Raw genomic sequence first — 57,671 nt, forward strand, 5'->3', positions numbered from 1 at the left:
TTAGGTCTCGGGATGGAGCGCTGCTACTGAGCCAGCCGCACACGTAACGTTTGTAACGGTCCAGATCTTCATGAGCGCGTAAGGCGGATAGCGTCAATAGTTCTTGCGACGGTGAGGTCCCGGGCGTGGCGAGGGCCACCAGCACTGGGCAGGCCGATGGCGTATGGATTAGATCGGGCCGATGCAGAGGCATGACGGCGTCATTGCCAAGCGTTTGACGCAATGCCTCGATATGTAACGGATCATCTGCGGCGCAGTCGGCCAAGAGGTCGAGTAACACGTAAAGCGTAGCATCGGGTGCGTGCTGTTCGGCCACGAACGCCTGGACGCTAGCCGGGGTCATCGGTTTTTCTCCACGCAGGTCTGCCCTGACTCGGGTTGCAATTGCAGGGTCAGGGCTTGGCCGGTGCCTGGGGCCGTGGAAGTCACCGGACCCCGTAGGGTTATCGCTATGCCATTGAGGTGGATGCCATGCGCATCCAGCGTGAGGCTGCCGCCGGGGCTCTGGAAGACCACACGCTCACTGGCTTGCAGTTGATAGACCGTGGTGGTGTGGTGCATGCCTTGGCCGGCAGTCAGACGATGTTGCCCTGAGATCGTTTGCTGGCAGTGACCGCCCACTTCGCTTTGGTGGTTGGCCGTTGTGGTGTCGTAGCGGTTATTGCCGACCCGCTCACTGCGATCTCGACCGACAGTTGTTTCGTGATCACGTCCGGACGAGAGCGTGTGGTCCCGGCCGATCACGTGGGACTGGTCGTTCCCGATAGTGATCTGTTCATCGTTGCCTACCTCTTCTTTGCGGTCATTTCCCACAAATATTGTGTTGTCATGCTTGATATGAACGTTCTTGTCTTTCTCGGCATGGATGAACACTTCCTGGTGGCCCAACTCATCCTCAAAGCGCAGTTCGTTGAAGCCAGAGCCCTTGTGGGTGCGGCTCTTGATGGTCATTCGTGTTTTGTGTTTTGGCAGCTCATACGGCGGCAGATTGGTTTGGTGGTAAGCCCGGCCGATTGCGATAGGCTGATCGGGATCGCCATCCAGGTAGCTGATGATCAGCTCCTGCCCTACACGAGGAATCGCCATCGCCCCCCAGGTCGCGCCCGCCCAGCCTTGCGCCACTCGAACCCAGCACGAACTCTGATCGTTGTTTTTGTCCGAGCGGTCCCACGGGAACTGCACCTTGACCCGGCCCCATTCATCGCAATAGATCTCTTCCCCTGGCGGGCCGACTACGGTGGCGATCTGCGGGCCGTCGATGCAGGGTTTGTCGCACAGCGGCGCTTTCCAGTCGGACATCCAGTGGATCGCGCTGGCCTTCATTTTGTAGGAAGTGCCGCTGTCGCTGCCGAATGCTTCCTCCTCCAGACTGCTGTGCTGTTTGCCTTCGTGGGTAACAGCAATGGTGCGCCAGCGATCATTGAAATCCTCACGGGGATGCTCGTTGAGGTCGAACGCCAACCCCGGTTGCAGGCGCGCATCGTCACCGGCCACATGCGCAAGCTTGGCGTCGTTGCGCAGGGCGGTCAGGCGGGTCTTGGTGAAAGGCTTGCCGGCGATGTCGCGTTTGTAGCGGCCGGGGTAGTCGTAGCGTTCGTAGTCCTTGTGCTGGTTGTTCAGGTCCTGGTCGCCGGTGGCGGTGTGCTGCTGGTTGTAGCGCGGGTGCGTGAAGGTGTAGTCGCGCTGCACCTGGCGCGCAGTACGCACTTGTTCGGTGTAGTGGAAGCGGTTCAACGCCGGTTCCATGGAATCGCCGCCACCCATGGGCTGGTAGATCACCGGGCAATCGGTGTGGGTGCCGATGGTGCCCAGGCCACCGACGCGGTCGGTGAGGACGAGGGTGTGGCCGTCGGCGTGGTGTTCGAAGGTGTAGAGCAGGCCTTCCTCGGCGGCGAGGCGGGTGATGAAGTCGAGGTCGGTTTCGCCGGCCTGTACGCAGTATTCACGGGGTTGGTGTTCGAAGCAGATTTCGCTGCGGATGTCGGTCAACTTATGCTCGGCCAGCATGCTGGTGATGATCTCGGGCACGGTCTGGGCCTGGAAGATGCGCCAGTTGGAGCGCAGATCAAAACGCTTCAGGGTTGGCTCGACCACGGCGGTATAGCGGGTGCGACGAAAGCCGGTGTCGCCCTGGGTGAACAGGCTGACCAGGCCGTGAACGTAACGTACCGGCGTTTCTCCACGCCAGATCGTGAACAGCCCCGCCAGATCGAGCACCCGATTGAAGTCGACAGCGGCGTTGTGGCTGGCCAGTTCCAGTTCGAGTTTGAAGGGCTGGGACAAGCCTTCGTTAAGGGTGAACGAGACCACCTCGAATGAATCGCCCTTCAAGGGCTCAAAGGTAAAACGCAGGTCGCTTTGGCGGGGCATGGGGCCTCCATTTCAAGTATGTGAGTGTCAGTCGATCAACCAACTGCTATCACCGTTTTCGAGTTCGTCATCGTGGTCGGTGGTATCGCCGACACGGGCGACGGCGCGACCGTTGACGGTGACATTGCGCGTACCGCTGTTGATAGTGGTGGGGCCACACAGAGGGCAATCATGGTCGTGACCGACCAGAACGACGGCAGGCATAGAGCCTCCTTAAATGGGTTGAGTCAGTGAAGGTTCTGCCGCTGCGCGAACCGCAGCGGCGGAATGGGCGCGCTTAACCCGCTGCAGCCGGTTTGCGCCAGTCGTCCGAGGCTTCGGTGCCGGCCACCACATGACTCCAGCTGACCTTGCGGTAAGCCAGGCTGGTCTTGATCAGTTGGGTATAGTTTTCGTTCTCGCTGTCCTGGGCGTGAGGCAACACGGTGTGGATGTCGACGACGGTGGCCTCTTCCAGTTTGGTGGTGAAGAAGTGCTCCTGTTTACCGTCGGTGGAGGTGCGGAACCACCTGACCTCAACGGTCGGCAGCATTTCGCCAGTGGCCAAGGCCTGGTAAAGCAGCGGCGAGGCTTTGTTCAGCGCGCTGGTGAAGGTCAGCGGTTTATGCACGCGCTGTCCGGTGGGTTGGCCGCTTTGCGGGTCGGTTGGGGCACCGATTTGATGGTCTATTTCCTGGGCGAGGATTTCGTCCTCGTGGCCTTCCACAAAGACGTTGCCCACCGAATCAGCGGTGAAGGCACCTTTAGTGATGTGGCCCTGGTTTTTGCCGTGGATGCTGATGTACGCGGGTGTTGGCATGACATGCTCCTTGTCGCGATCAAGTGAACGACCCATGGGGTCGCGGGTTATGGCCTATACGGCCATGGCTTTGCAGGCGCTCGGGATGAGCACGCTGAAAATCGGTTACAGGTGCAGCACCCGCTCCAGCGACACCAGCACCTGCTGGGTGATGGTGTTCAGGCGGATTGAGTAGATTGTGTAGGCGACCGTCAGCATGACGGCGGCCATGGCCCAAGGCGTCCACAGCGGCCATGCGCGTTTGATCCGGTAGTTGCGCGGCGCGACGTTTTTCAGCGGGTCGGTCAGGCGCTTGGGTGTCTCGCCGCGCAGGGGGCGCAACAGGCCATGCAGTTGGTCGATGATCTTCTGTATCTCGTCATCGCCCTTGATATGGGCGCCGTATTTGCCCTTGAGGCCGGAGATCAGACACTGGTACATGAACTCCAGCACATGCTGATACCGGGCGGCTTCGGGGATCATGTTGTTCATGACGGTGAAGAATTTTTCGCCACCCTGGGTTTCGCCATGGAACTGGCTGAGCAATGAGCGTGCGCTCCAACTGGAGAGCCGGCCCCAGGTGGTACTCATGACCACTTCGTCGAGCAACAGGCACAGGCTGTAGGAGTAGGCCTTGAGCATGCCGGCGTCGTAGTCGAGCTGGCTGACTTCTTCCATGATCGTAGTGATCTGGTTGCTGACGCTCAGGTACAGCGCAGGTACGTCATCGTGCTGGTCCAGGCGGCGCAGGCGGATCACCAGGCCGATCAGTGGCGTGGCGGCATCGCACAGCGGGTTCCAGGCTACGCCGCGCAAGTCGAATTCAGGGTCGGCCAATTGTCTTTGGCTGTTGGCAGTGATCGTTTCGCCGGCAAAGTCGATGGCGCCGGAGACTTCCTCGTGGTGCCATGAATTTGGTGTGGTCTTAGTCATCTCTCTCACTCCTGATCGCCCAGAACTGCAACTCCAGCTCCGGGAAATCACCGGCAATATGGAAACCGAACCCGCTGCCGCTGCTCAGGCTTTGCCAGGCAGGGTGATGGCGGTCGAGTTCGAAGTAGCTGAAGCCGGCATGGAACGGCAGGTGGCGCGGCGCCACCGGCAGCGGCCGCAATGGGATGCCCGGCAGTTGCAGGCTGACCAATTGCTCCAGCCCTTCGGTGGAGGTGATCTTGATCTGCCTCGGCAGTTGCTGACGCAGGGTTTCCGCGGGCAGTTCAGCGCGCACGGCGAGGATGAATTCGGCGTTGTCCAGCAGGCGCTTGTCGTTCAAGGCGGCGCTGCGCACGCCGTACTGCTGCTCGACAATCGGCAGCGACACCGCGCGTGGTTGCAGTACTGTGCCTAGGGCGCGGCGCAGGGTGTGCTCCAGCATCTGGAAGGATTCGCGCAGGTTGTCGTGCTGGTAGGCCGGGTATTCCTGGGGCAGGTGGCCCTCGTCGGTAAAGGTCACCAGTTCGCCGCAGGCTTGCGCCAGCGCGATGTACAGCCGCTCCGGGTGAACCTGGCGTTGCCGGGCCAGGTGCTGGAACAGCGGGAACAAACGATTGAGGGTTTGCAGCAGGTTGAAGTCGGTGACATCGGCCACCCCCGATTGCCCCGGTGAGCCGATCCGCTGGGCCAGGTTCTTGGCGCGTTCACGCATCAACCCGGCCACTTCACCCAGGTAGCGATGCAACGCCGGCACCGCTTGCAGGGACAGGCTGGTGGGGTAGAAGTGCTCGTCCATCACCAGGCTGCCGTCCGGGCGTTTGTCCTTGATTTTGCCCAGGGCGATGCCGGTAAAGGCACTGCGGTCGCTACGTTCGAGCATCAGTTGCAGGTTGGGCACGGCCAGGTCCATGCCGACTTGATCGCCGTCATCGCTGTGGGTGTCGCGGATTTCCTCGCGGCGGGCGATGTAGCGGCTGTTGCCGTACTGGTCGGGCCAGCGCACTTCGAGGGCTCCGTTGGAGCGCAACGGCAGTGCCAGGTAGACGATCTGGCCGACCGCGCTGCTGTCAGCGATCTCCAGCGGGGAGGGCGGTGCCAGGTCGTGGGGAATGTCGAAGACGCTGCCGTCGGGCATGATCCCGCGTGCCCGGGTAATGGCGATTTTGCCGAAGCTCAGGTATTCGTCGTTCAACGCCAGCTCGCTGAAGCCATAGAGCGCGTCGTTGAGGCTGTGCAGGCGCTGGTGCACGGCGGCTTCGGCGGCGCGGGCCTGTTGCTGAAAGTGCTGGGGTTTGACGAACAAACCTTCATGCCAGATGACGGGGTTGCGTGAACTCATCGGTGATTACTCGGGGCAAAAGCGACTGAAAAAGGCGTCATCGGGTTTCTCCTTTGAGGCTGACCTGGGCGGCGTCCAACTGCACCAGCACGGCGTATTGGCGGCCCTTGGGCTCGACGCGCAGGCGCTGTTTCCACCGGCCGACATCAGTGCTGTGGTAGTTGGCAATCACTGCGATAAAGCGGGTGTCTTCATCCAGGGCGCGCAGGTCGATGAACTTGAATTGGCCGGGGTTGAGCAGGTAGTCGTCGGCGCGGATGTAGGTGCTGCCCAGGGTCTTTTTCAGGTCGTCGGCCATGGCTTGGGGACTGGCGTTGACCAGCAGCGAGTCGTCAGTCAACTGCAAGACCTTGAAGGCGATGGGCGTGGCGACGTGCTGCAATGCCGGGTTGCCCCAGGGCGTGGTCAGGCTCACGCCTTGAGCGTCGTAGTCGCCCAGCAGCGCGTCTTCGATAGGCGACATGGGCACTACAGGGTCTGGCTCCAAGCTCAGTGGCGACTGGGCCGGTACGCTTTCGTAAAGGTGACTGAGCAAGGTTTGTACTTTGTCCGTCAGCGCCTGCGGGCTGGTTGCTTGCACGTTGAGGGTGTAGGGCGAACGGCTCGCGTCTTCATCCAGTGCCGTGCCGGTGCTGATCAGGCGCGGGTTGACGTCGTCGCTGGCGTGCAGGCTCAGGGAGTAGCGGCTGGGCTGATCGTCGGGGCCGCCGACCGGGATGGAGGGCGTCCAGATCACTTGGCCGATCTTGCCGAGCATGGTGCAGCCGCCGAGGGCCAGGCAGGCGAGCAACAGGGTGCCCAGGCGCAGGTTGCTGAACAAAATGGTGGGAGGTTTTGGAACCTTCGAGCGAACTTCAGGCGGCTGATTTTTTGAAGGCGGCGCTGCTTCCAGTGCTCGCAGCGGATCGCCTTGCTCCGTCAAATCCACTGGCTGGCAAAGACGCTCGAACTCCGGGCAAGTGGCAGGTCGCTTATCCGCTGGTGGCCGACTCGGCAGGTCTTCCTGGTGCCATACGTGCATGACCTCAGGGTGGTCGCCGAGCAGCTCATCGAGCGAATGCTGTCCGGGGGCGTATTCGCCCAACTGCACCGCAACCTGATACGCACCAATCTGCAATCGATCACCGTCGTTGAGGCTTATCGCAACATGGCGCTCAAGCGGCAGTTCGTGACCGTTGACGTAGGTTCTACCGCTGCGGTCGATCACGCAGAACCGCCCTTCGATGACGCGGATATCGCAATGGTTGGGGCGTACGCTGTTGTGGCGATCTTCCAGGCGCCAGTCCACAGCGGCACTGCCGATGCTGCCGCCCTGTGGGCCAAACCGGTGAAGAGGCAAATACCCGTGCAACAACTGCGCAGGATTGTTGATGACCAGTGTCAACTTCATGCGCGCCCCCGAATCCGCACCACGGCGGGATGGCGGTGTTCTTGATGTTCGATAAAGCTGGTCCAGCCCAGGTGGGTACCGCTGGTGCGTTGCAGGTTGAACGGCGGTACATCTTCTTCGCGCAGCCCCAGTTCCAGGTCGTAGGCGGTGGCATCGCGCAGCAGAAAATCCATCAACTGGCGCAATCGCCCGAACTGCTCGCCGCTGGGCAAAAACTGCCGAAAGCGCGTCTGGGTCAGGTTGGGAATCACCAGGGTGAACTTGCTGGCGCGGGTCTTGCTGCGGTCGCCCACCACAAAATCGCTGCCCAGGGTGCCGTTGGCTTTGCCCAACGCCAGGCGCTGACGCTGCGGCAAATTTACCGAGCGCACCTCGAACTCACGGATATAAACGCCGTGCAGATCAAAGCTGTGCTCAACAATGCCGGACACTATCGAAGGTGAACGGCTGCGACTGGCGATCAAGCCAGCAAAGCTCAGCAATCGGCCCCACGGCAGCGGTGTCGCACCGCGAAGGTCGTTGTCGTTCAGCCCAACCATGGAAAATACGTAGCGCGAAAAACGATCGCTGGCCTCGGCCTGAAAGCGAATGTAGTAGCGGTACTTGCGCCAGCTGGTATGCAGCAGGGTCAGCAGGCGATGATTGAAAAAGTCTATGAACGCCGGGCGAATCCCGCGCTCCTGAGCCTGCTCGTAGGCCAGGCGGTCCAGGTAATAGCCGGGCAGCGGTGAGTCGGTACCGTGCAGGCCAAAGAAGCTGGTCTGCAAGCGATAGCGCACTTCTTCGCGGTCCTCCTCAATGCGTGCCGCTTCGACCACATCGGAGGCCGGAAAGCCCAACCCTGCATGGCTTTGCAGGCGCACGCGGCGTCTCGCCGCCGCACTCAAGGGCTGCGCCTCCAGGTCATCGCCGTGCAAAGCGTGCAGATGCTCCAGCAGACGGTGAAACGAGTAGTTCCGCGCGTCGGCCAGCAGCATATCGGCTAGATCACGGGTTGTCTGCCGGTCAACAGTGGCCATTCGTAGCGCTCGTTGTTAGTGGTATTGATCACTTCCAGGCGGTGGAAGGAATTGATGCTCGCGTAGAGGGCGAAGAAGTGCGAAAGCACGCTGGCGAACAGGTACAACTCGCCCTCGCAAAGAAACGCGTTCTGGTCCAGTTGCAGGCGGGTCTGCACGCCCCGCACGGGCTGGCCCTTCATCAGCCAGTCAATCGGCGTGGTCACCGCATCACGGATGCCGTTGAGGCGCTTGCGGGTGGCGCGGGCTTGTTGCAGGTCGTGCAGGGCGGCGAAGTCATAGGCGCGGATCACCGCCTTGAGCGGCTCGGCCGACAGCAACGACAGGTAGTTCAGCGACAGGTTGGAAATCAGCGTCCAGTGCAGGCTGCTGTCCAGCACGGGCCGGTAGCTTCGGGTCGGTGCGATCAGGTTGGTATAGGTGGCAAACGACGGCGTGACTTCGGTGGACAGCGATACATCTCCCACGCCCAGCAACTGCGGCAAATCGCGGTTGCTGCAGGTCAATTCGATGGACGCTGCTTCATGCTCACCGATGTACAGGCTTTCATCGCCGCGCACGAAAGCGATGCGATGACGCAAGCCCTCGCGCCCGTGGGACTCTTCGATATGCGTGCGGAAATACAGTGCCGTGCGGCCCCGCGCGTGTTCGATCTCATGCTGGAACGATTCGAATGGAGTAAAGCGTCGCAGCGGATCGCCTTTGCGCTCCTTGTCGGCGGCATCCCAACCGGCCACGTTATCGACACTGAAAATTTCGAAGGCCTCGGGGCGGTTGCCGCTGGGGCTGATACGCCGCTCCAGACTGCGCCCATCCAGTGCAATAGGGTTGGCATCGTGGCGGAACAGGTTGACCGCCGGCGCGCAGTACAGGTGCAGGTCACTGGTGCGCAGGCGGATATCAGGCGGCATGGGCCGGCTGAACTGAAATTCAAAGCGCAGGCTGGTGGCGCTGATCTCCGGCCAGACGCGCGCCAGCTGGGTCAGGCTGAAAAAGTGAAAACGCTGCGGGAATACAAAATACTCCTGCAGGATCCGGTAGCCATCGAACACATTGCGCGGGTAGGGCAGCAGCGCTTCTTCGGCGGTGAAACCGGGAAAGCCGATAGCCTTGGCTGGCAGGCGATAGCTTTGCTTATCAATATGTAACGTGACGCTGTCCAAGTAGTGGGCGAGCCACAGGTACAACGTCATGGCGGTGGCGTTATCTCCACCCAGATGAAAATCCAGTTGGTCGCAGGCCATGCTGGTCAGCGGTTGCTCGGTCAACACCTTGAGGTCGATGCGCATCACCGAGGCCTCGCGGCTGTGGGCATCGCTGACTTCCTGCAACGCCAATGGATACAGGTTGACGTCAGTGCAGGTACGAAACTGGCAGGAGATGCCATCCACCGGTTTGGCAAACAACGGCGTGCCCTTTGGGATCACCTGGCGCTGGCTGATCGCATCCGGCAACGGTGTAAAACGGATGATGGTCGCGCTGGGCAGGGGCCGCAGGTAATTGGGCCAAAGCATCTGCAACAGCGGATGGGTCAGCTCCGGCAAATCGTCGTCGATCTTCATGCCCAGCTTGGCGGTGAGGAAGGCAAAGCCTTCCAGCAGCCGCTCCACGTCCGGGTCGCCGGCCTGATCACCGAGAAATTGCGCCAGTTGCGGGTTGTCCTCGGCAAACTCGCGGCCGAGTTCGCGCAGGTAGCGCAGCTCCTCGGCAAAGCGTTGTTTCAAGTCCATTGCATCCTCATCGCACGCGGGTGTAGCCGTCGCGGCCGTGCATGGCCACCTCGATCTGCACCTGTTCTTCCTTGTGGTTGACCTGCACCTGGCAATCCAGGCGAAAGTTCAGCTCCAGTGGCAGGTCCGGGTCGGGCTGAAAACGTACGCCCCTGACCTTGATGCGCGGTTCAAACGCTTCCACCGAGCGCCGGATATCTGCGCTGATGGCCACCACCAAGTCACTGCTGGCCTGGGTGACGCCGTTGAAATCGCGCAGGCCCAGTTCAGGGCTGCTTTGCGAGCAGCCCTGGCGTGAGTTGAGCACCTGTTCCAAGTGGCGTTTGATCGCCTCGACCCGCTGGCGCGCCTGCTCATCCGCGCTGCCGGGGCGGTAGCGCGGTGCGTCGGGTTCCAAGCGTTCGAACAGGCTGGCGCCCACTTATTGGGTGTCCAGCCGACCGACCAGGGAGATCTCGAAGTTGGCGCCCATGTACTTGAAGTGCGGGCGCACGGCCAGCGACACCTGGTACCAGCCTGGATTGCCTTCCACGTCCTGCACCACGACTTTTGCGGCGCGCAAGGGGCGACGGCTGCGCACATCGGACGAAGGGTTTTCCTGGTCGGCGATGTACTGCTTAAGCCAGTCGTTCAGCTCGCGCTCCAGGTCCTGGCGTTCCTTCCAACTGCCGATCTGTTCGCGTTGCAGCACCTTGATGTAGTGGGCCAGGCGATTGACGATAAACAGGTACGGCAACTGGGTGCCAAGCTTGTAGTTGGTCTGGGCTTCCTGGCCTTCGCGGGTCTTGGGGAAGTTCTTCGGTTTTTGTACCGAGTTGGCAGAGAAGAACGCCGCGTTGTCGCTGTCCTTGCGCATGGTCAGTGGGATGAAACCGGCTTCGGCCAGCTCGAACTCCTTGCGGTCGGAGATCAGCACTTCGGTAGGGATCTTGGCCTGCAATTGGCCCAGGGATTCATACAGGTGCACCGGCAGGTCATCCACCGCGCCGCCAGATTGCGGGCCGATGATGTTCGGGCACCAGCGGTAGCGGGCGAAGCTGTCGGTGATGCGCGAGGCCATCAGAAACGCGGTGTTACCCCACAGATAATTATCGTGATTACCGTCGACGGTTTCGTCATAGCCGAAGCTGCGCGCCGAGTTGTCTTCAGTGCTGTACGGCGTGCGTAACAGGAAGCGCGGCAGGGTCAGGGCCAGATGGCGGGCATCCTCGGATTCCCGCAGACCACGCCACTTGGTGTGGCGCGGCCCCTCGAAAATATCGCTGATTTCCTTGAGGTCGGGCAGACCCTGGAACCCTTCGAGGTTGAAGAGCTCAGGCCCGGCCGCCGAGACAAACGGCGCGTGGGACATGGCGCCGATGGAGGCCACATAGCTGAGCAACTTGATGTCTGGCGAGCTGGGGCCAAAGGTGTAGTTGCCGACGATGGCGCCCACTGGTTCGCCGCCAAACTGACCATAACCGGCGGTGTAGACGTGCTTGTACAAGCCGCTGCGGGTGATGTCGCCGGCGTTGTCGAAGTCGTCCAGCAGCTCTTCTTTGGTGACGTGCAGCATTTCCAGCTTGATGTTCTCGCGGAAATCCGTGCGATCCACCAACAGCTTCAGACCACGCCACGACGACTCCAGTTGCTGGAACTGCGGTTGATGCAGAATCACGTCCATCTGCTTGCTCAAGGCGCGGTCGATTTCGGCAATCATCTGGTCGACGCGGTGCTTATTGACCGGCTGCTGGTGATCGCCGCTTTGCAGGATCTCGCTGATAAACGCAGCCACGCCTTGGCGGGCAACGGCATAGCCTTCCTGGGACGGGCGAATGGTGGTGTTGGCCAGCAGTTGGTCAAGCAACGACGGCGGTTCGTCAGCCACCAATACTTTGGCGGCGGCGCTTTCCATAGGCATGGGGAGTACTCCGTTGAGAAGGGTGTTCAAGTCAGTTGTTGGGCGCGTCGAGCACCAGATTCAGTTCACTGGCCAGGCGTTGACGGGCGGTTTCATCGGTCAGCAGGTTTTGCAGGTGTTTACGAAAGGCCGGGACATTGCCCATCGGGCCCTTGAGCGCAACTAAGGCTTCGCGCAGTTCCAGCAACTTGTTCAACTCCGGTACTTGGCGGGCGATCGCATCGGGGCCGAAGTCATTGATGCTTTTGAATTGAAGTTGCACGTTCAAGTCGGTGTCTTGATCGTTGTTCAGAACAGACGGCACCGCCATGTCCAGAGCAACTTCGGCTTTGGTGAGTACTTCATTGAAGGTGTCTTTATCTATTCGAACGGATTGCCGGTCTTCAAGGGCGGTTAGTTCACCGTGGCCTTTGAAGTCGCCGGTAACCAACAGCTTCAGGGGAAGCTCTACTTCTGCTTGTTGATCGCCTGTGGCTGGGACGTACTTGATGTTGATGCGTTCTTTTGGGGCGACAGAACCCTGAGTTTTCGACATTGGAAAAATCCTTTTCGTAAGGTCGGCGTATTAGAACCAGCTGTTGCAAGGTTTGTCTTGTAGGACGAAATGGACGCGATTCGTGGGCTTTGGATGTAGGAAAAGGCATCGCGATAAGGATTTCTAAATTTCCTACGCTCGCTATGGAGCTATCTGAAAGATATCTCTTTTTATTCTCGATTTGGCAGTGTGTTGCTCGTCTTTTACTTGCCTATCCATTGAGGGCGGGTGACGCTTTGCAAGTTAATGAATTTAACTTTCGGTCTAAGCCGCGTTAGTTCGAAAGTTGAAAAATATCCGGTTTGGATTCAACGAGGCATATTCAGGAGGCGTTGATGCGCAACGGATGGCGAGGATGGAAATGGGCGCTCTGCCTGACGGTTGTGGCGGTAATGGAGGCGCGGGCAGCGACCCAGGATTGCCCTGCCATCGTCTCGCCCTTGAAACGCCTGGAATGCTTTGATCTGGCGGCCGGCACGCCCATTCATCAGCCACCTGCGCCGCCACGTGCCCTGGGCCGGGTGTTGCCGATTGTCGATCTGGTCCAACGCAATGAGGCCAAGCGTCCATCCGAGGATCAGCGTTTTCTGTTGTCGTCATTCCCGGAGCCGGACAACGACCAGCAACAGCGGCTGGTGATCTCAGCCCCAGCGTTGGGCGCGCTACCGCCTCGGCCTTACTTGGCCATCAGTTGTGAGTCGAAAATCTCGCGCCTGCAGTTGGTGCTGGATGAACCGGCCAAGCCTAACAAGATTCGCATCCAACTGTTCAAGGATGAGCGCCCAGTCTCCGGGGCTTATCAGTGGCAGGTGCTGGACGACGCGGGTCTGGTGGTCGACGCCGGGCGCGGGCTGCAGGCGATTGCCTTGTTGCGCAATATGGGCGGTGGCCAGCGTCTACGACTGGAGAGCGACTATCCGCGGCTGCACGGCCTGGTCTTCGACGCTGAAGGGCTGGGTGAACTGATCGAACAGGAGCGCCAAGTATGTCGCTGGTAATCGACGTGCCGGCGGACACTGTCAAGTTGCTGCTGACCCCCATCGACCCGGAGCAACCTGCCGGGCATTTCGATGTGGAGGATGAAACCTACCAGGCCATCGACCAAGAGATGGTCAAGCTCGGCGGCCTGCGTGAAGGCGATATCGACTGGCCGTATATCGACGAAGCCTCCCGCCAATACCTGGCGACCCAGTGCAAGCACTGGCGGGTCGTCGCGCACCTACAGGTGGTGTGGCTGCGCACCCGGCAATGGGCGCGCTGGGCCGATGCCCTGGGTTTGTTGGCCGGCATGGTCGAGTTGTATTGGGACAGCGCTCACCCCAAGCCCGGCCCCACCGGCTACCTGAACAAACGCAAGCAAGTGCAGCGCCTGTTGGGCGACCTGGGGCAGGTGTTGCCGACCCTGGAGCGCAGCAGTTTTGAACCGGCCTACCAAGCCGCGGCGGAACTGGCCCTGGCCAATCTGCAACGCTGTGCCGAAAGCGCCAAGCTCGACCCGGCCCCGTTGGACGCGTTGCAACGCCAGTTGGACAAATACAGCGAGCCGGTTGTTGCTACTGAGCCCGCCCGTGCGGCCGCCTCCGGCAGTGTGCTGGAGTCGGCCTTTTTCGCCCGCCCCAAACCGCAAGCGCCGAGCAACGAGCGCGAACAACGCCGCGCCGTGTTGAACATGGCCGAGCAGATCAACCAACAAGATCCCTACGACCCCACCGGCTACCAACTACGACGATTCGGCCTGTGGTCGCATTTGCGTACTGCGCCGCCCATCACCCGCGACCGTCGCACCGAATTGACCGCCGTGCCCAAGGATATCGTCGACGGCTACCAGGACGCGCTGAACCACAACGCCATTGAGCCGAACCTGCTGCTGCGCATCGAAAAAAGCGTCTGCGCCTCGCCGTACTGGCTACGCGGCAGTTACCTGGCCGCCGAGGTCGCCTCGCGCCTGGCGATGGAAGAAGTGGCGGCCGCCATTCGCCAGACCTGCGAGCGGTTTGTCTGCCGTTTGCCGGCCTTGCTGGAGTTGTGCTTCAGCGACGGCACACCGTTCGTGGATGTGCAAACCCAGGCCTGGATCACCGGCGCCGACCAGGCGCAAACCACCGGCAGCCCGGTGCAGGAATACGCCGGCCTGCGCGACGAACTGACCACCCAGCTCAATACCGAAGGCGTGGAAGTGGTGCTGCTGCGCCTGCAGGAACTGCACGCCACCCATGAGGCTCCGCGCCAGCGCAGCTACGCCACAGTGATTGCTGCCGACCTGTTGGCCTCGCGTGGCTTGTCGTGGCTGGCGGATGACCTGTACGCCAGTGTGGCGCGGTTGATGCGCGAGACCGCGGCGCAGGGGTGGGAGCCGGAGTTGTATCAGAAGGTGGCAACCATTATCAGTGAACGTAAGGACTAGTCACGTGCCCCGCCAAAGCGATCTGCGTTTTACCTTCGAACCCCTGAAAGGCGACGCCTTCGACGTGATTTCGTTCAAGCTCGACGAAAGCCTGTCCCAGCCGTTCAAGCTCACCCTGGAACTGGCCAACCACAACGCCGCCATCGACTTCAATAACGTGCTCGACCTGGCGGGGCTGTTCACGATCTGGCGCGGTGAAACTCCGGTACGTTACGTGCACGGACTGGTCAGCCTGTTCCAACAGGGCGACACCGGCTTTCGCCGCACCCGCTACACCGCCGTGGTCGAACCGACCCTGAAGCGTTTCGATCTGCGCTCCAACTGGCGCATCTTCCAGGCCCAGACCGCGCCCGACATCATCACCAGCATGCTGGCCGAGCAGAAACTGACCGACATCCGCAGCGAAATCTGCTTCGAGCACCAACCCCGCGAATACTGCGTACAGGCCGGCGAAACCGACCTCGACTTCATCACCCGCCTCGCCGCCGAGGAAGGCCTGCTCTACACCTTCGAACACCGCGCCGACGGCCACACCCTCGTCCTCACCGACCGCGTCGGCGGCCTGGGCACCATCGGCACCCACACCGATTGCCCGGTGATCTACCAGCCCATGGGTGGCGGCGATTCCATGGAACCGGCGTTGACCCGCTTCCACTACACCGAACAAGTGCGCACCGCCGTACAAGTGCAACGCGACTACACCTTCACCCACCCGCTCTACAACCAGCAGCACACCGCGACCGGCGACCAGGACCTGAACAACCAGCACAAGGATTACGAACGCTACGACTATCCCGGCCGCTACAAACGCGATATTGCCGGCAAGCCTTTTACCAAAACCCGCCTGGCCGCCCTGCGCAATGACGCCAAGCTGGCCCATGTGGAAGGTGACGACGAACGCCTGCAACCGGGGTTGGCCTTCGACCTCAACGACCACCCGCGCGAAGACTTCAATGATCGCTGGCGCACCATCGCCATCAAGCACGAAGGCAAACAACACACCAGCTTGCAGGAAGAAGCGTTTGGCAGTGACAGCGGCACTTCCTATGAAGTGAAGGCCACGGCCATCCGCTGGACCTCCGACTGGAAAGCTCCTCTACCCAACAAACCCCGTATCGACGGCCCGCAGATCGCCACCGTGGTCGGGCCGCCGGGTGAGGAGATCTATTGCGATGAATGGGGCCGGATCAAGGTGCAATTCCCGTGGGATCGCTCGGACAAAAACAACGACCACAGCTCGTGCTGGATCCGCGTCACCCAAGGCTGGGCCGGGGCGACCTGGGGCTCGATGGCCATCCCCCGTGTGGGTCAGGAATTGGTGATCAGCCATCTGGACGGAGATCCCGATCAGCCGATCGCCATTGGGCGAGCGTACCGGCAGACCAATTTGCCGCCCTATGAGCTACCCAAGCTGAAAGCTATAGCAACAACCAAAAGCCGCGAGTTTGGCGGCACCCAAGCCAATGAGTTGCGTATTGACGACACCACCGGGCAAATCAGTGCGGCATTAATGAGCGAGCACACGCACAGCGCTCTGCACCTGGGTTACCTCACGCATCCACGTCACTATGGTGGTGGCCGGCCAAGGGGCGAAGGCTTTGAATTACGCACGGATGGTCATGGTGCGTTGCGTGCAGCAAAAGGATTGTTGCTGACTGCCGAAGCGCAACTGAAGGCCGGTGCGGGTCAGCTAGAACGCCAGCAGGTGATTGATGTATTGCAAGCCGCCCTGACATTGGCCAAACAGCTGGGAGCATCTGCCGAAAACGCCCAGGCAATTGCCCTGGATGCGCAGCCGCAGCAGTCCCTGACTGATGCCGTGAACGCGTTGGGCCATGGTGCCAATGATCAGGCCAATGGCATCGGCAATGGCGCGCAACCCATCATCGCGTTAAGTGGGCCTGCCGGCATCGCTGCCGCGACGTCCCGCAGCATCGCCATAGGCGCAGGCGAGCATATCGATAGCGTGGCACAACAAAACCAGCAACTCACCGCCGGCAAAAAAGTGGTGATCAATGCAGGCGACGAAATCGGTCTGTTTGCCCAAGGCGGCGACATGCGCCATATCGCCCATAACGGCCAACTGCTGTTGCAGGCCCAGCACAACAGCATCCGGGTGCAGGCGGATCAGAGCGTGGAGCTCAGCGCCAGCCAGCAACATGTGCTGGTGGCGGCGGACAAGCACATCACCCTGTTGTGCGGTGGGGCATAGCAAGCCTGTCCATCACGGCGTCTGGGCGGGGTGGGAGAGATGCTGCTGCGGAAGGCTGTCCCTATCATTTTGTGCGTTCTATGATCCGCAATGTTATCGTGCTATCACGTATGACAGCTTCGTCAGGGACTGAAAGGGGACAAGATGACCGATTTTGAGCAGCAACCTTTTGCGGACGCCGAGTTTGCAGAGAATCCGGAGCAACGATGCCCCTGCATACTGCTGTTGGACACGTCATCGTCCATGAATGGCGCGCCAATCAGCGTTACGCAATGAGCTTGCAAAGTGTCTAGAGAGTCCGTGGCGATTCAGCCGGAAGAAACCTGCTGCTCGAGCACTGGTTTGATGAAGTCCTCAACAATGTTCACTCCATTCCGAGACGAGGTAAAACGATGACTATCGACAGAATACTGCGTGCTCGCTTGACCAGATCGACCTCGCTGTCGAATCCAGGCGTCCTAATGCGCCGAGCTTGAAAGATGAAGCAAGGTCGAGGGAACGGCTCATCGGTCAAACCTTGAAGTGACTGACAAGTTGCTGTAACTGTACCCCCAGGCGCGCGAGTTCGATACTGGAGGCCGCTGTCTCCTCACTAGCTGAGGCGGTCTGCTCAGACACGTCGCGTACACTCAAAATGCTGCGGCTTATTTCCTCCGCCACCGAACTTTGTTGTACTGCGGCGGCAGCAATCTGTTGGTTCATGGCTTGAATCCCAGAAACCGTCTGAGTGATGCTAGCTAAAGATGCGCCTGCTTTACCTGCCAACGCCACAGTGCTATCGGTTAGTTCGCGGCTGCTCTGCATAATACTGGACACCTGACGTGTTCCACCTTGCAAGCCTGCCACCAAGCTTTCTATTTCCTCAGTGGACTGCTGAGTACGCTGAGCCAGTCCTCGTACTTCGTCAGCGACCACTGCAAAACCGCGCCCTGCCTCACCTGCGCGAGCAGCCTCAATGGCCGCGTTAAGGGCCAATAAATTAGTTTGCTCAGCCACCGCCTTGATCACGTCCATGATCTTAACGATGCGCCCACTTTCTTGTTCAAGCTCATTCATAGCTTCCGCTGAACGCCCGACTTCGCTGGACAAACGCTCAATCTGGGCGATGGCTTCCGCGACTACTTTGTCACCCGCGCGCGCCTGAGCATCGGCCTCTGATGCGGCAACGGAAGCTTGTTCCGCATTCCGCGCAACTTCATGCACAGTGGCCGACATTTCGTGCATCGCAGTAGCCACTTGGTCGGTCTCGGTTTTCTGGCTATTGACCCCAGCGCTGGTCTGCTCAGTGACAGCTGAAAGCTCTTCCGCTGCACTGGCGATCTGGGTGACTCCATCGCGGATACCACCGATCAGATCGCGCAAGGTACGACCCATGCGCTGAATACCTTGTTGCAGCACACCCAGTTCGTCTCTACGGGTCACGACCATGTTTTGCGTGAGATCGCCCGCTGCAATGCAATCGACCACAGCCAGAGTTTCCTGCAATGGGCGGGTAATCTGGCGGGTGATTATCAGAGCTGCAAGAAGCCCCAATAACATTGCCAAAGCAGTGCAACTCAACTGCAGCGTGCGGGCCTGAGCACTATCTGTTTCAAGGGCGGCCAGCTGTCTGGCATACATTTCATCAGTCAGACGGGTGATGGCCCCTCCGAAATTGACAGTGTCCTGCACGGAGTGGTCGATAGCCCCATTACTGGCTGTAAAATCCTGCACTGAGCGGCGGTAAGCCATCAGAGCGGTTTCCAGTTGCCTGATAGGATCGGCATAGGCAGCACCAAAGGTGTTGTTGAGGGTTTCAATGCCCTTGAGCGCACTATCAAGCTGGCGGGCGGCGGCTTGTTCCGTGGTGCTGTTGGGATTGCCGGTGTAGCCACGAACTTCATAACGCACCAGCGCGACATCCTCTTTGGCCTTGAGGATGACTTTGTATAACTCATAACGGCGCTGATCAGAGACTGGCATTGCTTCTACGTCATTGATGAGCTTGGCAATCAGCGCGGCGCCTTTGACCGCATTGGTGGCCATTTCCTTACGGGTGGCCGCACTATTGCGATAGGCCTCGCGCATCGTATTAATTGCCATTTGATACTGAGTGGTGGCTTGGTTGATCAGCGCAAGACTTTGCAAGTTTTCAGGTTGCTGCAGTTCTTTTGCGAGGCTTTTTTGCTTGGCGACAAACAGTTCCAGCGCATCCTGGATCAATGCACCTTGCTGCTCGTCACCCTTGTCCACCTGATACTGAAAACGGGCCCTCCGTAGATGATCAAGACGGTTGCCGAGTTCGGTGATGCTGGCCATTCGATTACTACGGTCAATCATTTTTCCCAAGCTGAACCAACTGGTCGCGGCAAGGATGGCGGTTAGAAGGAGTACAACAGCAAAGCCCAAGGCCAGCTTGAGCATGACGCTGATATTCGCGAACCAAGAGTTCATAGCGTTCCTTTGGTAATCAGCCGTGACCGATGAAAACTGGCGCGGTCATCTGAGAAGGGGGGCAGGTATAATCAATATTGATATGGATGATTGGATGAATATAGCACAGTGATGGCGCAGTGCCATCACAAGCTTTTAATGATTTCGACGATACGTGTCAGAATGGCGACAGCTAGAAAAATGAATCGCCCAGGATTCTCTAGGCACCTTGCAAAAAGTTATACAAGGTTCTCGATTACGTACAAGGGTGGTGGCCGGCCTATGCAAGTCGGCATGCAATCCTTACGCTCCACCCTGAAGCCTCTCTAGGTGGTTTTGACATCTGCCGCACTCAGGAGAAAGTCCGGTTAGCGCATTGCTTTCAAGACAGGACGGTTGCAGAGGTCGCATACGCCGTCATGAACAGTGAGAGGCAACTATTGTGGGTGGGTTTTTCCTACATTGAGGTCTGAATGACGAACCTTGCAAGCCGTGAAGAGCTAATCACATGGCGAACCTTAAGGTCTTCTCATGCACAGTTATGCGCGCTTAGATATCCAGACAAATTTTGCCGACCCTATGAGCACCGTAAACAGCAGCGTCGTGCTGTTCGTTTTGCGGCAGAGCAGGCCTTCGAGGCCGTCTTCAATCTATGGGTGGAGTTCCGCAGGCTGAGCCTGAAGGAGGGGCGCCAGAGCACGCTCTCGCAAATCCTGAGAATCTTCACGTGCTGTTTAGCAGACGAGATAAACGAGCGCGCGGATGTAGTTGTTGTCAGGGGGGGATACCCATTACTGGCTGCATCCTTGCAGCCAGTAACAAAGGGTTGTTACTACGTATTGTTCAAGAGGGTTCCCGAGCAAAGTCGCAGTAAGTTAGGTGGGATATCTCGATCCTATCCGCAACGAGTTTTTCATCGAGCTCAAACCCGCTGCCTGAAAGCCCTGGGTAGCGATTACTTGAGCGTGACGTCGAGCATCGGCGGGATGTAACCGTAGTCGTACTCGGCAACCACGAACGTCTGCTGCCCTTTGATCTTGATCCCCACCGTCGGTGCTTCGGTGCCGCCGATACGAATCTGCGTGCCGGTTTCGTCGGTCGGTACGCTGTCGATAAATGAGGTCACCAGGCCGTTGGGCATCACGCAGTGCGAGTAGGTCTGGAACGGCTGGGAAGACGGATTTCCCAGTACCAGGCCGGAACCGTTCAAGGGTACGTACGGACCGAACAGCGAATCTGCGACAAAGCCGTACACACCGTCCGGCCCGGTCACCCCATCGGCATAGGTAAAGGTGTGGCTGATGGTGAACAGGTAGTACTTGCCGTCCTGGAACACGAAGTGCGGGCGTTCGGTCTGATCGTTGACGCCTACCGCGGTCAGCAGCGGCGGCAGCATTTCCCAGTCGTCGCCGTCTTCGTCACGGGCCACTGCGATGCCGACACAGGCGGTCTGGAAGCGCGAGTTGCCGACGTCTTCATAACCCGGCGGCACATCACCGACTTCTGCTTCACCGACCTTGTGCGAGCCGCGCTCGCCGGCCACGTTGCCCTCGAACAGCATGTACAGCTTGCTATCCTTCGGGTCGCGGAACGGCCATGGATCACGGAAGCCCCAGAAGGCGTTTTGCGCTTCGGTCTGGTACATCTTGCCGTCGGCCTCGAACAGCGGCTTGACCTTCTCGAAGCCGACCAGGCTGACGCCATGCTCGGTGGTCACCACACGGCCACGCACCTTGACGATGGTCGCGCCCGGCGTGACCGCGGTGTAGTACAGGTCCACTTCGCCTTGCTCGTTCAACAGAATCGGCGTGCCGGCCCATTCGCGAACGGTCGGCGAAACCCCTTCAGCCATCACTCGGCCGCCGAGTTCCCAGTCCTTGCCGGTGCGGGAGAACCAGTAGTACATCTTTGCCCGGCCATGGCGATCGTTCCAGTCGCGGGTGATGTCGTAGTTACCGTTCTGGTCGAGGTATTGCGGGTCGTTCGGGTGACGATCCGCAGTCAGGGTGAAGATCACTGACCAGCCATCGACAGAGGTGATGTTGCCGTCGATATCACGTAGCGGCATGGTGTCCCAGATAAACACCTCGTCGCTCAGTACCGGGAAGTTCGCACTGACCAGTGGCTGGGTGGTAGTGGGGTCGTCCGCGCGGACTTTCAGCGCATCGGCTCGGGTCCACAGGCTGGGTTGATGGGGTGTTTTGCCAAATTTCTCAGTGTTGCTTTTCATAGGGAAAAACCTCGTCCATGAATGGATTCAAATAAATACTGATCAAAAAATACTGTATTTATATACAGTCATTTAACTGTAAAAGACTCCTCCCTTCGGGTCAAGGGAAAAAATGCATTTATGCATAATTGAGTTTTTTGTTGAGGCTGATACGTTTCAGCTTGTGATGTTTCTAGAGGTTTGTTCTCGGACCGATCAGCGACGTTACCTGCATGATGCTGGGTAGACGTAGGTGGTCAAATCGATCAACGCTGTCGAACCTTGCAAAGAGTTTTGGTGCGATGGCGTGGACGTAGCCCTGCGTCTTCAACGCCTGCATCACTATCAGTAGGAGTCAGGCAATGAACGGTGCAATCGATGCGCGGGCACGTCATCGAGAGGCTCAACCGGCATTAATACTTGCAAGTTAGGGGCTGCGGATTGTGGGTTAAGTCAGTCGAATTAATTTCGCAGCTGTTTCGAAAGCCGACAGCAACGATGCTACCGAGCCAATCAAGCTGATCAGGTTGTCTGGGATCGGGTACATCACCCCAAGGGGTTAGTACCGATACAAAGTCGACTCACCGGAGGTACGGACGAAAACTTGGATGAATTGATGGCGATCTCATCCCAGGCCTAGGTCTGTGAAAGCTACCAAAGCGGAGTTGGTCGGCCGGTCCGTGTGCCCGCCAGCGGCGGGCGCCTTCCACCCTGTCAACGCTTCGTAACGTTCCTGCGCGTAGCGATGGCGCAGACCGTGCATATGGCTCAGTCCCGCCGCTTTGCACTGCCCATCATAGACATGGCGTTGCTGGATGTAGGTCTTGTGCGCCGGAATCAGAGAGCCGACTCCGGCGAACTGATGGACTTGCTCAAGCAGTGCTCGTTGCCCTGGCGTCGTGACCGGCACGACGCGCTCACGCCCGCCCTTGGTCCATGACCCCTTGAGGGTGATGTGATCGCCGTGATCAGCGAAGCGTGGCTGGAATTTGATGGACTCCTCGCGCCGCAAACCAAATGCGGCTTGCAAGGCCAGGCTCATGCGCACATGGGGATCGCTCACGCGATCCAGGCCGTCACCCAGCGCCTGTGCTTTGTTGGTATGGGGCGTGGCGCGGCGCGCAGAAACACCCAATCGGGTGTTGTCGGCAGGAATCAGTCCTGCTTTGCCGATCTTCTCGGCCCACCAGCGCAGATGGGCCAAACGGTTCTTGAGGGTGCCTGAAGACAACCCTTCGGCCTGCCAGCGTTCAATCAGCGTTTCGATATGCTTGCCTTTGAGCGAAGTGGCCCGCATCTGCCGAAAACCGGCTTCGCGCAATTGGCGAGCGATCAGGGGGAGACTGCGCTGGCGGTCGGCTTGTGTCGTGTGGCTTCCATCGCGGTTGCGCTGGCACAGTTGACGCAAGGTATAGGTGAGATCGTCCATAGTGCGCTCCATGGGGGGCTGCGGTGTTCTGTGTTGTTCTGAGTTGCATTCGGTGAGTGTTGGTGCCAACTCGCCAAGGCGAGATCCCCGAGGGGCAAGGGCCAGGTGCTCAGATCACCTGTTGCCTCGATGAGGCGTCCGCCGTGCTTCCTGTGGGAAGCGCGAGGAGGGATGTTGCCAAGAAACGACACGTTTGGTTGCCGTGATAAACACCTCCTGTGGAGTGAGAGAGTGGAAGGCAGGCGACAGACATTGCGCCTGAATACGTTGCCGCAGACGAACACGTGCCCAGGGCACGGAAGAGGGAGGAAGGCAAGGTGCTTGCCATGGATGAACAGGGTTCCACCCCGTGGGTAGGGGGCGATGCGCAGCGTGGAACCTGGGCGCATCTGGGATGGTTCCTCCCGAGATGGGATAGCACTTTCAGGAACCTGTGCTCTGGGCAACCGGATGGCTACGGCATCGGCGAGTCAATCGCACGGTGTGACGCTTACTGCCCGCGCCAGGGGTTCCGGTGATGAGACCCACCGGCAGGTCGTTGCAGGCTCAGTGTGCAGGGCATCGTCATGCAGTGCCAACGTAAATAGGAACTGCGCGATGCCGCATTGTTGCGGGGCTGCTGGGGGTCGTCACTGCGGCGGCAGTGACGGCCCTTACTCGCGATCACTCTTTGGCACAGATGACCCAATTCAGGCTGACGCGGCCTGACGGCCTTGTCGGCCACTGGCGCGCGAACCGCGTTGCGGTTCACTTGCCACTGGCTGGTGAAGGGGGGCTTAGATGCTGGAGGATTGTCTTATTGGGCCGCTGTCCGTCACTATCACGATGGCTCCAGTCCCATCCAAAGCCAGACGACTCTCTCACCACCCACTGTCGGCATCAGAACGCCATGCTCGATGACTTGCTTACTCCCCGGCTTATACTCACACACCCAGGCACCCGGATACGGACAGGGTTGACCGCTGTTCGCACGCATGCCACTGACCGTCCAGTGCCAGCGCACGACTCGGCCTTCGTGGGCGGGTAGCGGTTCGCTCAACTGAACATCGCGTGCGATGAAGCGGTCGTTTTCAACTTCCCAGCGCCCTGCGCGAGGAGCCGGATCATGGGTATTGGCATAGCGGGCAGGCTCTGGTGGTGTTTGATCAAAGTCACGCTGCCATGTCACCAAATCATCTGTGGACGCCGCATTGAGGTCTGGCATGATCTCGCCCTGTTTGAAGGCTCGCCGGGTTTCCGCTTGCCCTGGAACCAGCCACCATCCGGCTTGAATACAAGCTGTTCCAGCTACCATACGAAGAGGCATTGGCGTAGAGGTTTGGGCGGAAGGCATGGGCGATGGAGCAATGAAGCGCATTGCTGGCGTAGGCCAATCGCTGTCGGCGTCAAAGCGGGACATCCAGCGACGACTGTCAGCGTCAGTGAAACGTTCGTTGGGGTCGCCGTCCCATTGGCCGAAGCCCAGCAATCCCAAATCGTCGTAGCGGATGGGCTTGAGCAGTTTGTTCAAGAGCATGGGCAGTTCGGGCACGCCTTGCTCGACCGGATACAATTCTGGCTGTTCGCCCAGCTCAATCCATTGGCCGCTCTGTAATTCGGTGATGCTGATGTGTGGGTGAGACAGCGCCGTATGCACTTGTTCGCGGGTCAGGTCAAGCTTTTCGCGCCAGTGGTCGGCAAGCAGGAAGGCCCAGGTGGGGGGGCGAATGCCGTTGAGCAGTTCGCCGCGCATGTTAAAGGCGTAGTCAATATCCAGGCCGTGAAAGTTGGGGGCTAGTGCTCGCTCCCAAGTGGTAACGGCTGATCGCGTACCAAATTCGAGTGGGTTGGCCATGGCGAAGCCACTGTAGACCTGATGCGCCTTGAGCAGGTCAATGGTTTTAAGCACAAAGCAGCGCCACGCTTCGCGGTTGTCCAGCCACCATTGCCAGCGGTAATAAAACGTGATTGAGGAGTACGCGGTTCTTCTTCCTTCGTATTTTTTGAACCATGTGCGCCAGAAATATCCTGCTGTCGTCGGTGACGAGGCATGATTTTTTTCGTCGGTAAAATTAAAAACAAAGGATTCGTCGTCGAAACTTTTCCTGGCCTGCTCACGCAGATTTGGCAGGCGTTTCGAGCCATATGGGTGTGGGCGCTCCGAAATTGGATGGGTGCCAACGGTGTAAGGCTTGCCAAGGAGCTGTTCAAAGGCTTCGTGGATATCCACCATCAGCAGCGCTTCTTCTTGGTGTTTGTCTGGGGCAGGGGGGAAATAGAAGTTGATGAAAGGGCTCACACTGTGTCGAGCATCATCCGTACCCCAATCAGTGTTTGGCCACTCCTTGAGCTCTGCGATGAATTCAGCACGCTCATCTTCATCAAACAAACCATGGGTTGTACTCACGTTCACCTCCTGTTTTTGGTGCCTTTGGATGTCGGGGGCTGTTTGTTATCCGTTTCAGAGCCAGTGCAATCCTCCGGAACGCGTAGCAAGGCCACTTTCCCCCGACCAATTTTTTCTCGGTTGACGCCAGTTCTCGGCTCCATAAGCTCAGCGTACTGGTCGATCTGTTTTTGTTTTACCCAATCCCCTGGAAACTTGATCTCAACTGCCGCAAACACATTTTCCGATTCGAATGGCTCTTGTCGGTACTCAACAACGACTAGATCAGGCGCTAGCAATCCTCCAGGCCGTGGCCAAAACGGCTGAATATCGCTGCCGAACCGTTTGGGACGAGTTGCAGGGATCCCCAGTAAGGCTTTCTTGCTGGTGCCGTTGTAATTGGGCTCGGCCTTGAGTGAACTTCGCCATTGCAGCGCCTCATCTACGGCTTCAAAAAACAGAGAAGCCGTGAACTGCTTTAGGGCGACTTCAATAGTGGTCTCAATTTTATCGCCGGCAATTTTCTTGCTGATACGGCGTGGCACTTTGATCGGCAGTTGCAAAGCAACTGTGCAGACTTGGCTAATGGCTGGGCGAAAAGGCACTTTACGTTCAATGTATTCCTTGAAATTCAAGTTCTCCTTGCCTCTTCGAGAAACCGTGCTATTGCCACCCCGGTCCACTGCGGCAAACGTGGAGCTTTTGACGTCGATTTCACGCGTCATTGCTTCAATAGTTGCTCGAAGCATTTTTTTAATCTGGTTTCTTCGCTCGTTAATCTCTACTGCGAGTTGGGCTAACTCGGCGGCGGTTTTGGCGTTTTCATAAGCCTGGTTTGCTCGGTAGGCCCGATAGGCTCTATCGATAACGTGAGCGAGAGTACGGGCAATGGGGGCTACTGGCATCAGTCGAGGTCTCCACTGTGCTGAGCAAGAAAGTCATCAGGAAAAATGGCCTTGGTCTCTACGGGTGGGGCTTCATCGTCGAAAGCCATCAGATAGGGCTGCCAGGTTTCGGTGATTCGCTGATCGTCGCGCATGATTGCCTTATGAGCTTGCACGGATTTGGATGCCTCGGTAACAGTCCAGTCAGTTCCCCCTTGGGGGCAGGTCAGGCCTTCGGTGAGTAGGGTGGCTCCATCGGTGATGCGATATCGATAGCCCGCGAAAGCACGTTGATCGTTCTTCAGCAACGTGTAACGTCCCAGGAATGCTCCAAGCGGTGCGGGAGGCGATTGTGGACTGCCAAGCGGATTGCCCGTACCGATTGCATCTGTGGTGACGGGGCCTTTGATCTTGATGGTCAGCCCATCAAGGGTAATGCCATCGCTATCAATCGTGATGCTGCCACCGGGGGCTCTCAGAACAATGCGTTCGCCCGATGTGACATCGAACACTGTCGTTTTTTGCTCAATGCATTGCCCTGCGGACAGGTAGTAGCGGTTCCGGACTGATTGCTCAGCACTGCCTCCGATCTGGATGTTATGGTCAGCGGCAATTTTATCATGCCGGTTGTTGGCAATTTCTTCGACTCGGTCCCCGCCGATGCTGGTGTGATGATTACGCCCCAGCGTCTGAATTCGATCACGGCCCAGTTCCAAATGCTGATCCTGCACAATAGCAATGTGCTCATCGTTACCTACTCGCTCGTTGCGGTTATGGCCGATGTCTACCTGCTCGTCGTGTTCGACCTTCTCGCTTCGGTCGTTACCCACGTAGGTGGTGTTGTTGTGCTTGATGTGGACGTTCTTGTCTTTTTCAGCATGGATATAAACTTCTTCCTGCCCCAGCTCATCCTCAAAGCGCAGCTCATTGAAACCTTCACCTTTATGGGTTCGGCTCTTGATGGTCATCCGCGTCTTGTGTTTCGGCAGTTGGTAGGGCGGCAGGTTGGTCTGTCTGTAGGCGGTCCCAGTGGCGATCGGCTGATCAGGATCTCCGTCCAGGTAGCTGATCACTAACTCCTGACCCACACGCGGGATCGCCATGGAGCCCCAGGTCGCCCCGGCCCAGCCTTGGGTGACGCGGATCCAGCAGGAGCTGTGGTCGTTGTTTTTGTCCGAGCGATCCCACGGGAACTGCACCTTGACTCGGCCCCATTCATCGCAGTAGATCTCTTCCCCCGGAGGCCCAACCACCGTGGCGATCTGTGGGCCGTCGATGCAGGGTTTGGGACGCAGCGGAGCCTTCCAATCGGAGGTCCAACGGATGGCGCTGGCCTTCAACGAGTAAGACGTACCGAGGCCGCTACCAAAGGATTCTTCCTGCAGGCTGGTGTGCTGTTTGCCCTCATGCCTGATGGCAATGGTGCGCCAGCGATCATTGAAGTCCTCACGGGGATGATCGTTGAGGTCGAAGGCCAATCCCGGTTGCAGGCGCTCATCGTCGCCTTCCACATGGGCCAGCTTGGCGTCGTTGCGCAGTGCGGCCAGGCGCGTCTTGGTGAAGGGCTTGCCGGCAATGTCGCGTTTGTAGCGTCCCGGATAGTCGTAGCGTTCGTAGTCCTTGTGCTGGTTGTTCAGGTCCTGGTCGCCGGTGGCGGTGTGCTGCTGGTTGTAGCGCGGGTGGGTGAAGGTGTAGTCGCGCTGCACCTGGCGCGCGGTGCGCACTTGTTCGGTGTAGTGGAAGCGGGTCAATGCCGGTTCCAGGGCGTCGCCGCCACTCATGGGCTGGTAGATCACCGGGCAATCGGTGTGCGTGCCGATGGTGCCCAGGCCGCCGACGCGGTCGGTAAGAACGAGGGTGTGTCCGTCGGCGCGGTGTTCGAAGGTGTAGAGCAGGCCTTCTTCGGCGGCGAGGCGAGCGATGAAATCGAGGTCGGTTTCGCCGGCCTGTACACAGTATTCACGGGGTTGGTGTTCGAAGCAGATTTCGCTGCGGATGTCGGTCAGTTTCTGCTCGGCCAGCATGCTGGTGATGATGTCGGGCACGGTCTGGGCCTGGAAGATGCGCCAGTCGGAGCGTAGATCGAAACGCTTCAGAGTCGGTTCGACCACGGCGGTGTAGCGGGTGCGGCGAAAGCCGGTGTCGCCCTGCTGGAACAGGCTGACCAAACCATGCACGTAGCGCACCGGGGTGTCGTCGCGCCAAATGGTGAACACGGCGGCCAGGTCGAGCATGCGGTAGAAGTCGATGGCGGGGTGATGACTGACCAGCTCCAGCTCAAGTTTGAAGGGTTGGGAGAGGCCTTCTTCAAGGGTGAACGAGACCACTTCGAAGGGATCGCCCCGCAGCGGTTGGAAGGTGTAACGCAGGTCGCTTTGACGGGGCATGAAACCTCCTTGTGGTGAGTGTGGGTCAGTTGATCAACCAGCTGTCGTCGCCGTTTTCCAGCACGCCTTCGTGGTCGGTGGTGTCACCGACGCGGGCCACGGCTTTGCCGTTGATGATCATTGACGGCGAGCCGCTGATGATCACGGCACCGCAACTGAGTGTGTCGCCAGCGCGGGTAACAGCCCGGCCATTGACAGTGAAGCTCCCTGATCCACTGGCGACAGTGACTGGGCCACACGTTGGACAAGCATGGTCGTGACCGACCAAAACGACGGCAGGCATAGAGCCTCCTTATGGCTTTCACATGGGAGTTAGAGCTTGAGAATTTTGTCCAGTGAGGCAAGGACTTCTTGGGTGATGGCGTTCAGTCGTAGGGTATAGATCGTGTAAGCCGTGACTAGTACGGCGGCGGCCAGTGCCCATGGCGTCCACAATGGCCACGTACGTTTGATCCGGTAGTTACGTGGCACAACGTTGGTCAACGGGTCGGTCAGGCGCTTGGGTGTTTCGCCGCGCAGGGGGCGCAACAGACCGTGCAGCTGGTCGATGATTTTTTGTATTTCGTCATCGCCCTTGGCATGGGCGCCATATTTGCCTTTGAGACCGGAGATCAGGCACTGGTACATGAACTCCAGCACATGCTGGTACCTGGCCGCTTCGGGGATCATGTTGTTCATGACGGTAAAGAATTTTTCGCCGCCCCATGTTTCCTCATGAAACTGACTGAGCAGTGAGCATGCACTCCAAGTGGAGGACTTGCCCCAGGTAGTGCTCATGACTATCTCATCCAACAGCAGGCACAGGCTGTAGGAGTAGGCCTTGAGCATGCCGGCGTCGTAGTCGAGCTGGTTGACTTCTTCCATGATCGTGGTGATCTGGTTGCTGACGCTTTGGTACAGTGCGGACACATCGTCGTGCCGGTCTAAACGACGCAGGCGAATTACTAGGCCGATCAGCGGCGTGGCGGCATCGCACAGCGGGTTCCAGGCCACGCCGCGCAGGTCGAATTCGGGATCTGCAAGCAGCGGTTCAGGTTTGGTGCCAGTAGGCGTCGATTCAAGGGTGTTTTCGGGCGAGGCGATAGGTGTTGGTTCTGTGTGGGTGGCTCTGTTCGAAATGGCGCCACTCATCGCGTGCACTCTTCTATCTATATTGGTTGAGAGCTGCAACGCCAGTCCTACAGCTGTCGCCACTCTAGGCAGACAAGATTTGGCGCTTCAATAGGGCGTGGACGATCAAGAGACGTCCTACAACTGCTGGTGTAATAATCTGTCAGTTTTGACTGTCTTTGGCGGGCGTCTTTCGGCGGTGGATGTGGTTAGAGGTCTTGCGAGTGGGTTGGGCATACTCCGTGCAGCGTTCCACGGACATCTCTGCACTGCTGGCTATCGGCCTTTCAGGTAGGGGTTGCCAGCTTTGCCGAAGTAGTACACAACGTAAACCAACGAGGCGTACCTAAAACCTCTTTGGAATCAACGAATTGCGCGGGAAACGAGTGTCTCGTTTCCCGCTCCAAACATAGCGCTACAGAGTTCCACTGAATTCTGTCAGCGATCGAAACAAGGACCTCCGGGTCCTTTTTCCGTTCCGGCGGGAACCACTGACATCCAGCACCGTCCAGTGCTTTTAAGCCCTGAATTGTTGGCGCCGAGCGTTCTCCACCGCTCAAGCCCGGTGACTCGGCGAAGCCCTGAACGCTTCCACCGTCAGCGGGCTGCGCCGTGTCGTACCACTTCTATGCAAAAGGCCTGTTCGTAGGGCGGTACGTTGCATTCGACAATATCAGTGGCGGCGACTTGCAGGTGTATACCGACAATGTCGGCCCGGATCGGCTGCTGACGGACATGCCGGTCGACCAGTACCGCCGTATGGACCCGACGAGCCCCCAGTTGTGCCAGATATGCACAAGTGCGCAGGAGGGAATGGCCTTCGAAGAGCACATCATCGACCACCAGAAACGTGGTATTGGCCAGATCCAACCTGCCCAGGGCCGGGTTTTCGGTCAATTGCGTGTAGGTATGCAGCACTTGCAGGTCGTCGGCGTAGCGCTTGACCTGCAGCGGGTAAACAGGGAGTTCCGGCCGGCCGGTCTGACGCGCAATGTACTCGCGCAACCGTTGAGCCAGGGGCTGGCCCCTGCGTTCGATGCCTATCAGTGCCGTATGCGTCGGTGGCAGAAGGGTGGCGGCCTTGCGCGCCATCGTCTGCAACACAACATCCAGCTCATCACTGTCATACAGGCGCAACCGTTGACTTGCCACTAGGATCGTCATTGCTTTCTCCTGCTCGGGAAACATGGGGTCATGCGGTGCCGGCTACGGCAGCAGGCGTATGCCATGAGATACGTGTGCAATCGGCGAGTCTGAACTCCTGAGGCGCCGCACCCTTGCGAGTGCATGTTGGGTCAATGTAGACCGGCTGACCCTGGCAGGATTGATATTGATCAATCGCGATCAATCCAACGCCCGATCCTTTCAACCGACGCGAATCGGCGGTGGCGCCAGAGGTGTGGGCACAAGCTGTCGCGAGTGAATGTATTGCTTGCCCGGGCACTTGATATAAATCAACTCCAAGGCCGCATCGACGGAGGATTCTGAGTTCATAAAGAAGGTGCTCGGTTCGGCGGTGAACACGACAGTTGTCCGCCATTGCGGGCAATGACAAACGTGCAAGCCCATGGAGTCCGATCATGAGCCAGTATCAACGGTTATTGCTGATCATCAACCCGGCGCTGCGCCGGTCTCAAGCCATGAACCATGCTGCCGCTCTGGCCAAGGTCAGCGGTGCCAGCCTGCACATTGCTGCCTTGATCCCTACCTGGAATCTGTTGTCGCTGCTCGAAGAGGGTGACCGGGCAAAAGCTCGCGAAAATTATCTGCAAGATCATCGCGATTGGCTCAAATACCAGGCGGCTCATCTGCGTGATAGTAATAAAGGTATCGAAGTGACGGCTGAAGCGAAGTGGGCCGACGACCTTCAGCAGGAGATTCTCGATTACGTCGCAGAAATGCAGCCAGACCTGCTGATCAAACAGGTGCAGCGCGAACCGGCACTCAAGCGTGCATTCATCACCCCGCTGGATTGGCGTTTACTGCGTCACTGCCCGATACCGGTCTATCTGCTCAGCGAAGACGACCTGCCCTTGCCGCGCAAGATCGTGGCGGCGGTCGACGCCTCCAATACCCTTGCCCAGGACAACGAGCTCAATGAACGGATCATCCAGCAGGCTTCCAGTCTCGCCATCCAGTGTCAGGCCGAGTTGCACTTGCTGTATGCCTGCGACATTTCCATGGTGTACCTGGGCGATATGGGCGGCGGGGGCCTGACAATTTCGGACCTTGGCAGGCAGTTGCGCAAAGGTCATGAAAAGTCATTCCTCGAACTGGCCGACCGTTATGGCGTGCCTGCCGACCGGCGGCATTTCATCGAAGGGCAGCCTGTCGCGGTGCTCCATGCGTTCACCGATGAGCAGCATATGGATGTGATTGTGATGGGCAAGGTCCAGTCCCACGGACTGGACAAGCTGCTGGGCAGCACCACCGAACATCTCCTGTATCAGGTGTCTTGCAGCATTCTGGCTATCTAGCGCGGCGAGGGCCGCCTATTCCGAAATCACAGGCGTTATCGTCGGAGGAGGTCCTCGTGATCCTTAGTCCCTCATTGCAAACCCTCTTGCCAAACCGCGTCGAGGCCGGTCGACGACTGGTGGAACCCTTGCTCAAATACGCCAACAGGTCTGACGTCATCATTCTCGCGTTGCCCCGAGGCGGTGTTCCGGTGGCTTATGAAGTCGCCACAGCCCTGAAGGTTCGCCTGGACCTGATGCTGGTACGCAAGCTCGGCGTGCCTTCACACCCGGAATATGCCATGGGCGCCATTGCCAGCGGAGGTATACAAATCCTTAATGACGACGCGATGCGGGTGCAGTCGATCGATCGAGCCGGTCGAGGATTGCCGCTGCCAGGCTCGCGGACGGAGCATCTTGATGTTTAAACCAATATCACGATCCATGGACCTGCCGGGCGTTGAACTGGACGCCGATTTGCGTTTGCCGACCAACACCCGCGCCTTGGTCGTTTTCGTACACGGCAGCGGTAGTGGCCGTTTGAGCCCGCGTAATCAATATGTGGCCGATGTACTGGCCCATCGGGGCTTGGGTTCGCTGTTGTTTGACCTGCTCACGGAAAAGGAGCAGCGCCTGGATAACTTGACCGGGGAGCTGCGTTTCGATATTCCGCTGTTGGCCAGACGCTTGATCGATGTCATCGACTGGGCCGCTCGGGACCCCCAATTACGCTTGCTGCGGATTGGACTGTTCGGCGCGAGCACCGGCGCTGGCGCGGCACTGGTGGCGGCGGCCGAGCGTGCGCAGGTGGTCGGGGCGGTGGTCAGCCGGGGTGGGCGGACCGACCTGGCGGGACCGGCGCTGGCCCGGGTGAAGGCACCGACCTTGCAGATTGTCGGCGCACAGGACCCGGTAGTGTTCGACTTGAATTGCCAAAGCAGCCGGGCCCTGCGGTGCGAGCAACGACTGGAAGTCGTGGAGGGCGCCACGCATCTATTCGAAGAGCCTGGCGCCCTGGAGACAGTCGCCCGACTCGCTGGCGAATGGTTTGAAAAATACCTGCAGTCCCCGCACCCCTGAGAGGGCTGCATTCAGCATCACACACCAAACGGATAGGTTTCTGGTTCCAGGTGTTGGGTTTTCGGCCACGGCAGCGCGGCAACCGGCTTGGTGTGCTCAATCCAGATCATGGCATCGAATTGATCTGCTGGCACGGACTCGAAGTAGTGACTGAAACGCTCGGTTTCGGGGTCGCTCAGGCCCGTCGAGCCTGGCTGGAGCCCCATGACGTGCTCAATACTCGTTTGCTACCTGAGCTGAAGCCATTCTTGCGCGGTGCCGGGGCAAGGCGAACAGAACGCGATCAAGGACTATGTCAGTCATAGACAATATCGTTGCGCGGGTACTGGCCTGGCACGCTCGTTTTATCAATCTCTTCAAGCGTGTATGCCGATGAAGAAATTTTATTCCCGGCGATCACTTCCTCGCGATTTTCCAAGCAAGCGCCGCTTTTGTTTTTCCAGGAAGAACATCACCTCGAGCTTCAGATTATCGGGGTCGAGGAAATAAACCGCATAGTAGCCCTCGCCATAATCCGGATAGTCAGCGGGCGCGTCGACAATCGTAACCGCCTGATCCAGCAGGAACGCGTAGAGCGCATCGACGTCCTCGCGCGCGGCAACCTCGAATGCATAGTGGTGATAGCCCACATCGCCGGTCCGGTGCTTGTGTTTGCGCCCCTGGGCATCGGCTTCGGTGATCCAGAACAGGGTTTCGCCATTGGTCCAACCAATAACCCGGTCGAACTCCCACTCTATGGTGAATCCCAAGAAACCGAGTACCTGATCGTAGAACGCCCTGGAGCGGTCCAGATCGCTGACACGAATAGCCAAGTGGTCTATCCCGATGACGTTCATCCTGTCAGGTCTCCTCGATTTCGGTTTCTTGGGACAAAGAGCGCTGTTGAACTCAGAACGGGGCGTCGATATCGACCACGACAATGAGCTTGTGGTTGACGAACTCCTTGAGCCCGAGCCCGATCAGCTCGCGGCCGTACCCCGAGCGGCGCACGCCACCGAAAGGCAGGTCGGCTTCGACCTTGGTCGGATGGTTGACGAACACCATGCCGGTGGAGATTTTCTTCGCGACTTCTGCGCCATGCGCCGTGTCCGAGGTGAATACCGAACCGCCGAGGCCGAACGGCGAGTCGTTGGCGATACGCACTGCATCGTCTTCATCCTTGGCGCGGAACACCATGGACACCGGGCCAAAGAACTCCCAGTAGCGAGCGGGGTTGTCTTCGGCGACATCGGTCAGGGTCGTCGGCTGCACGAATGCCCCATCGACAGGCACGGGCGGCCCGACTTCTTCGGCCTTGGCGCCAAGCTTCACGGCTTCGAGGATCTTTTGCTTGACCTCATTGGCCGCGCTTTGCGAGGAGAGCGGTGCCAGGGTCGTCTTCGCATCGAAGGGATCGCCGGCCACCAACTCCGCGACGCCCTTGCGATAGAGCGCGAGGAAGTCGTCATAGACCGCATCGACCACGATCATGCGCTTGGAGGACACGCAGACCTGCCCGGCATTCCAATGCCGGCCGAACACCGCCCATTTGCTCGTTTTCGCCAGGTCCGCGTCGGCCAGCACGACGAAGGCGTCGGCGCCGCCGAGTTCCAGGGTGGACTTTTTCAGCGCTTTGCCCGCCTGCGACGCAACCACCGCACCGGCGCCTTCCGAGCCGGTCAAGGCAACGCCCTGCACGCGGGCATCGTTGATGATCAGCTCGATCTGCGAACGCGTGGCGTACAGATTACGGAAGGCGCCGTCAGGCAGGCCGGCATCCTTCATCAACTTTTGAAAGCCAGCGGCGCTTTGCGGCACATTCGCTGCGTGTTTGAGAAGCACGGTATTACCGGCAGAAAGCTGCGGCGCCAGAATGCGGGCGATCTGGTAATAAGGGAAGTTCCACGGCTCGATCGCCAGCAGCACGCCGAGCGGTTCGCAGACGAGAACCGCCTCGCCCTCGGCAGGGTCGAGGACCGGGAGTTTCTCCGGCTTGAGCAAGGTTTCGGCATTGCGCACATAGTATTCGAAGATTTTTGCCGACAGCTCGACCTCGGCTTTCGCCTCGGCAAACAGCTTGCCCATCTCCAGCGTCAGTACCCTGGCAAAGGCGTCGCTGTCCTTGCGCAGGATATCGGCCGCATTCTGCAGGATGCGCGCACGTTCGGCGAAAGAGGTGTCCTTCCACGCCAGGAAAGCCTCATGGGCCTTGCCGATGGCCGCGGTGACTTCTGCATCGGTCGCATCGGGAAAGGTTTGCAGTGTCTCGCCCGTATAGGGATTGATTGTTGCGTATGCCATGTAAAAGCTACTCCAGAACCGTTTCGACTAAATGGCCAACCCGCCGCTGAGTGCATATGCCGGGCCTGCCGAAGGTACACGAGGAACAGGTTTCAAACATGGAGCCAAAGGTCGCAGGCCCACCCAGACCCGAGAGATCGGGGAGCTCACTTGACGTTCAGGGCGGCGGCGACGGTCACTGAAAGCGGTCACGATGATCTGCCGATCAGCGTCTCCTGTTGATCTTTGTCATAGAAAGGCAAAGAAGAGGCGTCCTTGCGCGGGTTGCCTGACTAATAGGCATCCCCCTTTCGCGCGACTTGTGCCATAAGACCGGTAGCGTTGGCGACCCGATGGCGCAGCAATAGCATCCATTGACTCCCCGACCCTGGGGCCGGGTGGCGGGCATTGCGCCAGACTTCGGAGCGCTGGAAGGGTGGTGCTGTACTGCTTTGGCATTTGTTGGGCCCGCTGTAACGCAAGCTCACTCACGGATACAAGGAGATAAGCATGAAAGCTGCTGTTGTTGCCCAAGGGCAACGCGTGAATGTGATCGAAAAAACATTACGGCCTCTGAAACATGGTGAGGCTCTCCTTAAAATGCAGTGCTGCGGGGTCTGCCATACCGACCTGCACGTCAAGAACGGCGATTTCGGTGATAAAACCGGAGTGATCCTAGGCCATGAAGGCATCGGTATCGTGCAGCAGGTAGGACCAGGCGTCACCTCTCTGAAGCCCGGTGACCGGGCCAGCGTAGCCTGGTTCTTCCAGGGCTGTGGGCACTGTGAATACTGCAACAGCGGCAACGAGACACTCTGCCGCAACGTAAAAAACTCCGGTTACACCGTGGATGGCGCAATGGCCGAAGAGTGCATTGTCGTCGCCGACTACTCGGTGAAAGTGCCTGATGGGCTTGATTCTGCGGCGGCGAGCAGCGTGACCTGTGCTGGCGTAACGACCTATAAAGCCGTGAAGGTTTCCAATATCCGCCCTGGGCAATGGATTGCGATCTACGGGCTGGGCGGCCTGGGGAATCTGGCGTTGCAGTACGCAAAAAATGTATTCAACGCCCGAGTGATCGCCGTGGACATCAACGATGATCAACTGCAGTTCGCCAGGGAAATGGGCGCTGACCTGGTCATCAACTCCCGCAACGAGGATGCCGCAAAAGTTATCCAGGAGAAGGTCGGCGGAGCTCACGCGGCTGTCGTGACGGCCGTCGCCAAGGTCGCGTTCAACTCTGCGGTGGATGCCCTGCGTGCCGGTGGACGCCTGGTCGCAGTTGGGCTTCCGCCTGAAGCCATGAGCCTCGATATTCCTCGGTTGGTGCTTGACGGGATCGAGGTGGTCGGCTCACTGGTCGGTACTCGACAAGACCTCGTAGAAGCCTTCGAGTTTGCCGCGCAAGGCAAGGTGGTGCCGAAGGTGACACTGCGTCCGATCGAAGATATCAATGAGATCTTCGATGAAATGCAGCAAGGGAAAATCAAAGGCCGCATGGTGATTGATTTGAGTCATTGACGGGCCATTGGCAGTCGCTCGGGCGGCTGCCAATACCGTTGGCTCCTCACGACGAGAAGCGCAGTTGATCACTTTTGCCGATAGTTCCTGGATGGTTTTCTCACCTGCGTCGCTAGATATTGAGGCGAGGTTGATGATAGGTTTTGCGTCCCAAACCATCCTGCGCGGGAGATAACCGATGTTTGGCGTGACCGACTATGGCGCTTTCATCATCGCCTTCATCATCGTCCTGGCCATTCCTGGCCCCGGCAATTTTGCCCTCATCACGGCGACCGGCAAAGGCGGGATAAAAGCGGGTTTGGCTGCGACATGCGGAGTGATACTCGGTGACCAGGTGCTCTTATGGTTGGCGGTCGCTGGCGTTGCAACCCTGCTGGCCGCGTATCCGGCAGCGTTCCATCTCATTCAATGGTTGGGTGCGTCGTACTTGGCGTGGCTGGGCCTGCGAATGTTGTTTAGTCAGGCTGGGGCCGCGCCGCGCAAGAGCCGGATGGATAACGGCCACTTCCTGCGTCAGACCATGATGATCACGTTGCTCAACCCCAAGGCGATCATCTTCTACATGGCCTTTTTCCCGTTGTTTGTCGATCCGGTGAAGCATCAGGGCATAGTGACATTCGCGTTCATGGCCGCGACCGTAGCGGTGGTGACGTTCCTCTATGGTTTGATAGCCGTCCTATTGACCCACAAGCTCGCTCAGCGCATGCGGGCCAACCCGCGCATCGCCAATCTGCTGGAGCGCTTGGCCGGCGTTTGCCTGCTGGGGTTCGGCGTCAAGCTGGTCGCCATGCGCTGAATACGAGCCGTTGGTTTACCCTGTCAGCAACCTGAAAACCATTGCCTTATCGAAGCCAGCCGCTCACTCGGCATTGGTGAGTCAGCGCTGCGCCGCTGGGTTGACCAGGTTCAGAAAGGGCCCCAAGGCGTCACGCCGCAGAGCAAGACGCTGACCCCAGAGCAGCAGAACATTCAGGAGCTGGAAGCTCGGATCGCCTGGTTTGAGCGAGAAAAATCCATACTAAAAAACCGCCTCCCCGGCGCTCCGCGGCTCATTGGATTAGAAATACTGCGTTCTACACTGATCTTACTGGACAGTGGTCGCTGGCTTTTTGGAGGCTTAGTCCCCGTCAAAAAACTTGACCCAGGGGAAGCTGCGGACCCGTTAGTGGTGGCACGAACTTAACGAGGTTAATGTCGTGGCGCCGTTCCACCTAGTCGCGTTGCCGAGTCGGCATTGCGCGATGCCGCCTGTTACCGTCGAGCAGGTTGCGTCGTAAACATCAGTTCGCATGCCGGTATCCGTCCTAAGGGCGCATCTATTCCCTATGCGGTAGTTGTAATGCTGGTCGAGTCGGACGACTTGACCGGCGAGATACTCCTCTCAGACGGCGGGTTGAATCTGACCTAGGTTTAGCGTGCTCCGGTATCTGGAGATGGTTGCAGGCGTTCCGCTTGCGCCTCGTTGACGGTGCCGATGTGTGTTATTCCGAGGTATCAGGCCTCGGAAAGCTGAAACCGATAACCGACCCCATACAACGATTCGATGGGTGTTTCCCCTGGGCACGCCTGCTCCAGCTTGCGTCGCAGGTTGCGGATATGGCTGTCCACCGTGCGGTCGGTGACCACGCGGTGGTCGGAGTAGATCTTGTCGAGCAGTTGGTCACGGGAAAACACGCGGCCGGCAGAGCGGGCGAAGGTGCTGAGCAGTCGCAGTTCCAGGGGGGTGAGGTCCAGGGCGATGCCGTCTATCGAGGCGCGATACTGCGCTTCGTCGATCAGCAGTCGCGGCGCCGAGCTGGCCAGCAGTTGGGGCCCGCGGCGCAGGATGGCCTTCTCGTCCAGCTCGGCATTGGCCGGCCTGTTCAAATCCGGCAGCGGTGCCTGGACCTTTGCCCCGAGCATCAGCGTGCCGATTTTCGACGCCGGGAGTAACCGCGCGACCCTGGATTCGGCCAAGGTCGAGCGTGACATCCAGATACAGACTTATCAGCAGACCCTGCAGACCGCGTTCCGCGAAGTGGCCGACGCGCTGGCGCGCGTCAAATCGGCTGACTTCATTCAATGGGAAATCAACATGCGTGCATCTCGTTCCACTTTAAGCCGTTGCGCTCAGGTACTGACCTGCGCCAGTTTCATAACGCTTTCAGCCCTTTGCCAGGCGGATTCCGACAAGGACCCGTGGGAGCGTATCAACCGACCCATTTTCTCATTCAATGACACGCTGGATACCTACGCACTGAAACCCCTTGCCCAGGGTTATCAATTTGTCACCCCGCGCATTGCGCAAGACGGCGTGCATAATTTTTTCAACAATCTGGGGGAGGTCAAGAACCTGGCGAACAACTTACTTCAAGCCAAGTTCTATAGCGCCGGGGTTGATACGAGCCGCTTCTTACTCAACAGCACCATTGGCCTGGGAGGATTGGTCGATGTCGCGACGCCCATGGGGCTGCAGCGCAATGACGAAGATTTCGGTCAAACCCTCGGTTACTGGGGGGTAGGTAGTGGTCCTTATCTTGTGCTGCCGCTCTTGGGGCCCAGCACACTTCGCGATGCGCCGGCCATCTTTCCCGATATCTACGCCAACCCGGTTCGTTACATCGGCGACGTTCCGACGCGTAATAGCCTGTACGGCCTGGGCATGATCGACGGACGCGCTCAATACATGAAATCTGAAAAGCTCATCACCGGGGATAAATACAACTTCATTCGAAGCGTTTATCTGCAACACCGGGAGTTCAAGATCAACGATGGCAACGTAAAGGACGACTTTTGATCCGCGCGGTTCGACCTCGGGATCAAGTTACCCGCTGACACTATCCGGATGCGCCGCCCATCGAAGCCCAGGCACTGATGGCCGGCGCGGCCGTGGAATACAGGCTGGAGTGCTCGCGGCCCTCAAACAATATCGTCGATCAGGATATGAGGCTGCCCGCGACTGCACTGTTCAATGCGCGCCTGGACCTTGTACACAGTGCGCAGCATCTGTTCTGTAATGACCTCACGGCTCGCGCCACTGCCTTGTGCGGTACCGTCGGCAATCACCAGCACCTGATCGGCAAAACGTAACGCCTGGTTCAGATCATGGATGGCGATGAACACAATGACCCGACGCCGGCGGGCCAATGCCTGCATGAAGTCCAACACCTGGACCTGGCGGTGCATGTCGAGGGCGCTGGTGGGTTCGTCCATCAACAGGATCTCCGGCTCGCGCACCAAGGTCTGCGCGATGGACACGAGCTGTTGCTGCCCGCCGCTGAGTTCGCCGAGGTTGCGAAAGGACAGGCCGGTGATCCCCAGCGCCTGCAATATCTCGTCGACCAGCGTCAGCTCATCATCGTGGACGACCCAGCCGGGCGACAGTTGTTTACGTGCCAGAAGTACCGATTCGTACACCGTCAATCGAGCGCTGCCGTTCAAGCCCTGCGGCATGTAGCTGATGCCCCGCACGCCCTTTTTCGAGCCATGCAGAATCACCCGGCCGGGGCCGTCGATCAAGCCTGCCATGCGCTTGAACAGGGTGGACTTGCCGGCGGCATTGGGGCCGACCACCGCGACCACTTGGCCACCCATAAATGCGCCGGTGGTGACACCGCTGATGATCGTGCGTTGACCGTAGCGGGCGCCAAGGTTCTCCAGCTGGATCGTCACCATGAGTTTTTCTTCCCGCTGAGAATCAGAGATATGAAGAACGGCACGCCGATCAACGATGTGACCACGCCGATCGGAAAGATCGCGCCCGGAATCAGGGTCTTACTGACCACCGAACTGACGGACAGAATCAGTGCGCCGGTCAGCAGCGACGCCGGCAGGAAGAACCGCTGGTCTTCACCAATCAACATCCGCGCAATGTGCGGGCCGACCAGCCCGATAAAGCCGATGGTGCCGACGAAGGCCACGGGAAACGCGGCGAGCAGGCTGACCATGATCAACGTCTGAAAGCGCAGGCTGCGCACGTTGATACCGAAACTGGCGGCCTTGTCATCGCCCAGCCTCAGGGCTGTGAGGGCCCAGGCGCGCCTGGCGAAAATCGGCAGGGTGACCACGATCACCAGGCAGATCACTCCGAGTTTGGGCCAGGTGGCTTTGGTCAGGCTGCCCATGGTCCAGAACACCACGGCCGCCACGGCTTGCTCGGTGGCAAAAAACTGCACTAGGGCCAACAACGCGTTGAACGTGAACACCAGGGCAATGCCCAGCAGCACGATGGTTTCAGCGGTGACGCCGCGGCGCATGCTCAGGAAGTGGATCAGCAAGGCAGAGAGCATGGCCATGACGAACGCGTTCACCGGCACCATGTACTGTGCCGCCAATGGGAACAGGGCCACGCCAAACGCCAGGCCCATGGCCGCGCCGAAGCTGGCGGCGGCAGAAATGCCCAGGGTGAAGGGGCTGGCCAGCGGGTTGTTGAGGATGGTCTGCATCTGCGCGCCCGCCAGTGATAATGCCGCGCCCACGGCAACCGCCATCAGGGCGACAGGCAGGCGGATATCCCACATCACCACGCGCACCTGCGCCGAAGCGTCATCCGGTGAAAACAGTGCGCCGAGTACTTCGCGCAGGCTGTAACTCGCCGGGCCCAGGGCCAGGTCAAGCAGGACACTGCAGAGCAGCAGCGTCATCAGCCCGGCGAGGATCAGCCGCTTGCGCAGCACCAGGCGACGGTAGGTCTCGCGCTGCACCACCAGGGTGTCGCTCGGTGCGCTCATGGCTTGACCTCGGGGGTGCGCAAGCTGACGAAATAGCCCGGCTCGTAAGGTACCGGCAGAAACCGCTCGTGCAGCTCGCGAAAGGAGGCCTCGGGGTCCAGGTCGGCAAACAGCGTGGGATGAAACCATTTGGCCAATTGCTGGATGGCCACGAACTGGTAAGGGCTGTTGTAGAACTGATGCCAGATCGCATGAAAGGCCTGGTTGTCCTGCGCCTTGATCCCTGCGTAGGCTGGCCGTTGGGTGTACCAGGCCAGTTTGTGCCGGGCTTGCGTCATGTCGGCGCCCGGGCCGACGCCGACCCAATGGCCGCCAGGGGCGAACGCCTCCCAGTTGGCGCTGGTGACTACCACCTGCGCCGGGTTGGCGACGATGACCTGTTCGGGATTCAACTGGCCGAAGGTGCTGGGGATAATGCCTCTGGCGATATTGTTGCCACCGGCCATGTCGACAAAAAGCCCGAAGTTTTCGTTGCCGAAGCTCAGGCAGCAATCGTCCGTGTAACCGCCGATGCGTTCGATAAACACCGCGGGGCGCACAGGCTGCTGCGCCGCGATCACGTCGGTCACCCGGCGGATCTGCCGGTTGCGAAAATCAATGAAAGCCTCGGCACGCGCTTCTTTGCCCAACAGCCGGCCGAACAGGCGCATGGTCGGCTCGGTGTTCTGCATCGGTTGATTGCGAAAGTCGACGTACACCACCGGTATGCCCAGGGCATCGAGCTTCTCGATATAGCGCGCATCCTCGGTGGCATGCTGTGCCTCGATGTTGAGGATGATCACGTCGGGGTGTTGGGCGATCGCTTGTTCGATGTCGAAGGTCCCGTCTTCAAAGCCGCCAAAGGTGGGAATCCTGGCAATGGCGGGAAATTTGCGCAGGTAGGCTCCGTAGGTGTCCGGGTCCGACTGGATCAGATCCTTGCGCCAGCCGACGATGCGTTCGATGGGGTTTTGCGTATCCAGGGCGGCGACCAGGTACAACTGGCGACCCTCCCCGAGAATCATCCGCCTGACCGGCAGATGGACCTTGACCTCGCGGCCGAGCAGGTCGGTGACGGTACTGCGCGCGGTATCCGCCTCGGCGGCGGGGGCGGGCAGTGAAGCCCCGAGCAAGCCAGCCACTAACAGCGCCGCGAAGGCGTGGCTGCGTCGAACGATGGTAACCATGGTTAAAGCCTTTGCAGGTGTCAGAAGTCGACCGTGGCCGAGAGTAAAAGCGTGCGTGGCGAGCCCTGGGAAAACGCTCCATAAGAGGCGACACCCGACCAGTACTCGCGATCGAACAGGTTTTGCACCGTGGCGCGGAACGTTGTCGGCCGCTGTGCGATACGCGTGGTGTAACGTGCGCCGAGGTCGATGCGGGTCCAGGGATCCAGTTGTTGGCTGTTGGCCTGGTTGACGTACTGGCGGGCGGTATAGATCGCGCCACTGGTGAACGTCAGCCCCTCGACCCAGGGGATGTCCCATTCGGCCCAGAGGTTGGCTTGTACATCCGGCACGCCGACCGGGGTGTTGCCCCGGTTGGCGGCAATGCCGGTTTTGGTCAACTGCGCATCCAGCAGCGTCACCCCCCCGAGCAGGCGCGCGCCTGGGGCGACCTCGCCAAACAGGTTCAGCTCGATGCCCCGATTGCGCTGTTCGCCTTGCACCGAAAACGTCCCGCCCGACAACTCGCCGCTGGGCTTCTTGATCTGGAACAGCGCCAGGGTCGCCATGAACGTGCCGTAGTCGAGCTTGACCCCGATCTCCTGCTGCCGGGAAACGTAAGGGGCGAAGATCTGGCCTGCATTGGCGGCGTTGGCCGGGGCGACGTCGCCCTTGCTCAGGCCCTCAAGGTAGTTGTAGTAGAGCGACACATGGTCCCAGGGTTTGACCACCACCCCGAACAGCGGCGTGGTCTTGCCTCCGTCATACGCCGTGCTCAGCGTACCGGAGGCGTTGTAGTTGCTCGACTCAATATGCTGTCTGCGCAGGCCGAAGGTGACCTGCAGGCGTTGTTCGAGCACCGACAGGGTGTCGGCGATGGCGATGCCGGATAATTGCGTCGCGGAGACCTTTGGCGTATCCGGCTCGGCAATCGAAGGCTTGGGCTGATCGATCGGGTGGTAGATGTTCGACAGGATGACCGCGCCGGATGTGATGCCACGGGACAACTCATCGCGATAACGCGAGACTTGCAGGGCCGTGACGTGGCCGACCGGCCCGGTGTCGAAGCGTAGGCGCGTGCCCGCATCGACGGTGTAGCGCTGCACGTTGAACTTGTAATAGCCGGGTGTCGAGGCGGTGTCGCCGGCGGCGTTGAGGAGGGTTGGGGTCTGGTCGGACATGCGCGCGACAGCCGACCTGCCGCCACCGGCATGGGCGAAGACGGTCAAGGCGTCGGTGAGGTCGTATTCACCGCTGAGCAACGCGGATTTATCACGGGTTTCGGACCAGCCCCAGTCTTGGCTCACATTGGTCCGGCCATTGGCGGCGGAAGGCATCTCCACGCCCGTGTCGATCAGGAACGGTCGAGATGCCGCGTCGAACTTTTCTTGCTGGGAGATCAGGTCCAGGCTGCCTCGCAGGCGATCGGACCGGTAGTCCAGGGACACGGCACCGAGCCCGACGGCGCGCGATTGGTCGTCGATCACGGTGTTGCCTTGCTGGACACTGGCGTTGACCCGCACCCCCCATCGGCGTTCCTCGCCAAAGCGCCGGCTGATGTCGATATGGTTCCCCAGTTGCGCATCCTGGGCGTAACTGGCGGTGAACCGCGTCAAGTCTTCATCCAGAGAGCGCTTGGGCACCACATTGATCACCCCGCCGACGGCACTGTTGGGCGACATGCCGTAGAGCAGTGCGCTCGGGCCTTTGACGACCTCGATGCGTTCGGCGTATTCGGTGAACACCCGATAGTTGGAGGCCACGCCATAGACACCGTCGAAGGCCAGCTCACCGAGGTTGCCTTCGCCGACCGGAAACCCACGGATAAAAAAAGAATCGACAATCCCGCCGGTCTGCCCGGTGGCACGGACCGACGAATCGCGCTCCAGCACGTCGCCCACGGTCGTTGCCTGTTGGTCCTTGATCAGCGCCGAGGTGTAAGTGCTGACGCTGAAGGGGGCGTCCATTACATCGGTATTACCCAGCATGCCCAGGCGTCCTCCCGCGGCCACCTGGCCCCCCGGATACACCGGGGGCAAGGTCTCGGCCGGCTGGTCGTGGCCACTGATCGTGGTCTGCGCCAGGGTGACCCTGCGGAGCGCCAAGGTGTAGCTGCCGTCGTTGCGCAGCAGCATGTCCAGGCCACTGCCGGCCAGCAAATGCGCGACTGCTGCCTGGGTCGAGTAATTTCCAGAAAGCCTTGGGCTGATCAACCCTTCAGTGATCGACGGCTCGAAGGACAAGGCAATGCCGGCTTCCACGGCAAAGCTCGACAAGGTTGCGCCGAGCGGTCCGGGGGCAAGGTTGTACGCGCGCACGGTCACTGAATCCAGCTGCACCGGCGCGTCCGCCCGGGCCAAAGGGCAGGCCGCACCGATCAGGGTCAGGCTGAGCAACGCGCTGCGAATGACCGGCATCAATGGGGGGCCCTGTGGCGAGAGGAAGTGGCTGTTCCTTCATTGCCAGTTGAGATCAAAAAAAGTATCAGCCTGGCAACGCTTTATTTTTTTGCGAGGTTTGCCTTCGCGGCGTCAGGCGGGCGACAGCGTGACCCAATACCCGTTCAAATGGCCGGTGGCGAGCACCGGGTAGGTTTGCACCAGCATGTTCAAGGTGCGTTGGGTATCGCTGATCGGGAAGGCACCGGAGACGCGCAGGTCGGCAATGGCCGGATCGCAGCGCACAAAACCACGACGATAACGCGCCAGCTCGGCAACGAAATCCGCCAGGCGCATCTTGTCCGCCATCAGCATGCCCTGGGCCCAGGCACCGACGTAGCGACCGGCGGCAGTCAGCGCTCCAAAGGTCTGTGAGGAAAAGTCGGTGCGCTGCCCGGCGTTGACGATCAGCGGCTCCGTTTGGCGGTTTTCGGCCAGTTCCACTTTCACTGCGCCTTCCAGTACGGCGAGCTGGGTACGCGGGCCCAGTTCACGCACGGTAAAGCGCGTGCCCAGGGCCTGCATGCGGCCCTGTCGGGTGATGACGAGGAAGGGGCGGGGGACGGAAGCGGTATCCGGTGCGGTCTGCACCAGTATTTCGCCTTCGCGCAGATGGATGAGCCGCTGTTGGCCATCAAACAGCACATCCATGGCGGTGTCGGTATTCAACGTGATGCGTGAGCCATCGGCCAGGGTCAATTCGCGTCGTTGGCCCACGGCAGTGCGGTAGTCGGACGACCATCGGCCTGACTCCACCAGCTTCCAGCTGCCCCAACCCGCCGGTATCACCGCCAGCAGCAGGGCCAATTTACCCAGGGCCGCACGCCGCTCCGGATTGCTTGGCCGATCCAGCGCCGACATCGCCAGGGAAGATGGCAAGCCGCCCAGCTTGCTTTGCAGCAATTGCGCCCGCGACCACGCGCGATCGCGCTCGGGGCTGCTGACCTTCCAGCGCTCCCACTCGGCACGTTCGTTGTCGCTCAGCCCGTTGTCGCTCAAACGCATCAGCCATTCGGCGGCTTCTTCAAGCACGTCGGGATTCAGCGGTGGCTCTCTGCGCAGCGAGCGCATCTATTCGACCATCATCATGCAGTGCAGGAACGCTTGTTTCATGTAGCGTTTGACGGTGATCAGCGAGACGTCCAGTTGCTTGGCGATGTCGTCGTATTTCAGCCCGTTGATCTGCGACAGCAGGAACGCCCGCTTCACCAGCGGCGGCAGGGCATCGAGCATGGCGTCGATTTCGTGCAGGGTTTCCAGCACCATGAAGTGCGATTCAGGCGACGGCACATCCTGCGCGGGCGCATTGGCGAGTGCCTCCAGGTAGGCGCGCTCCAGCGCCTTGCGCTGGTACCAGTTGATCAGGATGCCCTTGGCCACGCAGCTCAAGTAGGCGCGAGGCTGCTCGATTACCGTGACCTGTGAAGCCAGGATGCGGGTGAAGGTGTCCTGCGCCAGATCCGCCGCATCCATGGCGTTGCCCAGTTTTCTTTTCAGCGTCGCGTACAGCCAGCTGTGATGCCCGCTGTACAGGGCCTCAATCGCGCGCAGGTGGCTCGGGTTGTTCGCGGAGTGGGTTTGGCTCATGGCGCGGGCGTGCATCTAATTGAGAAGTATTCCCAATGCTAGTTGACAAGATGCTTGAAAAGCAAGGGGGGATCAGTGCCCCGCGATCGGTGCGATCCCCTGTGCTGGCGTGTCCTTCATCGCCAGGCACCTGGTTCAATCCCGACCCGCGACTCGGTGGGGTTGCTTGCCCGCGGGCCAATAACGTAGGGCGACGATCAGCACCAGCGCCAGCGCATACGCCAGGCAAACGAACAGATACGTGTAGGGCAGGCCATACGCTTGGCTGAGCAAGCCGCCGATGCAGATACCGGCAATCGAGGCAAACTGCGCGGTGCTTTGCGCGATACCCAGTACATAGCCCTGTCGGGCGCTGTCGGCGGTGGTCGAGATCAGGGCCATCAGCACTGGCGTCGTGGCACCCAGCAGTACTCCCCAGACGAAGTAGGCCAGGATAAACACCACGGGGTTGCGGGTAATGCCCGCCACGGCGGTCAGCGCGATGCAACCGATCACCACGTAAGTGATGCGCTGCAGCGTCTGGCGTAGAGAGCGCTGCTCGAAGTAGCGCGACCATGCCGTCGCCGAAAGAATGAAGCCCAGGGCCAATAGCCCGTAGCACAGGCCGACCACTGAGTGGCTGACATCGAATGTGGAGCTGACGTAAAGCGAGAACGAAGTCTGGGGCAGCATTCGCGCCAACAGCAGAATCCCCATGATGCCCAACAGCGACAGCAGGGGCGAGCCGCGCCAGCCGGCAGCGCTGGCCTGGGCGGGGGCAGAGGTGTTTACCGGCGCGGTTTTTTTCACGGGGGGGACGTCCGGCAGTGTCATGGCGGCGATCACCGTGCAGGCGGCACATAACACCGAGGCCACGATATTGATCCAGAAAAATGTCGCGTAATCGAGAATCAGGCCGCCGAGCACGGCGCCCAGCAACGAGCCGACGTTGGTCGAGATCTGCAGAATCGCGAACAGCCGGGCCCGGCGCGACGGGCTTTCGATACTCACGCCGTAGGCCTGCGCCGGGGCAATGTAGCCCGCGAAGGCACCCTGCAGGAAACGCAGGGCCAGGATCGCCCAGATGTCGCTGAAAAACGCCAGGCCGAGCTGGGTCAAGGACAACCCGGCGAGCGCGCGGATCATCATCAACTTGTGCCCGTATCGATCGCCGATACGGCCCCAGAACGCACTGGTCAGCATGATGCCCAGCATCGGTCCCACGTACACAGCGATGCTGGCGAAACTGAAAAGCGCCTCCGAAGAGGCCAGCCCGCGCAGGTGTACGGGCCAGAACGGCCCGCTCATTTCCATCGCGCCCATGGAGACCAGTTGGATCGCGAACAAAAGATAAACAAGGGTTCTGACACTTGAACCCTGAATGACACCTGCATGGGACATGAGACGGCCTCGGCGGATGAACCCGGTAAAAAAACAGGGAGGGATGATACTTTTTCGCAAGTCGGCTGGCATTAGGAGTGATTCCCATTTTCCTACGTTGAAAGGATCCTCTCGTCATGCCCGTTATCTGTCGTCCCTATGGTGAACGCGTGTTAACCCTCGCGATTCGGAGCGCCATGCTGAATGTCGTCTTGGTCGCATGCAGCGCCAACGCCTCGGCGGCTACGCCACAGCCCGCAGCGGGCGACGCGTCAACGCCTGACAGCGCGCAGAGCCTGATCCTCGACACCACCACCATCGACGCCCGCGAGGCTGGCCCCACGGCATTGCCGCCGGTACTGGCCGGCGGGCAGGTCGCCCGTGGCGCGCGCCTGGGGATGATGGGCAACAAGGATGTGATGGACGCCCCGTTCAGTGTGACCAGCTACACCGCCAAAACCCTGGCCGACCTGCAGACAGTGACGGCGGCCGACGCCCTGGAGCGCGATCCTTCGGTGCGGTCCACGGGGCAAACGGGCGGTATCGTCGATTCGTTTTTCATCCGTGGGTTTGCCATCGGCGAAGGCAACCTTGGCGAGTTGGCCTATGACGGCGTGTACGGTGTGGCGCCGAACTACCGGACGTTCACCGACTACGCCGAACGCATCGAGGTGCTCAAGGGGCCCGGTGCGCTGATGTACGGTGTCTCGCCGAACAGCGGCGTTGGCGGCGTCATCAACATCGTGCCGAAACGGGCGCTGGATGAAGACCTGACGCGCTTTACCGGCAGTTACGCATCGGACTCCCAAGTGGGCGGCCACTTGGACATCAGCCGGCGCTTTGGTGAAGAAAACCAGTTTGGCCTGCGCTTCAACGGCAGCCTCCAGGGCGGCGACACCGCCGTCGATAATCAGAAGCGCGAGGTGGATATCGGGGCCATTGCCTTGGATTATCGCGGCGAGCGGTTGCGCCTGAACCTTGACTACATCAGCCAGAAAGAAAACTTTGACGGCGCCTCGCGCCCCTTCACCGTCGCAACGGGTGTCGACGTGCCATCTGCCGCCAATGGCCGCACCAGCCTGCCGCAAAAATGGGGTTGGTCGGACACCAAGGAACAGTCGGCACTGCTCGGCGGCGAGTATGACTTGAGCGATGCGCTGACCGTATTCGCCCATGCCGGCGGGGGCAAGTCGGACGTGAAGCGCCTGTCCGACCAGGTGCCCAGGATCCTCAACGACGCCGGCGATACCAGCAATATCCCGGGTTATTACAAGTTCAACGTCGACCGTTCGACCGCCGATGTGGGCCTTCGCGGGCTGTTCGCCACCGGGCCGGTGACGCACATGACCACGCTGATGGCGACCCGTTACCGGGACGAACTGTCCCGAGGCATCACCAATGGTAAGGAGATCCGCTCCAACATCTATCACCCGGTGGATACGCCCAAGCAATACCTCGACGCCCCCAAAGTGCTGCGCATTTCGGAAACGGAACTGTCCGGCGTCGCACTGACGGACACCCTGGGCATGCTGGACGACCGCCTCCAACTGACCCTCGGCCTGCGTCGGCAAGCGATCGAGTCGCGTAACTACAATGCCGCCGGGGCTGTCAGCTCCCGCAACAAAGACACTGCCACGACGCCGTTGCTGGGCGTCGTGGTCAAGCCCTGGGATGACGTGTCTTTGTATTACAACTATGTCGAGGGCTTGAGCAAGGGCGATACCGCCCCAGGCACCGCGAACAACGGCGGCCAGACATTCGCCCCTTATGTGTCCAAACAGCACGAGCTCGGCGTGAAGTATGAACACCACACGTTCATCACGACCGTGGCGTTGTTCCAGATCGAAAAACCCAGCGGCGAGCTGGGTGCCAACAATGTGTATTCCGTGCAATCGGAGCAACGCAACCGTGGCGTGGAGGTGAGCCTGTACGGGGAAGTCGCGCCGGGCACGCGCTTGATGGGGGGCGTGACGTTCCTCGACGGCGAGTTGACGAAGTCCGCCACCGCGGCCAACCGGGGCAACAAACCGGTCGGCGTACCCGACATCCAGGCCAACCTCTGGGCCGAATGGGATACCCCATGGCTGGAAGGCTTTACCTTGACCGGCGGCGCGATCTACACCGACAGCCAATACGTCAACCAGGCCAACACCCAGGAACTGGACGCCTGGACTCGCATCGATGCGGGCGCGCGTTATGCCACGAAGATAGAAGGGCGACCTACGACGTTCCGCGCCACCGTGCAGAACGTATTCGACCGTGAGTACTGGTCGGGCGTCGCGTCCTACGGCGCCTTTTCCCCGGGATCTCCGCGCACCTTGCAGTTGTCGGCCACGGTTGATTTCTGAGGTCGGTGTGGAGTGTGCTTTTCATGACGGCCAATGTGCCGCGCACCGCCGGCGACCGGCTCGATGCAGCGATAGCGGAGTGAGTGTTATCGAGTAAAAAGTTTTATTGACTAAAGATAAATATCGGGTAATGATTTCTGCGCATCTGCTCTCATGCAGAGTCATCTCCAGGGTCATCTCCCGATGAGTCATAAAAACCCGTCTTTTCTTGCGACGCTTTACGTCGAGGCCACTGAATCGTCGTCGGCCACTTGCGCGGCCCCTTTGCTGATGCATGGCTTTCCCGCCGAGCCGGAACACCGAGTCACGTGGCACAACTGGATGCGTCCGCCCTTCAGCCAGTGGGGGTTCCGCAACCTGGCGCGCTTGCGCCCCACTATTGACGTACCGGCGGGCCCAGGGCCGGTCGGTATGCTCAAGCAGGCTCCCAATGCGCTGGACCAGCTGTGTTTCGACAGTGAGTGTGGGCTGAGCATCAGCGTCATCGATCACCTCGAGGCCAGCCAGACCGACGCCTTTTTGGTGATGCAGGGCGACACGGTATTGTTCGAGCGCTACTTCAACGGTCAGCAGGCCTGCGACCGGCACATCATGTTTTCGGTGACCAAATCGCTGATCGGCACCCTTGGCGAACAGCTGGTTTCCAGTGGCGTGCTCGAGCCTGGGTTACCCGTCGCGTACTACGTGCCCGAACTGGTGGGCAGCGCGTTTGGCGATGCGACGGTGCGCCAGTTGTTCGATATGGCGGTGGGCATCGACTACAGCGAGGTGTACGACGATCCCAACTCGGAGAGCTCGCAGTACGGTTACGCCTGCGGGTTTCAACCGGCACCGGCGCAATACGCCCAATTCGAGTCGTTGTACCAGTACCTGCCATCCCTCAAAAAGCGCGCCAGCCACGGTGGCTTTTTCCATTATGTGACCGCGACCACCGAAGCCTTGGCTTGGGTCATGGAGCGCGCCTCGGGCAAGGCCTGCAGTCAGTTGTTGGCAGAAATCTGGAGCCGGCTGGGCTGTGATCGAGACGGCTATTTCATGGCTGATCCCTGGGGACGTAACGTCGCCGGGGCGGGTTTCAGTGCGACGTTAAGAGACATGGCGCGCTTCGGTCGTCTGCTGGCCAACGATGGCTGTCACGAGGGGGTTGAGCTGCTGTCGCCCGAGACCGTGGCACGTATCGCCGCCGGCGGGGATCCGGCGATCTACGCGCAAAATGCCGAGTTCTCCGGCTGGACACCGGGTGCGTCCTATCGAAGCCAGTGGTACGTGTTCAACGATCACAGCCAGGCCCTGATGGCCGGTGGCATCCACGGCCAGTACCTGTTCATCGACAAGCCCTCCGGCGTCGTGATCGTCAAGCAATCGTCGCTGACCGATGCGGTCGGCCCGTTCGATGCCGATAGCGTGCGAATGCTGCGCGCTATCAGCGCTCACCTGAGTCACTGACACACCCCGAAAAATAAGAGTCTTGCGTTCTATTCACCTGGCTTTGCCATGTGTTGGCGGCGCTTTGCGTCGCCATTGACTGCCCTGTAACAACAATAATCACACAGGAGCTTCTTATGGTTTTCATCAAGCGTTTCTCTCGAGCGCTCATAGCGGTCGGCTTACCCTTGACCACCCACCTCGCGTTGGCGGGCTACACCTTTGAGGACGGCGATCTCAAGGGCGAAGTCAACCTCACCGCGGGGGGCGCGACGCTATCAACCCGCGGCGTCAACTTCGGCAGCGGCCGGGTCGATGCGCGCAACGGTAAAAATGGCGGCACCAAGATCGACTGGCAAGAGTTCTACGTAAAACCCGGGGTCAAACTCGAGTATGCGTTGCAACCCGATTTCAGCTTGCTGGCCGGCGGTTCCCTGGTCGCGGCAAGCACGTTCGGCGACGGCGACGCGGGCGGTTTTACCCGCAGTTCCGACGGCAAGGTTGCCGCTGAAGAACTGTACGGCGGGTTCCGCGCCGGTGAGTGGAAGTTCACGGCTGGCCGCCAGAACTACATGGTCGGTACGGGGTTCATCGTCATGGACGGCAACCTGGACCAGCTCAAGGACGGCGCCTACTGGCTGGGCCCTCGAACCGCCTTCAAGGATTCGGCGATCCTGGCCTGGGAACATGGCGCCTTGAAGTCTCAGGCATTCACCCTGCGCACCGACGATGACCTGGGTGATTTCCGCATGACCGGCGTCAACCTCGATTACAACCTCGACGACCAAGTGACCCTGGGTGCCATGGCCATGCGGGTCAACGCCCTGGGGCCCAAAGGCAGTACGCTGCCTCGTCGTCGCGACGGCATGCAGGTGTACAACCTGCGGGCGCTCAATGCCAAGGTGCCCGGCGTACCGGCGCTGACCCTGAATGCGGAGTACGCGTTGGAGCGCGGTAGCGGCGAGGGGGTCGATTACGATGCCAACGCCTGGTACGGCCAGGCCGACTATGCCTTCAGCACGTTGCCGTTGACGCCTGTCATCGGTTATCGCTACGCGAGCTTTTCCGGTGATGACAACCTCAGCGATAACCGCCAGAAAGCCTGGGACCCGTTGAGCAAGGGCTTCGTCGACTGGAGTACGTGGCTCGTCGGCGACGTGGTCGGCAACTACCTGCTGTTCAACAGCAACGAAAATGTCCAACAGTTCTCGCTCAAGACCCACCTCAACGAGACCCTGACCCTCGGCGCCATTCACTACCAGTTCTGGCTCGATGAGAAAAACTACATGGGCGCGGCGGTCCGCGATCGGCGCTTTGCCGATGAGAGCGTGATATTCCTCGACTGGACGCCCACGCCGTCGTTCTATACGTCGCTGTCCTATAACTGGGTCAAACCACTGGCCGCCGCCAAGCAGGTGTTCGGTGACGACCAGACCTTCAGTGCGTTGGAACTGTATTTCACCTATCGCTATTAAGTGCCGCGAGCCTTTGCGGCCGCGCTGGAGTGTTTTTATCATGAACAGTTTTTTGCGTAATACCCTGCTGGGCACAGTCGCTTCGTTGTTGATCAGCGGTTTTTGCCTGGCCGAAGAACGAACCGTAAGGATCTACAACTGGATCGAATACCTGCCGCCGGAAGTGCTCAAGAGCTTCCAGGAAGAGACCGGAATCCGCCCGATCTACGATGTATTCGACAGCGCCGAAACCATGGAGTCCAAGCTGCTGACGGGAAACTCCGGGTATGACGTGGTATTCCCGGGCACCGCCAACCTGGGGCACCTGATCACTGCCGGTGCCGTCCAACCGTTGGACCGCGCGCAGTTGCCGAACTGGCAGCACCTGGACCCCGAGTTCATGAAATCCCTGGAAACGGTGGGGGACACCGGCAATCGCTACGCCGTGCCGTACCTATGGGGCACCACATTGATCGGCTACAACGTCGACAAGGTGCGCAAAGCCCTGGGCCCCGACGTGCAGATGAACAGCTGGGACATCATCTTCAAGGAAGAAAACCTCGCCAAGCTCGCCAGTTGTGGCGTGGGTTTCCTCGACGCCGGCAACGAGATCCTGCCGATTGCCTTGCACTACAAGGGCCTCGACCCCAATAGCCAGAAGCGTGAGGACTATGCGCAAGCCCAGGCCGTGATGATGAAGATCCGCCCTTACGTCACTTACTTCAACTCGTCGCGCTACGGCATGGACCTGGCCAACGGTGATATCTGTGTGGGCGTGGGCTGGTCCGGCGGTGTCGCATTGGCCGCGCGACTGGCAGATGCCGCCGGCAAAGGCGTCAAGGTCGAGATGGCACTGCCCAAGGAAGGCGCGCCGATGTGGGCGGACGTGATGATGATCCCGGCCAATGCGCCCGATACTGCAGAGGCCCATGCGTTCATCAATTACATCCTGCGCCCGGACGTGATTGCGCGCATCAGCAACAAGATCGGCTACCCCAACCCGAACAAGGACGCCACTGCGCTGGTGGACGCCAGCATCCGCAACGACCCCAACATGTATGTGCCGGAGGAAGCGCGCAAGACCCTGTTCGCCCTGGAGCCGATCCCGGCCGCCGTGGAGCGCATCCGTACCCGCACCTGGACCGCCATCAAGAGCAACCGCTGATCAGTATGGCCTGACCCCGCAATGGGTCAGGCCTGCATGCCGTAAAACAGCAACTCGGTGATACGCCTGACCTGGGTAGAGTGCGCGTCGATATCCGGGTGTTCCTGGTTCACCAGTCGGAACAGTTGCAGGTGCGAATAGTCGTTCAACAGGAACGCGGCCAATTCCACATCGAGTTGCGGGCGCAGCTTGCCGGCCCGTTGCAATTCCCGCAGCAATTCGCTGATTTCGGCCCTGAGCGCATCGTTCATGGCCCGATAGCCTGCCGGCAGTTCATTGTTGCCACCGAAGAGAATCAGCGGCAGCAGTTCACGCCACAGGCTGGGGTGCATGACTTCCAACGCATAGCCGGTAAGCAGGCGTTCCAGGTGGCAGAGCGCCTCGACCGGGTCGTCTATTTCGTGGATCCGGCTGCGGGTGTCGATGATCGCGCGTTGATCGGCGTGGTGCAGGATTTCCAGGATGATTTCCTGCTTGTTGCCGAAGTACTTGAACACCGTCGGCGGCGACACCCCGGCCTGGCTGGCGATCTGTTCGATGGTGGTGTTCTGGAAACCCTGGCGTTCAAACAGTTCGATCGCGGCCTTGCTGATGGCTTGCCGGCGTTCGGCTTTCTGACGTTCACGCAGTCCGCTCACAGGAGATCCTTGTCACGAGTAAAAAGAGGGGCGCTTGTCGCCCCGGTATCCCTGCAAAATACTTAATTGGGTAAAGCTTTTAAAGCACTAATTGCCATTCAAGGGGTTTGCCGCTGATGCTTCTTCAATCGGTAGGCAAATTGAGCGCGGCTGAGCCCCACGAGCCTGGCGGCGGCGGCCAGGTTGCCGGCGTTTTGTTGCAGCGCTTCATTGATCAGGCGCGATTCAAGGCCGTCGATGGAAAACCCCTGGTCCAGCTGGCCAAGGGTGTCCAGCAGTGCAGGGCGGGGCGCTGTGGTGGTTAGCTGCGGCCCGCTATTTGACAGGCTGCCGTGGTCGTCCAGGCCATAGGGATCGGCGGGCATCGGCTCGTTGCGAAACAGGTGCACCAGGTCAATCGCTTGGCCTTCGTCACTGGCGATCAGGCCGCGTTCGATTAGGTTTTGCAGCTCGCGCACATTGCCCGCGAAGTCATAGCGCAGCAAAACCTTCAGGGCGCGCATGGTCAGGCCCGCCGGCGTTCGCGCGTATTCCTGGCAGAAGCGCGTGAGGAATGCGTTGATCAGCAGCGGGATGTCGTCCCTGCGTTCGCGTAGCGGTGGCAGGGCGATGGGGTAGACATTCAGCCGGTAGAACAGGTCTTCACGAAACGTACCGTCAGCCACGGCTTTACGCAGGTCGATATTGGTGGCGGCGACCACGCGCACGTCCACCTTGATACCGCGCACGCCGCCGACCCGTTCGACTTCCCGCTCCTGCAGGGCCCGCAGCAACTTGCTCTGCCCGCCCAGGCTGAGGCTGGTGATTTCATCCAGGAACAGCGTGCCGCCCTGGGCCCGTTCGAAACGCCCAGGGCGCGAGTGCGTCGCGCCGGTATAGGCACCGCGTTCGACACCGAAGAGTTCGGCCTCGATCAGGTTATCCGGAATGGCGGCGCAATTGAGCGCCACGAACGGGCCGTCATGGCGGTGACTGAGCTGGTGCAACTGGCGCGCAAACATCTCCTTGCCCACCCCGGACTCACCGCTGATCAACACCGTTGCCGGGGTCAGCGCGACGCGTTGCAGGGCTTGTGTCGCGGCGTTGAACGCCGCGCTGGCGCCCACCAGCGTTTGCGGCGGGTTGGCCCTGGCGCTGCGGCTCACCGGGTGCTCGGGCGTGGGCGCGAGCGTGGTGCTGGTGACGGCTTGGGACACATTCAGGTAGCGCAGGTCCTGCTCGACGTCACCCCATTGCTCGGCCGTCTTGCCAATCACCCGACAGCTGCGGTGGCCCATGCCACGGCATTCCACTTCGCGGAAAATCACCATTTGCCCGAACAGGCCACTGACGAAACCGATCGCATAGCCGGTTTCAGTCCAGCACACCGGGTCCTGGCCGATGCCGTAGGCGCGCACATGCTCATCGGCCTCGCAGGAGTGGTGCCAGAGGAACTCACCTTCATAGAACCCCGAATCGGCATCGAACTTGAAGTGCAGCGGCTCGACCTTGGTCATGCCCTCCAGGGTGTGCAGGTGTGTCCCGGCGCGAAACACCGCGGCGGCATCGGCCTGTGGCCAGCGCTCGCGTATCAACCGCGCATCCCGCGCGCCGGAGGCATAACCGGTGCGGGTGAACAGGCCGCGCGCCTGCTCCAGGCCCAGGCGTTCGATGACCTCCCCGCGCAGGGCGCCGAACGACGAACTGTGCAGCAACAACATGCGTTGATCGTTGAGCCAGATACGCCCGTCTTCGGGAGAAAAAAACAGGCAGTCGGTCAGTTCCGCCGGCGTGGGCGAGCTGCCGGCACTGAGTTGGCGGCTGTCGCCGCGCGGATGGAAGGCCGCATTGGCCACCCGGTCGTCGGGCAGCGCACTGGGGGGATTAGTCATTGTTATGCCCCTGCAAAGCGAGTGAACGATATGAGTAACTGCTCAGATAGTTATTAAACATAACCTTATCAATTGAACAAGTGGCAGGGCCCCGGTTCTTGCAGGCAACCGCTCGGTGGGGTGTGAGCGCAGCGCGGCGGGCCGCGACCCAGAGCCCTCGACGCGTTACGTCAGCAGCTTTGCGCGCAAGCGGCACAGCCTTTGCTCAAGGCTTGATGCGGCGTTTGCACCCTGTGCAGGCGATGACAATTACAAGAACTCGGAGTTGCCATGTCAGTGTCTGAAACCACTCACTTTCTACAGCGGGCCATTGCGTCCGAATGCCTGTTCAACGGCGATTGGATACCCGCCTCGGGGTCCGTGATCCCAGTGATCGAACCCGCCACCGGCGAACCCCTGATGCGCTGCGCCATGGCCACCCCGGCCGACATCGCCATCGCCTGCCGCAACGCGGCCCTGGCGCAGCCGGCATGGGCTGCATTCGGCCCTCGGGAGCGTGCCGAGGTGTTTCGCAAGGCGGCGGACCTGGCTCAGCAGTCCTTTGCGGAACTGGCGCTGTATGTCGCGCGGGAAACCGGCGGCGCGTTGTTCAAGGGTGAACACGAAGTGCGCGAAGCGATAGTGCTGCTGCATCAGGCGGCGGGGCTGTTGTCCCAACCGCACGGGGTGGTGGTGCCCAGTGAAGCCGGGCGCCTGTCCTATGCGCGGCGTCAGCCCCATGGCGTGGTCGGGGTGATTTCGCCGTTCAATTTTCCGCTGATCCTGTCGCTGCGCTCGGTGGCGCCGGCGCTGGCGGCGGGCAATGCGGTG

General features: G+C 59.9%; 43 protein-coding genes and 7 pseudogenes (1 of these 50 only partly in view). 17 read left to right on the forward strand and 33 right to left on the reverse strand.

Features of this window, described 5'->3' with window-relative positions; all coding sequences use genetic code 11:
* Nucleotides 1-339: 339 nt before the first annotated feature.
* The 11 genes from MOQ67_RS12700 to tssB all read right to left on the reverse strand — a co-directional run bounded on the left by MOQ67_RS12700 (nt 340) and on the right by tssB (nt 11,994).
* Nucleotides 340-2,370, reverse strand: a complete 2,031-nt coding sequence (locus MOQ67_RS12700; RefSeq protein WP_198718585.1) for a type VI secretion system Vgr family protein — start codon at nt 2,368-2,370, stop codon at nt 340-342.
* 27 nt (nt 2,371-2,397) lie between these two features.
* Nucleotides 2,398-2,574 (reverse strand): PAAR domain-containing protein, encoded by a 177-nt coding sequence (locus MOQ67_RS12705; RefSeq protein ID WP_198718584.1) that lies wholly within the window; start codon nt 2,572-2,574, stop codon nt 2,398-2,400.
* Between the two features lie 73 nt (nt 2,575-2,647).
* Nucleotides 2,648-3,169 (reverse strand): Hcp family type VI secretion system effector, encoded by a 522-nt coding sequence (locus tag MOQ67_RS12710; RefSeq protein ID WP_017847989.1) that lies wholly within the window; start codon nt 3,167-3,169, stop codon nt 2,648-2,650.
* Nucleotides 3,170-3,274: 105 nt separating this feature from the next.
* A complete protein-coding gene (gene icmH, locus MOQ67_RS12715) occupies nt 3,275-4,081 on the reverse strand; it encodes a type IVB secretion system protein IcmH/DotU (protein ID WP_046483834.1) in 807 nt (268 codons plus the stop codon).
* Nucleotides 4,074-5,420, reverse strand: a complete 1,347-nt coding sequence (gene tssK / locus MOQ67_RS12720; protein ID WP_169884033.1) for a type VI secretion system baseplate subunit TssK — start codon at nt 5,418-5,420, stop codon at nt 4,074-4,076. The genes icmH (MOQ67_RS12715) and tssK overlap by 8 nt, the downstream gene beginning before the upstream one ends.
* Nucleotides 5,421-5,457: 37 nt before the next feature.
* On the reverse strand, nt 5,458-6,810 hold the full coding sequence (gene tssJ, locus MOQ67_RS12725; protein ID WP_198718583.1) for a type VI secretion system lipoprotein TssJ: 1,353 nt from the start codon (nt 6,808-6,810) through the stop codon (nt 5,458-5,460).
* Nucleotides 6,807-7,829 (reverse strand): type VI secretion system baseplate subunit TssG, encoded by a 1,023-nt coding sequence (gene tssG, locus MOQ67_RS12730; protein ID WP_026140155.1) that lies wholly within the window; start codon nt 7,827-7,829, stop codon nt 6,807-6,809. The genes tssJ and tssG overlap by 4 nt, the downstream gene beginning before the upstream one ends.
* Nucleotides 7,793-9,559 (reverse strand): type VI secretion system baseplate subunit TssF, encoded by a 1,767-nt coding sequence (gene tssF / locus MOQ67_RS12735; protein WP_198718582.1) that lies wholly within the window; start codon nt 9,557-9,559, stop codon nt 7,793-7,795. The genes tssG and tssF overlap by 37 nt, the downstream gene beginning before the upstream one ends.
* Nucleotides 9,560-9,566: 7 nt before the next feature.
* On the reverse strand, nt 9,567-9,980 hold the full coding sequence (tssE, locus tag MOQ67_RS12740; protein WP_017847983.1) for a type VI secretion system baseplate subunit TssE: 414 nt from the start codon (nt 9,978-9,980) through the stop codon (nt 9,567-9,569).
* A complete protein-coding gene (gene tssC, locus MOQ67_RS12745; RefSeq protein WP_032804672.1) occupies nt 9,981-11,453 on the reverse strand; it encodes a type VI secretion system contractile sheath large subunit in 1,473 nt (490 codons plus the stop codon). It abuts the gene before it with no gap.
* A gap of 37 nt (nt 11,454-11,490) precedes the next feature.
* Nucleotides 11,491-11,994, reverse strand: coding sequence for a type VI secretion system contractile sheath small subunit (tssB, locus tag MOQ67_RS12750; RefSeq protein ID WP_017847981.1), 504 nt, complete (start codon nt 11,992-11,994; stop codon nt 11,491-11,493).
* A gap of 335 nt (nt 11,995-12,329) precedes the next feature.
* Here tssB and vasI point away from each other — a divergent pair, with 335 nt between their 5' ends.
* Genes vasI through MOQ67_RS12765 form a run of 3 tightly spaced genes read left to right on the forward strand, consistent with a single transcriptional unit; the run spans nt 12,330 to nt 16,610 of the window.
* Nucleotides 12,330-12,992: a type VI secretion system-associated protein VasI gene (gene vasI, locus MOQ67_RS12755; protein ID WP_226926203.1), complete on the forward strand. Its 663-nt coding sequence runs from the start codon at nt 12,330-12,332 to the stop codon at nt 12,990-12,992.
* Nucleotides 12,980-14,398 carry a type VI secretion system protein TssA gene (tssA, locus tag MOQ67_RS12760; RefSeq protein WP_198718581.1) on the forward strand — a complete coding sequence of 473 codons (1,419 nt, stop codon included), beginning with the start codon at nt 12,980-12,982 and terminating at the stop codon, nt 14,396-14,398. Before vasI ends, tssA begins: the two co-directional genes overlap by 13 nt.
* Before the next feature lie 4 nt (nt 14,399-14,402).
* Nucleotides 14,403-16,610, forward strand: a complete 2,208-nt coding sequence (locus tag MOQ67_RS12765; protein ID WP_307847784.1) for a type VI secretion system Vgr family protein — start codon at nt 14,403-14,405, stop codon at nt 16,608-16,610.
* Nucleotides 16,611-17,120: 510 nt separating this feature from the next.
* Here MOQ67_RS12765 and MOQ67_RS12770 read toward each other — a convergent pair.
* The 9 genes and pseudogenes from MOQ67_RS12770 to MOQ67_RS12810 form a co-directional block, all read right to left on the reverse strand.
* Nucleotides 17,121-19,043 (reverse strand): methyl-accepting chemotaxis protein, encoded by a 1,923-nt coding sequence (locus tag MOQ67_RS12770; RefSeq protein WP_104903497.1) that lies wholly within the window; start codon nt 19,041-19,043, stop codon nt 17,121-17,123.
* 934 nt (nt 19,044-19,977) lie between these two features.
* Nucleotides 19,978-21,252: a glycoside hydrolase family 68 protein gene (locus tag MOQ67_RS12775; protein WP_102617416.1), complete on the reverse strand. Its 1,275-nt coding sequence runs from the start codon at nt 21,250-21,252 to the stop codon at nt 19,978-19,980.
* A 664-nt stretch (nt 21,253-21,916) separates the two neighbouring features.
* Nucleotides 21,917-22,660, reverse strand: a pseudogene (locus tag MOQ67_RS12780) (phage integrase N-terminal domain-containing protein); the annotation flags it as partial.
* A gap of 820 nt (nt 22,661-23,480) precedes the next feature.
* Nucleotides 23,481-25,046, reverse strand: coding sequence for a type VI immunity family protein (locus MOQ67_RS12785; protein ID WP_017847968.1), 1,566 nt, complete (start codon nt 25,044-25,046; stop codon nt 23,481-23,483).
* Nucleotides 25,047-25,048: 2 nt separating this feature from the next.
* On the reverse strand, nt 25,049-25,930 hold the full coding sequence (locus MOQ67_RS12790) for a VRR-NUC domain-containing protein (RefSeq protein WP_198718436.1): 882 nt from the start codon (nt 25,928-25,930) through the stop codon (nt 25,049-25,051).
* The gene (locus MOQ67_RS12795; protein ID WP_046483805.1) at nt 25,930-28,296 is read right to left on the reverse strand and encodes a type VI secretion system Vgr family protein; all 2,367 of its coding nucleotides are present in this window, start codon (nt 28,294-28,296) and stop codon (nt 25,930-25,932) included. The genes MOQ67_RS12790 and MOQ67_RS12795 overlap by 1 nt, the downstream gene beginning before the upstream one ends.
* 25 nt (nt 28,297-28,321) lie before the next feature.
* Nucleotides 28,322-28,579 (reverse strand): PAAR domain-containing protein, encoded by a 258-nt coding sequence (locus tag MOQ67_RS12800; protein ID WP_198718437.1) that lies wholly within the window; start codon nt 28,577-28,579, stop codon nt 28,322-28,324.
* Between the two features lie 29 nt (nt 28,580-28,608).
* Nucleotides 28,609-29,427, reverse strand: coding sequence for a type IVB secretion system protein IcmH/DotU (gene icmH / locus MOQ67_RS12805; protein WP_198718438.1), 819 nt, complete (start codon nt 29,425-29,427; stop codon nt 28,609-28,611).
* Between the two features lie 576 nt (nt 29,428-30,003).
* Entirely contained in the window at nt 30,004-30,570 is a 567-nt protein-coding gene (locus tag MOQ67_RS12810) for a phosphoribosyltransferase family protein (RefSeq protein ID WP_104903495.1), read from the reverse strand.
* A 416-nt stretch (nt 30,571-30,986) separates the two neighbouring features.
* Between MOQ67_RS12810 and MOQ67_RS12815 the strand changes: the two genes are divergently transcribed.
* From MOQ67_RS12815 to MOQ67_RS12825, 3 genes and pseudogenes are all read left to right on the forward strand, one after another.
* On the forward strand, nt 30,987-31,883 hold the full coding sequence (locus MOQ67_RS12815; RefSeq protein WP_198718439.1) for a universal stress protein: 897 nt from the start codon (nt 30,987-30,989) through the stop codon (nt 31,881-31,883).
* Between the two features lie 56 nt (nt 31,884-31,939).
* Nucleotides 31,940-32,236: pseudogene (locus tag MOQ67_RS12820) on the forward strand (phosphoribosyltransferase family protein); the annotation flags it as partial.
* 46 nt (nt 32,237-32,282) lie between these two features.
* Nucleotides 32,283-32,942 (forward strand): dienelactone hydrolase family protein, encoded by a 660-nt coding sequence (locus tag MOQ67_RS12825; protein ID WP_026140150.1) that lies wholly within the window; start codon nt 32,283-32,285, stop codon nt 32,940-32,942.
* Between the two features lie 17 nt (nt 32,943-32,959).
* Here MOQ67_RS12825 and MOQ67_RS12830 read toward each other — a convergent pair.
* From MOQ67_RS12830 to MOQ67_RS12840, 3 genes and pseudogenes are all read right to left on the reverse strand, one after another.
* Nucleotides 32,960-33,112, reverse strand: a pseudogene (locus MOQ67_RS12830) (erythromycin esterase family protein); the annotation flags it as partial.
* Between the two features lie 213 nt (nt 33,113-33,325).
* Nucleotides 33,326-33,778, reverse strand: a complete 453-nt coding sequence (locus MOQ67_RS12835) for a VOC family protein (protein ID WP_017847958.1) — start codon at nt 33,776-33,778, stop codon at nt 33,326-33,328.
* Nucleotides 33,779-33,830: 52 nt separating this feature from the next.
* A complete protein-coding gene (locus tag MOQ67_RS12840) occupies nt 33,831-35,222 on the reverse strand; it encodes an NAD-dependent succinate-semialdehyde dehydrogenase (RefSeq protein WP_198718440.1) in 1,392 nt (463 codons plus the stop codon).
* A gap of 489 nt (nt 35,223-35,711) precedes the next feature.
* Here MOQ67_RS12840 and adhP point away from each other — a divergent pair, with 489 nt between their 5' ends.
* The 4 genes and pseudogenes from adhP to MOQ67_RS12860 form a co-directional block, all read left to right on the forward strand.
* Entirely contained in the window at nt 35,712-36,722 is a 1,011-nt protein-coding gene (gene adhP / locus MOQ67_RS12845) for an alcohol dehydrogenase AdhP (RefSeq protein ID WP_017847956.1), read from the forward strand.
* Nucleotides 36,723-36,900: 178 nt separating this feature from the next.
* Nucleotides 36,901-37,518, forward strand: a complete 618-nt coding sequence (locus MOQ67_RS12850) for a LysE family transporter (protein ID WP_046383985.1) — start codon at nt 36,901-36,903, stop codon at nt 37,516-37,518.
* A 48-nt stretch (nt 37,519-37,566) separates the two neighbouring features.
* Nucleotides 37,567-37,746 (forward strand): annotated as a pseudogene (locus tag MOQ67_RS12855) (transposase); the annotation flags it as partial.
* Nucleotides 37,747-37,891: 145 nt separating this feature from the next.
* Nucleotides 37,892-38,130, forward strand: a pseudogene (locus MOQ67_RS12860) (short-chain dehydrogenase); the annotation flags it as partial.
* 86 nt (nt 38,131-38,216) lie between these two features.
* Here the strand turns inward: MOQ67_RS12860 and MOQ67_RS12865 are convergent.
* Nucleotides 38,217-38,555: pseudogene (locus MOQ67_RS12865) on the reverse strand (winged helix-turn-helix domain-containing protein); the annotation flags it as partial.
* Between MOQ67_RS12865 and MOQ67_RS12870 the strand changes: the two are divergent.
* Both MOQ67_RS12870 and MOQ67_RS12875 read left to right on the forward strand, forming a co-directional pair.
* Nucleotides 38,461-38,712: pseudogene (locus tag MOQ67_RS12870) on the forward strand (hypothetical protein); the annotation flags it as partial. The pseudogenes MOQ67_RS12865 and MOQ67_RS12870 sit on opposite strands and share 95 nt — an antisense overlap.
* Before the next feature lie 84 nt (nt 38,713-38,796).
* Nucleotides 38,797-39,498 (forward strand): MlaA family lipoprotein, encoded by a 702-nt coding sequence (locus MOQ67_RS12875; protein ID WP_126586897.1) that lies wholly within the window; start codon nt 38,797-38,799, stop codon nt 39,496-39,498.
* A gap of 122 nt (nt 39,499-39,620) precedes the next feature.
* On the opposite strand, the gene MOQ67_RS12880 is transcribed toward MOQ67_RS12875, so the two are convergent.
* The 7 genes from MOQ67_RS12880 to MOQ67_RS12910 form a co-directional block, all read right to left on the reverse strand.
* Entirely contained in the window at nt 39,621-40,376 is a 756-nt protein-coding gene (locus MOQ67_RS12880; RefSeq protein WP_198718442.1) for an ABC transporter ATP-binding protein, read from the reverse strand.
* Entirely contained in the window at nt 40,370-41,431 is a 1,062-nt protein-coding gene (locus MOQ67_RS12885; protein ID WP_046383977.1) for a FecCD family ABC transporter permease, read from the reverse strand. Before MOQ67_RS12885 ends, MOQ67_RS12880 begins: the two co-directional genes overlap by 7 nt.
* Nucleotides 41,428-42,597, reverse strand: coding sequence for an ABC transporter substrate-binding protein (locus MOQ67_RS12890; protein WP_126586868.1), 1,170 nt, complete (start codon nt 42,595-42,597; stop codon nt 41,428-41,430). The genes MOQ67_RS12885 and MOQ67_RS12890 overlap by 4 nt, the downstream gene beginning before the upstream one ends.
* A 20-nt stretch (nt 42,598-42,617) precedes the next feature.
* Nucleotides 42,618-44,993, reverse strand: coding sequence for a TonB-dependent receptor (locus tag MOQ67_RS12895; protein WP_126586870.1), 2,376 nt, complete (start codon nt 44,991-44,993; stop codon nt 42,618-42,620).
* A gap of 114 nt (nt 44,994-45,107) precedes the next feature.
* On the reverse strand, nt 45,108-46,085 hold the full coding sequence (locus MOQ67_RS12900) for a FecR domain-containing protein (RefSeq protein ID WP_102617408.1): 978 nt from the start codon (nt 46,083-46,085) through the stop codon (nt 45,108-45,110).
* Nucleotides 46,086-46,601 (reverse strand): sigma-70 family RNA polymerase sigma factor, encoded by a 516-nt coding sequence (locus MOQ67_RS12905; RefSeq protein ID WP_079445008.1) that lies wholly within the window; start codon nt 46,599-46,601, stop codon nt 46,086-46,088. It lies immediately after the preceding gene.
* 135 nt (nt 46,602-46,736) lie between these two features.
* On the reverse strand, nt 46,737-47,981 hold the full coding sequence (locus MOQ67_RS12910; protein WP_448675932.1) for an MFS transporter: 1,245 nt from the start codon (nt 47,979-47,981) through the stop codon (nt 46,737-46,739).
* A gap of 116 nt (nt 47,982-48,097) precedes the next feature.
* Between MOQ67_RS12910 and MOQ67_RS12915 the strand changes: the two genes are divergently transcribed.
* The 4 genes from MOQ67_RS12915 to MOQ67_RS12930 all read left to right on the forward strand — a co-directional run bounded on the left by MOQ67_RS12915 (nt 48,098) and on the right by MOQ67_RS12930 (nt 54,352).
* Entirely contained in the window at nt 48,098-50,308 is a 2,211-nt protein-coding gene (locus tag MOQ67_RS12915) for a TonB-dependent receptor (protein ID WP_057005574.1), read from the forward strand.
* Nucleotides 50,309-50,491: 183 nt separating this feature from the next.
* Complete coding sequence (locus MOQ67_RS12920) at nt 50,492-51,754, forward strand: serine hydrolase domain-containing protein (protein ID WP_177031796.1); 1,263 nt, start codon at nt 50,492-50,494, stop codon at nt 51,752-51,754.
* A 116-nt stretch (nt 51,755-51,870) separates the two neighbouring features.
* Nucleotides 51,871-53,208: a hypothetical protein gene (locus MOQ67_RS12925; RefSeq protein ID WP_198718444.1), complete on the forward strand. Its 1,338-nt coding sequence runs from the start codon at nt 51,871-51,873 to the stop codon at nt 53,206-53,208.
* Nucleotides 53,209-53,248: 40 nt separating this feature from the next.
* Entirely contained in the window at nt 53,249-54,352 is a 1,104-nt protein-coding gene (locus MOQ67_RS12930; protein ID WP_198718445.1) for a polyamine ABC transporter substrate-binding protein, read from the forward strand.
* A gap of 26 nt (nt 54,353-54,378) precedes the next feature.
* Here MOQ67_RS12930 and MOQ67_RS12935 read toward each other — a convergent pair whose 3' ends face one another.
* Together MOQ67_RS12935 and MOQ67_RS12940 are read right to left on the reverse strand one after the other, a co-directional pair.
* A complete protein-coding gene (locus MOQ67_RS12935; RefSeq protein ID WP_017847941.1) occupies nt 54,379-54,990 on the reverse strand; it encodes a TetR/AcrR family transcriptional regulator in 612 nt (203 codons plus the stop codon).
* 98 nt (nt 54,991-55,088) lie between these two features.
* Entirely contained in the window at nt 55,089-56,861 is a 1,773-nt protein-coding gene (locus MOQ67_RS12940) for a sigma-54-dependent Fis family transcriptional regulator (RefSeq protein WP_057005577.1), read from the reverse strand.
* A gap of 270 nt (nt 56,862-57,131) precedes the next feature.
* Between MOQ67_RS12940 and MOQ67_RS12945 the strand changes: the two genes are divergently transcribed.
* Nucleotides 57,132-57,671, forward strand: the beginning of a protein-coding gene (locus tag MOQ67_RS12945; protein ID WP_198718446.1) for a benzaldehyde dehydrogenase. 936 nt of this gene lie beyond the right edge of the window; 540 of the gene's 1,476 nt are visible here — the first part of the coding sequence; the start codon lies at nt 57,132-57,134; the stop codon falls past the right edge of the window.

Source organism: Pseudomonas sp. LY-1 (assembly GCF_053502595.1).

Bases quoted from the DNA above. Each gene is read 5' to 3' on its own strand.
- MOQ67_RS12705 (WP_198718584.1), bottom strand. From the start codon at position 2,574: ATGCCTGCCGTCGTTCTGGTCGGTCACGACCATGATTGCCCTCTGTGT.
- tssC (WP_032804672.1), bottom strand. From the start codon at position 11,453: ATGGAAAGCGCCGCCGCCAAAGTATTGGTGGCTGACGAACCGCCGTCG.
- MOQ67_RS12770 (WP_104903497.1), bottom strand. From the start codon at position 19,043: ATGAACTCTTGGTTCGCGAATATCAGCGTCATGCTCAAGCTGGCCTTG.
- tssJ (WP_198718583.1), bottom strand. From the start codon at position 6,810: ATGAAGTTGACACTGGTCATCAACAATCCTGCGCAGTTGTTGCACGGG.
- MOQ67_RS12875 (WP_126586897.1), top strand. From the start codon at position 38,797: ATGCGTGCATCTCGTTCCACTTTAAGCCGTTGCGCTCAGGTACTGACC.
- MOQ67_RS12940 (WP_057005577.1), bottom strand. From the start codon at position 56,861: ATGACTAATCCCCCCAGTGCGCTGCCCGACGACCGGGTGGCCAATGCG.
- icmH (WP_046483834.1), bottom strand. From the start codon at position 4,081: ATGACTAAGACCACACCAAATTCATGGCACCACGAGGAAGTCTCCGGC.
- MOQ67_RS12835 (WP_017847958.1), bottom strand. From the start codon at position 33,778: ATGAACGTCATCGGGATAGACCACTTGGCTATTCGTGTCAGCGATCTG.
- tssB (WP_017847981.1), bottom strand. From the start codon at position 11,994: ATGTCGAAAACTCAGGGTTCTGTCGCCCCAAAAGAACGCATCAACATC.
- MOQ67_RS12920 (WP_177031796.1), top strand. From the start codon at position 50,492: ATGAGTCATAAAAACCCGTCTTTTCTTGCGACGCTTTACGTCGAGGCC.
- MOQ67_RS12880 (WP_198718442.1), bottom strand. From the start codon at position 40,376: ATGGTGACGATCCAGCTGGAGAACCTTGGCGCCCGCTACGGTCAACGC.
- MOQ67_RS12810 (WP_104903495.1), bottom strand. From the start codon at position 30,570: ATGACGATCCTAGTGGCAAGTCAACGGTTGCGCCTGTATGACAGTGAT.
- icmH (WP_198718438.1), bottom strand. From the start codon at position 29,427: ATGAGTGGCGCCATTTCGAACAGAGCCACCCACACAGAACCAACACCT.
- tssF (WP_198718582.1), bottom strand. From the start codon at position 9,559: ATGGACTTGAAACAACGCTTTGCCGAGGAGCTGCGCTACCTGCGCGAA.
- MOQ67_RS12710 (WP_017847989.1), bottom strand. From the start codon at position 3,169: ATGCCAACACCCGCGTACATCAGCATCCACGGCAAAAACCAGGGCCAC.
- MOQ67_RS12775 (WP_102617416.1), bottom strand. From the start codon at position 21,252: ATGAAAAGCAACACTGAGAAATTTGGCAAAACACCCCATCAACCCAGC.
- MOQ67_RS12905 (WP_079445008.1), bottom strand. From the start codon at position 46,601: ATGAGCCAAACCCACTCCGCGAACAACCCGAGCCACCTGCGCGCGATT.
- MOQ67_RS12700 (WP_198718585.1), bottom strand. From the start codon at position 2,370: ATGCCCCGCCAAAGCGACCTGCGTTTTACCTTTGAGCCCTTGAAGGGC.
- MOQ67_RS12815 (WP_198718439.1), top strand. From the start codon at position 30,987: ATGAGCCAGTATCAACGGTTATTGCTGATCATCAACCCGGCGCTGCGC.
- tssG (WP_026140155.1), bottom strand. From the start codon at position 7,829: ATGGCCACTGTTGACCGGCAGACAACCCGTGATCTAGCCGATATGCTG.
- MOQ67_RS12795 (WP_046483805.1), bottom strand. From the start codon at position 28,296: ATGCCCCGTCAAAGCGACCTGCGTTACACCTTCCAACCGCTGCGGGGC.
- MOQ67_RS12885 (WP_046383977.1), bottom strand. From the start codon at position 41,431: ATGAGCGCACCGAGCGACACCCTGGTGGTGCAGCGCGAGACCTACCGT.
- MOQ67_RS12825 (WP_026140150.1), top strand. From the start codon at position 32,283: ATGTTTAAACCAATATCACGATCCATGGACCTGCCGGGCGTTGAACTG.
- MOQ67_RS12890 (WP_126586868.1), bottom strand. From the start codon at position 42,597: ATGGTTACCATCGTTCGACGCAGCCACGCCTTCGCGGCGCTGTTAGTG.
- MOQ67_RS12850 (WP_046383985.1), top strand. From the start codon at position 36,901: ATGTTTGGCGTGACCGACTATGGCGCTTTCATCATCGCCTTCATCATC.
- MOQ67_RS12930 (WP_198718445.1), top strand. From the start codon at position 53,249: ATGAACAGTTTTTTGCGTAATACCCTGCTGGGCACAGTCGCTTCGTTG.
- tssK (WP_169884033.1), bottom strand. From the start codon at position 5,420: ATGAGTTCACGCAACCCCGTCATCTGGCATGAAGGTTTGTTCGTCAAA.
- MOQ67_RS12915 (WP_057005574.1), top strand. From the start codon at position 48,098: ATGCCCGTTATCTGTCGTCCCTATGGTGAACGCGTGTTAACCCTCGCG.
- adhP (WP_017847956.1), top strand. From the start codon at position 35,712: ATGAAAGCTGCTGTTGTTGCCCAAGGGCAACGCGTGAATGTGATCGAA.
- MOQ67_RS12895 (WP_126586870.1), bottom strand. From the start codon at position 44,993: ATGCCGGTCATTCGCAGCGCGTTGCTCAGCCTGACCCTGATCGGTGCG.
- MOQ67_RS12925 (WP_198718444.1), top strand. From the start codon at position 51,871: ATGGTTTTCATCAAGCGTTTCTCTCGAGCGCTCATAGCGGTCGGCTTA.
- MOQ67_RS12800 (WP_198718437.1), bottom strand. From the start codon at position 28,579: ATGCCTGCCGTCGTTTTGGTCGGTCACGACCATGCTTGTCCAACGTGT.
- tssA (WP_198718581.1), top strand. From the start codon at position 12,980: ATGTCGCTGGTAATCGACGTGCCGGCGGACACTGTCAAGTTGCTGCTG.
- MOQ67_RS12840 (WP_198718440.1), bottom strand. From the start codon at position 35,222: ATGGCATACGCAACAATCAATCCCTATACGGGCGAGACACTGCAAACC.
- MOQ67_RS12790 (WP_198718436.1), bottom strand. From the start codon at position 25,930: ATGCCAGTAGCCCCCATTGCCCGTACTCTCGCTCACGTTATCGATAGA.
- MOQ67_RS12900 (WP_102617408.1), bottom strand. From the start codon at position 46,085: ATGCGCTCGCTGCGCAGAGAGCCACCGCTGAATCCCGACGTGCTTGAA.
- vasI (WP_226926203.1), top strand. From the start codon at position 12,330: ATGCGCAACGGATGGCGAGGATGGAAATGGGCGCTCTGCCTGACGGTT.
- MOQ67_RS12910 (WP_448675932.1), bottom strand. From the start codon at position 47,981: ATGTCCCATGCAGGTGTCATTCAGGGTTCAAGTGTCAGAACCCTTGTT.